The organism is Salinibacterium sp. CAN_S4, assembly GCF_015752305.1.
In the GTDB taxonomy this organism is placed as follows: Bacteria; Actinomycetota; Actinomycetes; order Actinomycetales; family Microbacteriaceae; genus Rhodoglobus.
In genome coordinates this window covers 170,445-226,061 of the sequence record NZ_JADOVB010000001.1, presented here as the reverse complement: position 1 = coordinate 226,061, position 55,617 = coordinate 170,445, and the positions used below count along the sequence as shown (strand labels likewise).

61 protein-coding genes and 2 tRNA genes (2 of these 63 running past the window's edge) are annotated in these 55,617 nt (G+C 65.1%); 30 read left to right on the top strand and 33 right to left on the bottom strand.

Going from position 1 to position 55,617, the window contains the following annotated elements; translation table 11 throughout:
- A protein-coding gene (locus IWX81_RS01170; protein ID WP_199279453.1) for a glycoside hydrolase family 2 protein crosses the window boundary here: on the top strand, positions 1-1,619 show its 3' portion. 235 nt of this gene lie to the left of the window's left edge; only the last 1,619 of its 1,854 coding nucleotides appear in the window; the start codon falls outside the window, past its left edge; the stop codon is at positions 1,617-1,619.
- A gap of 5 nt (positions 1,620-1,624) precedes the next feature.
- Here the strand turns inward: IWX81_RS01170 and IWX81_RS01165 are convergent, their stop codons facing one another.
- Together IWX81_RS01165 and IWX81_RS01160 are read right to left on the bottom strand one after the other, a co-directional pair.
- Positions 1,625-2,518, bottom strand: coding sequence for an alpha/beta hydrolase (locus IWX81_RS01165; protein WP_199279452.1), 894 nt, complete (start codon positions 2,516-2,518; stop codon positions 1,625-1,627).
- 5 nt (positions 2,519-2,523) lie between these two features.
- Positions 2,524-2,697 (bottom strand): hypothetical protein, encoded by a 174-nt coding sequence (locus tag IWX81_RS01160; protein WP_199279451.1) that lies wholly within the window; start codon positions 2,695-2,697, stop codon positions 2,524-2,526.
- A gap of 111 nt (positions 2,698-2,808) precedes the next feature.
- On the opposite strand from IWX81_RS01160, the gene IWX81_RS01155 reads away from it, so the two are divergent.
- Positions 2,809-6,549: an SCO7613 C-terminal domain-containing membrane protein gene (locus IWX81_RS01155; RefSeq protein WP_199279450.1), complete on the top strand. Its 3,741-nt coding sequence runs from the start codon at positions 2,809-2,811 to the stop codon at positions 6,547-6,549.
- A 19-nt stretch (positions 6,550-6,568) separates the two neighbouring features.
- Here IWX81_RS01155 and IWX81_RS01150 read toward each other — a convergent pair whose 3' ends face one another.
- On the bottom strand, positions 6,569-7,216 hold the full coding sequence (locus IWX81_RS01150; RefSeq protein WP_334592555.1) for a response regulator transcription factor: 648 nt from the start codon (positions 7,214-7,216) through the stop codon (positions 6,569-6,571).
- Positions 7,217-7,235: 19 nt separating this feature from the next.
- On the bottom strand, positions 7,236-8,627 hold the full coding sequence (locus tag IWX81_RS01145; RefSeq protein ID WP_334592553.1) for a sensor histidine kinase: 1,392 nt from the start codon (positions 8,625-8,627) through the stop codon (positions 7,236-7,238).
- A gap of 175 nt (positions 8,628-8,802) precedes the next feature.
- Here IWX81_RS01145 and IWX81_RS01140 point away from each other — a divergent pair, with 175 nt between their 5' ends.
- The gene (locus IWX81_RS01140; protein ID WP_199279449.1) at positions 8,803-9,291 is read left to right on the top strand and encodes a Dps family protein; all 489 of its coding nucleotides are present in this window, start codon (positions 8,803-8,805) and stop codon (positions 9,289-9,291) included.
- Positions 9,292-9,354: 63 nt separating this feature from the next.
- Here the strand turns inward: IWX81_RS01140 and IWX81_RS01135 are convergent, their stop codons facing one another.
- The 5 genes from IWX81_RS01135 to IWX81_RS01115 are packed head-to-tail and all read right to left on the bottom strand — an operon-like array spanning position 9,355 to position 13,965.
- Positions 9,355-10,812 (bottom strand): amidohydrolase, encoded by a 1,458-nt coding sequence (locus tag IWX81_RS01135; RefSeq protein WP_199279448.1) that lies wholly within the window; start codon positions 10,810-10,812, stop codon positions 9,355-9,357.
- Positions 10,799-11,476, bottom strand: coding sequence for an FMN-binding negative transcriptional regulator (locus tag IWX81_RS01130; RefSeq protein WP_199279447.1), 678 nt, complete (start codon positions 11,474-11,476; stop codon positions 10,799-10,801). Before IWX81_RS01130 ends, IWX81_RS01135 begins: the two co-directional genes overlap by 14 nt.
- A 16-nt stretch (positions 11,477-11,492) precedes the next feature.
- Complete coding sequence (locus IWX81_RS01125; protein ID WP_199279446.1) at positions 11,493-12,440, bottom strand: Fpg/Nei family DNA glycosylase; 948 nt, start codon at positions 12,438-12,440, stop codon at positions 11,493-11,495.
- Positions 12,440-12,928, bottom strand: coding sequence for a ribose-5-phosphate isomerase (locus IWX81_RS01120; protein ID WP_199279445.1), 489 nt, complete (start codon positions 12,926-12,928; stop codon positions 12,440-12,442). Before IWX81_RS01120 ends, IWX81_RS01125 begins: the two co-directional genes overlap by 1 nt.
- 56 nt (positions 12,929-12,984) lie before the next feature.
- Positions 12,985-13,965 carry a DUF2332 domain-containing protein gene (locus IWX81_RS01115; RefSeq protein ID WP_199279444.1) on the bottom strand — a complete coding sequence of 327 codons (981 nt, stop codon included), beginning with the start codon at positions 13,963-13,965 and terminating at the stop codon, positions 12,985-12,987.
- A gap of 83 nt (positions 13,966-14,048) precedes the next feature.
- On the opposite strand from IWX81_RS01115, the gene IWX81_RS01110 reads away from it, so the two are divergent.
- Positions 14,049-14,720, top strand: a complete 672-nt coding sequence (locus tag IWX81_RS01110; protein ID WP_199279443.1) for a hypothetical protein — start codon at positions 14,049-14,051, stop codon at positions 14,718-14,720.
- Here IWX81_RS01110 and IWX81_RS01105 read toward each other — a convergent pair.
- Both IWX81_RS01105 and IWX81_RS01100 read right to left on the bottom strand, forming a co-directional pair.
- Positions 14,673-15,275 (bottom strand): hypothetical protein, encoded by a 603-nt coding sequence (locus IWX81_RS01105; RefSeq protein ID WP_199279442.1) that lies wholly within the window; start codon positions 15,273-15,275, stop codon positions 14,673-14,675. The two genes, IWX81_RS01110 and IWX81_RS01105, sit on opposite strands and share 48 nt — an antisense overlap.
- A gap of 49 nt (positions 15,276-15,324) precedes the next feature.
- Positions 15,325-15,945: a mycothiol-dependent nitroreductase Rv2466c family protein gene (locus IWX81_RS01100; protein ID WP_199279441.1), complete on the bottom strand. Its 621-nt coding sequence runs from the start codon at positions 15,943-15,945 to the stop codon at positions 15,325-15,327.
- Between the two features lie 83 nt (positions 15,946-16,028).
- Between IWX81_RS01100 and pepN the strand changes: the two genes are divergently transcribed.
- The 5 genes from pepN (at position 16,029) to IWX81_RS01075 (ending at position 21,279) form a co-directional block, all read left to right on the top strand.
- Positions 16,029-18,572, top strand: coding sequence for an aminopeptidase N (gene pepN / locus IWX81_RS01095; RefSeq protein ID WP_199279440.1), 2,544 nt, complete (start codon positions 16,029-16,031; stop codon positions 18,570-18,572).
- Positions 18,573-18,633: 61 nt separating this feature from the next.
- Positions 18,634-19,689 carry a mechanosensitive ion channel family protein gene (locus IWX81_RS01090; RefSeq protein ID WP_199279439.1) on the top strand — a complete coding sequence of 352 codons (1,056 nt, stop codon included), beginning with the start codon at positions 18,634-18,636 and terminating at the stop codon, positions 19,687-19,689.
- A 71-nt stretch (positions 19,690-19,760) separates the two neighbouring features.
- Positions 19,761-20,144 (top strand): globin, encoded by a 384-nt coding sequence (locus tag IWX81_RS01085; RefSeq protein WP_199280373.1) that lies wholly within the window; start codon positions 19,761-19,763, stop codon positions 20,142-20,144.
- 35 nt (positions 20,145-20,179) lie between these two features.
- Positions 20,180-20,602 (top strand): nitroreductase family deazaflavin-dependent oxidoreductase, encoded by a 423-nt coding sequence (locus IWX81_RS01080; protein WP_199279438.1) that lies wholly within the window; start codon positions 20,180-20,182, stop codon positions 20,600-20,602.
- Between the two features lie 62 nt (positions 20,603-20,664).
- Positions 20,665-21,279: a DUF2510 domain-containing protein gene (locus IWX81_RS01075; RefSeq protein ID WP_199279437.1), complete on the top strand. Its 615-nt coding sequence runs from the start codon at positions 20,665-20,667 to the stop codon at positions 21,277-21,279.
- Between the two features lie 9 nt (positions 21,280-21,288).
- Here IWX81_RS01075 and IWX81_RS01070 read toward each other — a convergent pair whose 3' ends face one another.
- Positions 21,289-21,969 carry a hypothetical protein gene (locus tag IWX81_RS01070; protein WP_199279436.1) on the bottom strand — a complete coding sequence of 227 codons (681 nt, stop codon included), beginning with the start codon at positions 21,967-21,969 and terminating at the stop codon, positions 21,289-21,291.
- A 21-nt stretch (positions 21,970-21,990) separates the two neighbouring features.
- Between IWX81_RS01070 and IWX81_RS01065 the strand changes: the two genes are divergently transcribed.
- The 4 genes from IWX81_RS01065 to IWX81_RS01050 all read left to right on the top strand — a co-directional run bounded on the left by IWX81_RS01065 (position 21,991) and on the right by IWX81_RS01050 (position 26,471).
- Entirely contained in the window at positions 21,991-22,854 is an 864-nt protein-coding gene (locus tag IWX81_RS01065) for an acyl-CoA thioesterase (protein WP_199279435.1), read from the top strand.
- 379 nt (positions 22,855-23,233) lie between these two features.
- Positions 23,234-24,532, top strand: a complete 1,299-nt coding sequence (locus IWX81_RS01060) for a quaternary amine ABC transporter ATP-binding protein (RefSeq protein ID WP_199280372.1) — start codon at positions 23,234-23,236, stop codon at positions 24,530-24,532.
- On the top strand, positions 24,529-25,479 hold the full coding sequence (locus IWX81_RS01055; RefSeq protein WP_199279434.1) for an ABC transporter permease: 951 nt from the start codon (positions 24,529-24,531) through the stop codon (positions 25,477-25,479). Before IWX81_RS01060 ends, IWX81_RS01055 begins: the two co-directional genes overlap by 4 nt.
- Before the next feature lie 104 nt (positions 25,480-25,583).
- Positions 25,584-26,471 carry a glycine betaine ABC transporter substrate-binding protein gene (locus IWX81_RS01050; protein ID WP_199280371.1) on the top strand — a complete coding sequence of 296 codons (888 nt, stop codon included), beginning with the start codon at positions 25,584-25,586 and terminating at the stop codon, positions 26,469-26,471.
- 31 nt (positions 26,472-26,502) lie between these two features.
- Here IWX81_RS01050 and IWX81_RS01045 read toward each other — a convergent pair whose 3' ends face one another.
- From IWX81_RS01045 to msrA, 6 genes are all read right to left on the bottom strand, one after another.
- Positions 26,503-26,964, bottom strand: coding sequence for an acyl-CoA thioesterase (locus tag IWX81_RS01045; protein ID WP_334592551.1), 462 nt, complete (start codon positions 26,962-26,964; stop codon positions 26,503-26,505).
- A 17-nt stretch (positions 26,965-26,981) separates the two neighbouring features.
- Positions 26,982-28,664 carry an energy-dependent translational throttle protein EttA gene (ettA, locus tag IWX81_RS01040; protein ID WP_199279433.1) on the bottom strand — a complete coding sequence of 561 codons (1,683 nt, stop codon included), beginning with the start codon at positions 28,662-28,664 and terminating at the stop codon, positions 26,982-26,984.
- A 34-nt stretch (positions 28,665-28,698) separates the two neighbouring features.
- The gene (locus IWX81_RS01035) at positions 28,699-29,184 is read right to left on the bottom strand and encodes a DUF6993 domain-containing protein (protein WP_334592550.1); all 486 of its coding nucleotides are present in this window, start codon (positions 29,182-29,184) and stop codon (positions 28,699-28,701) included.
- A 128-nt stretch (positions 29,185-29,312) separates the two neighbouring features.
- Complete coding sequence (locus IWX81_RS01030) at positions 29,313-29,843, bottom strand: single-stranded DNA-binding protein (protein ID WP_199279431.1); 531 nt, start codon at positions 29,841-29,843, stop codon at positions 29,313-29,315.
- 196 nt (positions 29,844-30,039) lie between these two features.
- Positions 30,040-30,243: a methyltransferase gene (locus IWX81_RS01025; protein ID WP_334592549.1), complete on the bottom strand. Its 204-nt coding sequence runs from the start codon at positions 30,241-30,243 to the stop codon at positions 30,040-30,042.
- Positions 30,244-30,338: 95 nt separating this feature from the next.
- Positions 30,339-30,866, bottom strand: a complete 528-nt coding sequence (gene msrA, locus IWX81_RS01020) for a peptide-methionine (S)-S-oxide reductase MsrA (RefSeq protein WP_199279429.1) — start codon at positions 30,864-30,866, stop codon at positions 30,339-30,341.
- A 66-nt stretch (positions 30,867-30,932) separates the two neighbouring features.
- On the opposite strand from msrA, the gene IWX81_RS01015 reads away from it, so the two are divergent.
- The 3 genes from IWX81_RS01015 to IWX81_RS01005 all read left to right on the top strand — a co-directional run bounded on the left by IWX81_RS01015 (position 30,933) and on the right by IWX81_RS01005 (position 32,989).
- On the top strand, positions 30,933-31,940 hold the full coding sequence (locus IWX81_RS01015; RefSeq protein ID WP_199279428.1) for an aldo/keto reductase: 1,008 nt from the start codon (positions 30,933-30,935) through the stop codon (positions 31,938-31,940).
- A gap of 76 nt (positions 31,941-32,016) precedes the next feature.
- Positions 32,017-32,274: a hypothetical protein gene (locus IWX81_RS01010; protein WP_199279427.1), complete on the top strand. Its 258-nt coding sequence runs from the start codon at positions 32,017-32,019 to the stop codon at positions 32,272-32,274.
- A 64-nt stretch (positions 32,275-32,338) separates the two neighbouring features.
- On the top strand, positions 32,339-32,989 hold the full coding sequence (locus IWX81_RS01005) for a hypothetical protein (protein WP_199279426.1): 651 nt from the start codon (positions 32,339-32,341) through the stop codon (positions 32,987-32,989).
- A gap of 76 nt (positions 32,990-33,065) precedes the next feature.
- Here IWX81_RS01005 and IWX81_RS01000 read toward each other — a convergent pair whose 3' ends face one another.
- Together IWX81_RS01000 and fdhA are read right to left on the bottom strand one after the other, a co-directional pair.
- Positions 33,066-33,467 carry a GlcG/HbpS family heme-binding protein gene (locus IWX81_RS01000; protein ID WP_199279425.1) on the bottom strand — a complete coding sequence of 134 codons (402 nt, stop codon included), beginning with the start codon at positions 33,465-33,467 and terminating at the stop codon, positions 33,066-33,068.
- A gap of 34 nt (positions 33,468-33,501) precedes the next feature.
- Positions 33,502-34,722, bottom strand: coding sequence for a formaldehyde dehydrogenase, glutathione-independent (gene fdhA, locus IWX81_RS00995; protein WP_199279424.1), 1,221 nt, complete (start codon positions 34,720-34,722; stop codon positions 33,502-33,504).
- A gap of 157 nt (positions 34,723-34,879) precedes the next feature.
- Here fdhA and IWX81_RS00990 point away from each other — a divergent pair, with 157 nt between their 5' ends.
- Entirely contained in the window at positions 34,880-36,112 is a 1,233-nt protein-coding gene (locus IWX81_RS00990) for a helix-turn-helix transcriptional regulator (protein ID WP_199279423.1), read from the top strand.
- Positions 36,113-36,128: 16 nt separating this feature from the next.
- Here IWX81_RS00990 and IWX81_RS00985 read toward each other — a convergent pair.
- The 3 genes from IWX81_RS00985 to IWX81_RS00975 all read right to left on the bottom strand — a co-directional run bounded on the left by IWX81_RS00985 (position 36,129) and on the right by IWX81_RS00975 (position 36,807).
- Positions 36,129-36,204, bottom strand: a tRNA-Arg gene (locus IWX81_RS00985).
- A 32-nt stretch (positions 36,205-36,236) separates the two neighbouring features.
- Complete coding sequence (locus IWX81_RS00980; protein ID WP_334592544.1) at positions 36,237-36,497, bottom strand: thioredoxin family protein; 261 nt, start codon at positions 36,495-36,497, stop codon at positions 36,237-36,239.
- A gap of 34 nt (positions 36,498-36,531) precedes the next feature.
- Positions 36,532-36,807, bottom strand: a complete 276-nt coding sequence (locus IWX81_RS00975) for an oligoribonuclease (RefSeq protein WP_199279421.1) — start codon at positions 36,805-36,807, stop codon at positions 36,532-36,534.
- A gap of 90 nt (positions 36,808-36,897) precedes the next feature.
- Between IWX81_RS00975 and IWX81_RS00970 the strand changes: the two genes are divergently transcribed.
- From IWX81_RS00970 to IWX81_RS00935, 8 genes are all read left to right on the top strand, one after another.
- Positions 36,898-37,329, top strand: a complete 432-nt coding sequence (locus tag IWX81_RS00970; protein WP_199279420.1) for a MarR family winged helix-turn-helix transcriptional regulator — start codon at positions 36,898-36,900, stop codon at positions 37,327-37,329.
- Complete coding sequence (locus IWX81_RS00965) at positions 37,326-38,576, top strand: MFS transporter (protein ID WP_199279419.1); 1,251 nt, start codon at positions 37,326-37,328, stop codon at positions 38,574-38,576. Before IWX81_RS00970 ends, IWX81_RS00965 begins: the two co-directional genes overlap by 4 nt.
- Before the next feature lie 47 nt (positions 38,577-38,623).
- Positions 38,624-39,244, top strand: coding sequence for an oligoribonuclease (gene orn / locus IWX81_RS00960; RefSeq protein WP_199279418.1), 621 nt, complete (start codon positions 38,624-38,626; stop codon positions 39,242-39,244).
- 73 nt (positions 39,245-39,317) lie between these two features.
- Positions 39,318-39,393: transfer RNA gene (locus IWX81_RS00955), tRNA-His, on the top strand.
- An 87-nt stretch (positions 39,394-39,480) separates the two neighbouring features.
- On the top strand, positions 39,481-39,771 hold the full coding sequence (gene clpS / locus IWX81_RS00950; RefSeq protein WP_199279417.1) for an ATP-dependent Clp protease adapter ClpS: 291 nt from the start codon (positions 39,481-39,483) through the stop codon (positions 39,769-39,771).
- Complete coding sequence (locus IWX81_RS00945; RefSeq protein ID WP_199279416.1) at positions 39,768-40,325, top strand: DUF2017 domain-containing protein; 558 nt, start codon at positions 39,768-39,770, stop codon at positions 40,323-40,325. Before clpS ends, IWX81_RS00945 begins: the two co-directional genes overlap by 4 nt.
- Complete coding sequence (locus tag IWX81_RS00940; RefSeq protein WP_199280369.1) at positions 40,315-40,686, top strand: metallopeptidase family protein; 372 nt, start codon at positions 40,315-40,317, stop codon at positions 40,684-40,686. The genes IWX81_RS00945 and IWX81_RS00940 overlap by 11 nt, the downstream gene beginning before the upstream one ends.
- Before the next feature lie 71 nt (positions 40,687-40,757).
- On the top strand, positions 40,758-41,342 hold the full coding sequence (locus IWX81_RS00935) for a hypothetical protein (protein WP_199279415.1): 585 nt from the start codon (positions 40,758-40,760) through the stop codon (positions 41,340-41,342).
- Positions 41,343-41,360: 18 nt separating this feature from the next.
- Here IWX81_RS00935 and IWX81_RS00930 read toward each other — a convergent pair whose 3' ends face one another.
- From IWX81_RS00930 to IWX81_RS00905, 6 genes are all read right to left on the bottom strand, one after another.
- The gene (locus IWX81_RS00930; RefSeq protein ID WP_199279414.1) at positions 41,361-41,900 is read right to left on the bottom strand and encodes an ATP-binding protein; all 540 of its coding nucleotides are present in this window, start codon (positions 41,898-41,900) and stop codon (positions 41,361-41,363) included.
- Positions 41,887-42,636, bottom strand: a complete 750-nt coding sequence (locus tag IWX81_RS00925) for an energy-coupling factor transporter transmembrane component T family protein (protein WP_199279413.1) — start codon at positions 42,634-42,636, stop codon at positions 41,887-41,889. Before IWX81_RS00925 ends, IWX81_RS00930 begins: the two co-directional genes overlap by 14 nt.
- A complete protein-coding gene (locus tag IWX81_RS00920) occupies positions 42,633-44,036 on the bottom strand; it encodes an ABC transporter ATP-binding protein (protein ID WP_334593303.1) in 1,404 nt (467 codons plus the stop codon). The genes IWX81_RS00925 and IWX81_RS00920 overlap by 4 nt, the downstream gene beginning before the upstream one ends.
- 26 nt (positions 44,037-44,062) lie before the next feature.
- Positions 44,063-44,686 (bottom strand): ECF transporter S component, encoded by a 624-nt coding sequence (locus IWX81_RS00915; RefSeq protein ID WP_199279412.1) that lies wholly within the window; start codon positions 44,684-44,686, stop codon positions 44,063-44,065.
- 139 nt (positions 44,687-44,825) lie between these two features.
- A complete protein-coding gene (locus IWX81_RS00910; protein WP_334593301.1) occupies positions 44,826-45,329 on the bottom strand; it encodes a DUF1697 domain-containing protein in 504 nt (167 codons plus the stop codon).
- A 23-nt stretch (positions 45,330-45,352) separates the two neighbouring features.
- Positions 45,353-46,198 carry a glycosyltransferase gene (locus IWX81_RS00905; RefSeq protein WP_199279411.1) on the bottom strand — a complete coding sequence of 282 codons (846 nt, stop codon included), beginning with the start codon at positions 46,196-46,198 and terminating at the stop codon, positions 45,353-45,355.
- A gap of 142 nt (positions 46,199-46,340) precedes the next feature.
- Here IWX81_RS00905 and IWX81_RS00900 point away from each other — a divergent pair, with 142 nt between their 5' ends.
- From IWX81_RS00900 to IWX81_RS00880, 5 genes are all read left to right on the top strand, one after another.
- Positions 46,341-46,574 carry a hypothetical protein gene (locus IWX81_RS00900; RefSeq protein WP_199279410.1) on the top strand — a complete coding sequence of 78 codons (234 nt, stop codon included), beginning with the start codon at positions 46,341-46,343 and terminating at the stop codon, positions 46,572-46,574.
- A 3-nt stretch (positions 46,575-46,577) separates the two neighbouring features.
- Entirely contained in the window at positions 46,578-48,695 is a 2,118-nt protein-coding gene (glgX, locus tag IWX81_RS00895; RefSeq protein ID WP_199279409.1) for a glycogen debranching protein GlgX, read from the top strand.
- On the top strand, positions 48,692-50,998 hold the full coding sequence (gene treY / locus IWX81_RS00890) for a malto-oligosyltrehalose synthase (RefSeq protein WP_199280367.1): 2,307 nt from the start codon (positions 48,692-48,694) through the stop codon (positions 50,996-50,998). The genes glgX and treY overlap by 4 nt, the downstream gene beginning before the upstream one ends.
- Positions 50,999-52,723, top strand: coding sequence for a malto-oligosyltrehalose trehalohydrolase (gene treZ / locus IWX81_RS00885; RefSeq protein ID WP_199279408.1), 1,725 nt, complete (start codon positions 50,999-51,001; stop codon positions 52,721-52,723).
- A 118-nt stretch (positions 52,724-52,841) separates the two neighbouring features.
- On the top strand, positions 52,842-53,135 hold the full coding sequence (locus IWX81_RS00880) for a hypothetical protein (protein ID WP_199279407.1): 294 nt from the start codon (positions 52,842-52,844) through the stop codon (positions 53,133-53,135).
- 5 nt (positions 53,136-53,140) lie between these two features.
- On the opposite strand, the gene IWX81_RS00875 is transcribed toward IWX81_RS00880, so the two are convergent.
- The 4 genes from IWX81_RS00875 to IWX81_RS00860 form a co-directional block, all read right to left on the bottom strand.
- Complete coding sequence (locus tag IWX81_RS00875) at positions 53,141-53,974, bottom strand: DUF3097 domain-containing protein (RefSeq protein ID WP_199279406.1); 834 nt, start codon at positions 53,972-53,974, stop codon at positions 53,141-53,143.
- A 55-nt stretch (positions 53,975-54,029) separates the two neighbouring features.
- Entirely contained in the window at positions 54,030-54,596 is a 567-nt protein-coding gene (locus IWX81_RS00870) for a hypothetical protein (protein WP_199279405.1), read from the bottom strand.
- Positions 54,597-54,672: 76 nt separating this feature from the next.
- Entirely contained in the window at positions 54,673-55,359 is a 687-nt protein-coding gene (locus IWX81_RS00865) for a M23 family metallopeptidase (protein ID WP_199279404.1), read from the bottom strand.
- Between the two features lie 142 nt (positions 55,360-55,501).
- Positions 55,502-55,617: the final stretch of a VanZ family protein gene (locus IWX81_RS00860; RefSeq protein ID WP_334592533.1), read on the bottom strand. Its footprint extends 292 nt past the window's final position; only the last 116 of its 408 coding nucleotides appear in the window; its start codon lies off the right edge, out of view; the stop codon is at positions 55,502-55,504.

Below are 55,617 nucleotides of genomic sequence, written 5' to 3'. Positions count from 1 at the left end.
ATCCCGGCTTTCATCCCGTCGTCTGGTATTCGCGCACCCTGAGCGGCGACGATCTCAGCGAGTCCGGATTTCTCGTGGCCGATGGCATCGCCGAGCGACGCCTCCACCTGAACTTCGGAGCCGTCGACTACCGTGCCATGGTCTGGATCGATGAGACCTTCGTCGGTAGCCATGAGGGGGGCCAGTCACCGTTCTCCTTCGACATCACCGCGGCACTCGATCACGATCGCCATGAGCACACACTCGTCGTTCGAGCCGAAGACGACCCTGCCGATGTGACCCAGCCACGCGGCAAGCAGGACTGGCGCGCCGAGCCCCACTCGATCTGGTATCACCGCACCTCGGGAATCTGGCAACCGGTGTGGCTCGAATCGACTGCAGCAACATCGATACAGCTCATCCACTGGGTTCCTGATCTCACGAACGGCACCGTCGATGCTCGCGTCGATCTCAACCGCACCCCCTCGGCCGGCTCCACCGTGTCGATCACTCTGCGTTTCGAAGGTCGGGTGATCGCCGAGCTCACCGTTCCCGCAGTCTCCGCAGGCATAGTCGGCGTGGTGCAGATCGCCGAACAGCGCAACGGTCAGGCCTGGGACGAGCTGCTCTGGTCACCCGAGCACCCGAGGCTGATCGATGCAACGGTCGCCCTGACCGATGGCACCGGTCACGCAATCGACGTCGTCTCGTCCTATCTCGGCCTGAGGTCGGCCCGCGCGAGCGATCGACGATTCATTCTCAACGACAGGCCATACTTCGTGCGGTCGGTTCTCAATCAGGGATACTGGCCCCAATCTCATCTGGCGAGCCCGACACCTGACGCGCTTCGGCAGGATGTCGAACTGACCAAACAGCTGGGATTCAATGCGACACGACTGCATCAGAAGTTCGAAGATCCCCGATTTTTCTACTGGGCTGATCGTCTCGGGTTGTTGGTCTGGGCAGAAGCTCCCGGAGCGTTCGAGTTCAGCAGCGTTGCGGCGACACGACTGATGACCGAGTGGATGTCGGTCATGGAGCGGGATATCTCGCATCCATCGATCGTCACCTGGGTTCCGCTCAATGAGAGCTGGGGTGTGCAGCACATCGAACACTCCCCCGAGATGCAGGCATTTGCCCGCGCTCTGGTGGCGATGACTCGCGCCCTGGATGGCTCGCGCCCCGTCATCTCGAATGACGGTTGGGAACACGTCGACTCAGACATCATCAGCGTTCACGACTACGAGGCTTCCGGCGCTGTGCTGCGCGCACGCTACCTCGATGATGCCGCCCAGGATCGGCTACTGGAGGGCCATGGTCCGGCGGGGCGTCGAGTGGTGCTGGATGGCCAGGAGATCGGAGATCGCCCGGTGATGTTGACCGAGTTCGGTGGCATCTCCTTCGCTACGAACTACTCAGACGCTGATGCGTGGGGATATTCGAGCGCTACAGGCACAGACGACTACCTGCAGCGGCTCGAGGCTGTCGTCGGTGCTCTCGATGACAGCACGTTCCTCGCGGGATTCTGTTACACCCAGCTTGCAGACACCCTGCAGGAGACCAACGGACTGTTGGCCGACGACCGCACGCCCAAGGCACCGCTCGGGGCGCTGAGGGCGATCATCGCTCGCTCGAACTGAAGCGGTCAGCGGATCGCCGCGACCACGGCCATCCTGGCGGTGTCGCCCTCCGGCATCGGCAGGATCGGGTAGTTGTGGAGCATGCCCTGGCCCTGGTAGTAGTCGATTTCGAGTCCGGCGTCGGCAGCGAGCGGCAGGAACCGGATTGCGTCGGCGTGCACGATGTCTCGCGTGCCACTGAACATGGTGATGGGCCCGAGCCCCGTCAGGTCGCCGTGGATGGGGCTCACCCGCCAGTCCCCCTCCCCCAGCTCGTCACGGTACAGTCCGCCCGCAGCGTGGGTCCCTGGCACAGCGAGCCAGGGGTCGGTCGGCGCGATGACGGCGAGCATCGGATCGGTTCCGCTGATGTCGAGCCAGGGCGCGATGAGCACGATCCTGTGCAGCGGGGGCAGTTCGCGGTCGCGCAACTCCATCGCCACCGCGAGCGACATCCCTCCGCCTGAGGAATCCCCGATGATGCTGAGATTCTCGGCTCCGACCTCGGCCATGACCGACGCGGCGAGGTCAGCCACGGCGGGAACTATCACGCTCGCGGTGCCCGTCGGCGCGAGCGGCATGATCGGCACGATGACCGTGATTCCCGCTTCGACAGCGAGCTTCGCCACGAAGTTCCAGTGCACAGGGTCGATCTCGTACACGTAGCATCCACCGTGCAGGAAGATCGCCCTCGTGGTGGGCTGCCTGCCTTTCGGCGACACATAGTGAACCGGCCAGCCGTTGACGTCTCGTCGGGTGATGTCGACCTTCGACGCTAATCGCGCCGGCGGTGTGAAGGATTTCGGATGCCGCTGCAATCGCGCGACGTCGTCGAGCGTGCGCTGGGCAGTGCTGAAACCGCGCTTCGAACCCCGGAGGGTGATGATGAGCGGCGCGAGCCTGCTCATCAGACTCGGCACGGCGGTCAGCCGTCGATGCGCTTCAGGACGTGGATGGGGATGAACACCCCGAGGCTGCTCAGGAGGATTCCGCCGAGGAAGACGATGAACTCGGCTCCCTCCACGTAGAACGCCGAACCCATGACGTACAGGCCCAGGACGAAGAGGCCCAGCGAGATGATGAAAGCGACGATGTTCACGATCCCATAATAGCTGCGACGTCCCCGCCCTCCGGCACGCCATGGCCGACATTCCCCAGTTCGGGGGCGATGTGACCAATATTCGCGTTGCCCGCAGTAGCCTGAGCCGCGATGAGTACCTTCCTGCCCTACGTCGGATTCGTGCAGTTTCCGCGCAACCCCCGAGACCTTTCCAACCAGGTCTGTCCGGCCTGCCTCGTCGATCGCGATGGGTTGGCCTGCGGCACCTGTGGCCTCGACCTGCAGAGCCCACTTATTGCCCGGCTCGATTCAGAGTCGAAGGATGCCGCGGCCGCCCTCGACCGTCGGCTCGAGCTCATCGGGCAGATCCGGTTCGACTCGGCCGCCGTGGAGGCGGAACAGCAGTCTGTGATCTCTGCGCCGGTCCTCGCTGCCATGGCACCGCCGACGATCGCGGACCCCGAGCCTGAGGTAGTGACGGATGTTGCGCCGGCGCCGCCACAGCCCCCAGCCACGCAGCCCGTGGCGCCGCGACGGCATGTGGGCGTGCAGGTCATCCTGCTCATTACCGGGGTGTCGCTGCTGTCGATCGGCGCGATCTTCTTCCTCGTGTACGCGTTCATCAACTTCGGTCTCGTGTGGCGAACAGTCATCATCCTGGCCGTCACGGCGGCCGCCATCGCGGGCGCATCGATTCTTCGTTCGAGGAACCTGCGCGTCACCGCCGAGGGTATTGCAGCCCTCGCCGTCGTCTTCGTCTATCTCGACATCTATGCGATCAAAGCCAACGACTTCTTTGGCGCGGGAGCTGTGCGGGACCCTGTCTACTGGGGAATCGCGCTGTTGCTCTCAGCCGTCGCGTTCACCGCGTGGCACCGACTCTCGGGCCTGCGGTTACCGAGCGTCGTGGCATCCATCGCCCTCGCGCCGGGCGCTGCGCTTCTCATCGGTGGCGCATTCGACGCCGTGGATGTCTCGATCACCCTGTTTGCGGCCTTCATCGGGCTGGCCGTGGCTGGGCTTGCCCACGCCGCCTTCAGGCACAGGGCCGAGAAGTCGATCGTGGCGGGATTCGGCGTTCTGGGGCTCATTCTCGCTGCCGGAACCAGCCCCTTCATCTCGGGCGACTTCGTGGCGGCCGGACAAGCGGCACCCGCGGTCGCGCAGACCTGTGTCGCCCTGGTCGCACTCGCCCAGGTCTGGCTCGTGGTGAGACTCGGCAGTCCCCTGGTGCCCGCCCGACTGGCTGCGGTGATCGGCGCTGCGTCGCTCACGAGCGCCACGTTCGTTGTCGCCACCCGCTCCCCCGACGCCGGATTCGCCGCATTCTGGCCTGTCGTCGCCGCCGCGATCGTGGCTCTCGGGCTCGAGTTCCTGTCTCGCGCGACCAGGGTCGGGCTTGCGGCACAGTTCAGCGGTATCGCCGCAAAGACCGCCGCCGCGATCGGCATCCTGATCCTGCTGCCCCCGATCACCTATGCGGTCACGCCCGCGGCCGTCGTCGTCGCGGCTGCTTCTCCACCCTGGACCGTCGCCGGCGGCTCCCTTCTTCTCTTCGGTGCGGGCAACGCTGCCGCGATTCTCGCGCTCCTGGTCGTCGTCGTGCTGGTCGGCGCTGCATGGGCGATCGCCGGCACGCTCGACGAGCGCCTTCTGATCGTGATGGCCGCCGGCTTCGCGACTCTCCTGCTCGCCGTGCCGCTTGTCGGCGTGCTGTGGGCGACAGTCGCGGCGTGGCTGCTGCTCGCTGCCGCCGGGCTTGTGGCGCTCCGCATCGCACACAGGCTCGGCTGGAGCACGGGCATCCGGATCACCATCGCGGCCGGCTCGCTCGTCGCCATGACTCTCGCGTACCTGTCATCGTGGGCGAGCATCGACACCTGGTGGTACGGATCCCTCGGCGTCATCGCGCTCCTGATCGCGGCCCGCGTTGCGACGAAGCAGGCCGTCACCCGAGCCGCGACTCTCGGGCTCGCGATTGTCCTGTCGTTCATCGCGATCGGCGCCGAAGGGTTCCACGTCAACGAACGCTTCGCCGGTGGTGCTGACTCTGCTCTCGAATCGACGCTGTTCATCGGCATCCTGGCCGTGCTGCTCCTCGCGGCGTCCGCCGTGCTGTCCCGCCGCCTGTCCGCGCTCGAAGCGCGAGTGCTCTTCTGGCTGTCTCTCACGTCATCGGTCGGAGTCGGAGCAGTCCTGTGGTTCGTCGCGGCCAGCAGGGATACTTTTGCCGGGCTCGTGCTCCCCTTCCCCCCCATCACTCTCGCGCTGTCTGCCGCACTCGTCGTCGGGTTCGCGTTGTGGGCGGAGATCGCCCCTTCGGCGAGGTTCCGGGCCGAGCGGATCGCGGCATCCGTGCTCATCGCGCCGGCGGCAGCCTGGGCACTCGACTCCCTGGCGAGAGCAACATCGCTGCCCTCCTTCGCGGCGGCGGTCGCCCCGATCACGGCGGCGCTCATCGTCAGCGCCGTCGCCCTGGCACTCGACCTCCGCGGAAGAGGCGCACGAGTGCCGCTCGAGATCGGTGTCGGCATCGTCGCCGTTGCGAGCGTCATCTTCTCCGCCCCGTTGGTCATCTACCCTGTGCCATCCGATTCACTGTGGCTGGTGCTCGAGCTTGCCGGGGTGGCCGCACTCCTGCTCGCCATCTCGCGAGACGGTCTCTTTTCGTCCGCCAGCCCACGGAAGTACATCGGCTGGCTCGCTCTCGTGCTCGCCGTAGCTGGGCTGTGGTGGGCGCTCGGAGACGCCGGTGTCGAACCGGTCGAACCGTTCGCGCTCCCCCTCGCCGGAGCGCTCCTTCTCATCGCGCTGCTCGACTGGCGCAGCGCTGACCGCAGGAACGAGTCGAGTGCAGCGGCGCCGTACATCTTCCTCGCGGCGCTGCTGGTCGCCATCCTCCCCATCGCGGTCGTGGCCATGACCGGCCCGACCGTCCGCACCGTCATCATCACGGCGTCGTGTGCAGCAGTGCTGATGGCGGCCAGCCTCGACTCGAGACCTGCTGGCCTTCGTCCCTACCTCGACGCTGCGGCCGCGGCCAGCGCGGCAGGCCTGCTGGTCGCGGGATTCGGACGACCGCTCGTGATCTCAATGGTGCCCCTGCGCGAGGACGCCCAACTCGATATCTGGACGGCGGCAACCTTTATCGTGCTCGTCGCGGCGGTGGTCATCCAGTCCCGGATCACCCACCCCGAGACCCGGCGGCGCCGGATCGAAGCAGCCGTTGTCGTGCTGGTCGCGGCACTGGTCGGCATCGTCGTGATCGAACTCTCGGTCATCCAGGACACTGCTCTCGGGGCCGTCCGAGCCGGGATCCTGCTCGTGCTCCTCGCCGGCATCTCGGTGGGTTCACAGCTCGTCGACCGCGCTCCCTTCACGCGCATAGTCGGGTGGATCGCCTTCGGTGGCGCTGTCGTGGTCGCCATCACGACCACCGTCATCGGCGCCATAGACCCGTTCGAGTGGGCGACCGGCACGCTTGCCGTCGCACTGCTGGCGGTGGGAACCGTGCGGCTCCGTCGTGATCCACAGGCGGGCAGCTGGCCCTGGCTCGCGCCGGGCATCCTCGTGCTCCTGGTGCCCTCGCTGTTCGCCACCTTCACCGATGCCCCGATCTGGCGGCTCGTCGCGCTCGGCGCAGCGTGCGTCATCCTGATCGTGGTCGGTGCCGTCGGGCAGCTCCAGGCGCCGCTCGTGCTCGGCTCCGTCGTGGTGCTGATCCACGCGATCCGCACCTTCGCTCCCCAGCTCGTCGCCGTGTACCAGCTCACGGAATGGTGGGTGTGGGCCGTGATCGGTGGCGCGATCATCCTGTTCGTCGCCATCACACTGGAGAAACGCGTGCGCGACCTGAAATCGGTCGGGGGACGGATTTCCGCGCTGCGGTAATCGTCGGTCGGCCGGGGGGTCAGCGCTGCAGCCAGGCCAGGACCGCGAGCACGCGCCGGTGGTCGGTGCCTGAGTCGTCGAGCCCCAGCTTCTGGAAGATGGATGTCACGTTCTTCTCGACAGCGCCCGTGCCGATCACGAGCGCGGCACCCACCGCAGCATTCGTTCGCCCTTCGGCCATCAGTGCAAGCACCTCGTGCTCGCGAGGAGTCAGCGTGGTCAGGGGGTCTCCGCGGCGACCGAGCAGTTGCGCAACCACCTCCGGATCGAGCACGGTTCCGCCAGCGGAGATACGCTGCACGGCATCCTTCAATTCGTCGAGCGACGCCACCCTGTCTTTCAGGAGGTAGCCGATTCCTCCCCGGCCGGCCGACAGCAATTCCTGCGCGTAGGCCACCTCGACGTACTGCGAGAGCAACAGGATGCCGAGACCGGGTTTCAGCCCGCGCGCCGTGATCGCGGCCCGCACCCCTTCATCGCGGAACGTCGGCGGCATCCTGACGTCGAGGATCGCGACATCGGGGTCGAGAGTCTCGAGCTGCGCCAGGAGGTCTATGGCGTTTCCGTAGGAGCCGACCACGGTGAATCCGGCTTCGTCGAGCACTCGCACAAGACCCTCGCGCAGCAGCACGGAGTCGTCAGCAACCACCACTCGCAACGACGTCATGCCCCAAGGATGGCACGGCTCACGAGACGGGCGTGGGCGATGCCACGGGGATACTCGCCGTGAGCACCGTGGGTCCACCGGCAGGGCTGCTGAGCTCGAGAGTTCCCCCGAGCCCCCGCAGTCGCTCCTGTAGTCCCGCGATGCCGTGGCCGGCGATAGAGAAAGCTCCGCCGGTCCCGTTGTCCGTCACTCGCAGAGCCAGGTGTGTCCCTTCGCCGTTCTGCAGCGAGACAACCACCTCGACCTCTGTCGCGCCAGAGTGCTTGGCCGCATTGGTCAGGGCCTCGCTGGCGACGAAGTAGGCGTTTCGCTCGATCTCCTGGGCGAACTCGGCGCCCGGTGGGAGTTCGTCCACGACGCGGGTGGGCACTGTGCTGCGAATTGCCGCGGACTCGAGCGCGGCGACGAGTCCGCGATCGAGCAGGATAGGCGGCGCGAATCCCCGCGAGAGCGCCCGAAGCTCCTCGAGGGCATCCTTCGACTGCTGCATGGCCTCCCCGATCAGGATCCGCGCCTGCTCAGGATCCGCCGCGAGCTGCCGGTCCGCGGCCGCGAGGTCCATCTGCAACCGCACGAGTCGCTGCTGGGGTCCGTCGTGGATGTCCCTCTCGAGCCGGCGAAGCGAGTGACCCTCGGCGGAGTGGGCAGCTCCACGGGACGCAGCGAGCGTGATGACCTCGCGCTGAAGCGCATCCGACTTCCAGGCACCGAGGATGCCGCGGGCGATGAGCCAGTGGAGCGATGTCAGCCCGCGAGTGACGAACGGAAGGGTCGCCAGGAACATGGCCCCGACGAGCAGGAGCAGGATCCGGTCGGCGATCCGGAAGTCGATCGCGGCATCCGGGAGGAGCCACTGCGAGAGGTACCAGTCGCCGATTCCGCCCGGCGTGAGCATGTCCCAGAACCAGTTCGTCAGCCCGCCGACCGCGATCGACAGCCAGACGATGGTGATCGTCCACGTCACGGTCTTGATGATGAAGTCCACGATCATGGTGTGCAGCAGGTACAACCAATAGTGGCCGTTACCGAGCACAGCGCGAAGCCAGCCGAAGAAGCCGGTCGCTGCTCGGGCATCCTGCCACTCCGGTCGCGGGATGGCGGGCCGCCCGGTCCATTCGATGAGCATCACGTCGAGAGTCCCGAATCCGCGCGCCACATACAGCGCACCGATGATCAGTACGACCCCGATGAAGAAGGTCACCAGCGTACCGATGCCGGTGAAGAAGAGCGTGATGACGATCCCGAAGCCGGTGAGCGCTATCGGGAAGGCGACCAGCAGGTAGAGAAGCTCCGCCGGCATGCGCCGCCAGAGTCGACCGTAGCGGCTGCCCGTCTTCGGCATCGGTGTCGGCGTCGGTGTACTCATGTCGTCTGCCGGTGTGGGGTCACTGGCCAAGTCTGTCGCAATCATGGCTCAAGCCTCCCGAATCGGCCCTGCCGGGTGCCAGCGGGCAGCCTCACCGAATCGCCGTGGGGTTAGCCCCCGGTTACTGCAGGTCGCGCCGACTTAGTGTTGCCTCAGCTTGCTTGCGGAATATGACAGCGTGACTAGCGTTGAACCCAGACAGACAGAGAAGGAGTCTCCCATGACTGAAGTTCAGGCAGTTCCCCAGGCATCGGCCGACCCGGATGTCACCTCCGGTGTCGCACAGTTTCTCGGCCCGGTCGTCACCGACCTCACCGCGCTGTCGGTGGACGGCAAGCAGGCGCACTGGCACGTACGCGGCGCGAATTTCCAGGCTGTGCACCTGCTGCTGGATGACGTCGTCGACCACGTCCGCGAGTATGCAGACACCGCAGCGGAGCGCGTCGTCGCCCTGGGCCTGCCGATCGACGCCCGCATCCAGACCGTCGGCGCCCGGGCCACCACCCCCGCTCTCACCGCCGGCTTCCAGCAGTCCGATGCCGTGATCGCCGAAGTCATCGCGTCCATCGACGCGACTCTCGTCACTGTGCGCACCGCCGTCACCGAGCTTGCCGAGCTCGACCCTGTGAGCCAGGATGTCGCGATTGAGATCGCTCGCGGCCTCGAGAAGGACCGCTGGTTCCTTTTCGCTCACCTCGCCACGAAGTAGTTTTCACATCATGCGGGCCGACTCCAGTGGAGTCGGCCCGCATTCTGCTTTAACGATCAGCAGCTAGAGGGCGTTGTGGGTGATCCGGCCGCCCAGCAGAGTCGCCAGTACGACCACGTCCCTCAGTTGGGTCGCAGCCAGGGCATCGGGATCGTGGTCAGTCACGATGAGGTCAGCAGGCTGACCCGGGGCGACCGTCGTGCGGGTGCTCGCCGCGAGGGCTTCGCGCACGGTGATCGCCTGCTCAGGATGCCACGGCTCGAGCCCATCCCGCGTGCGCCCGACTGCCGCGGCGATCGTCACCCACGGGTCGAGCGGTGACACCGGAGCGTCGGATCCCATCGCCAGTTGCGCTCCGGCATCGAGCAGTGCGCGCAACGGGAACGCACGACCCGTGCGACCGGCCCAGAACCTCTCGGCAACGTCGCGATCATCCATCGCATGATCGGGCTGCACGCTCGCAGTGACTCCCAGGGCGGCAAATCGCGGGATGTCGGAGTTCGACACCAGTTGGGCGTGCTCGATCCGTCCGCCACTGTCGAGTTCTTCGAACGCATCCAGGGCCAGCGACGTGGCGTGATCTCCGATGGCGTGCACGGACGGTTCGATTCCGGCGTCGACGGCAGCGCGCATGCGCGGCAGCAGTTCGGCCGGGGGCACCGTGAGCATCCCGTGCGAATGCGGCTCACCTTCCATCCCCGGGTACTGGTCGTAACAATATGCCGTCCGGGTGTTCAGCGACCCGTCGGTGAGCACCTTGAATCGACCGACGGTGAGTAGCGGCAGGATGGCATCGCCCGTGCGCAACCCGAGCTCGATGGCCTGCTCGAGGTGCTCGCTGTAGATGCCGAACTCGACACGCAGGCTGTCGAATCCGTTGCCCATCCTCCGCTGCCAGGATTCGAGGTTCCAGGCCATCTCGAGGTCGACGACCCCGACGACTCCGCGAGCGGCAGCGGCATGGCCGGCATCCACGATCCAGGTATCGAGCACATCGACGGGAACGGCGTTGACCTGCCGGGTGATCTCGAACGCCGGATCTTCCCTCAGCAGCCCGGTCGCGTTGCCGCGATGCCCGTAGAGGTCGAGCGCAGCAGAATTCAGCCACACGGCGTGGAGGTCGGCGCTGATGAGCACGACCGGAACTCCACCACTGACCGCATCGAGTAGTTCGAGGGACGGCGCGTCGGGCCACAGGCCGTCCCGGAACCCCGAGGCGACGAAGGACTGGCCCGGTGCTACGGCAGCTCCCGCGGCGAGCGCGCCACCCACGAGTCCGGCCGCCTGGCGAGCCGACGTGACCGTCGACAGGTCGAGACGTTTCGCGATGAGCGCCCACTGGCTCGCGTGCACGTGGTTGTCCCACAGCCCGGGAGAGACCCAGCGCCCGCCGACATCGATCTCATCCGCATGGCCTGAGGGTTCACCTGCCGCCGTGATCGAGACGATCAGTCGATCCTCGATCTGCAGGTCGACGAGCGTGCCGTCACCGAGTGAGATGCGGGCGTTACGAAGCAGCATCGTCGGTATCCTCAACTGCAATCGTGTCATCCTCCGAGGGCACGAGTGCGGCTGCATCCCGCACGCGACGCATCTCGGCGGCCAGGGCGGGAGAACTGTACGGTCCGTCACCATCGAGCGCCTCGACGATCCGATCGAACACCTCGGGCGTTTTGTTCTGGCTCAGCTTCAGCCTGGCGTCGAAGCGGGTGACCCTCAGCCTGAGCCCGACGGTCCCCCGCGCCATGCGGCGGGCGGTGTGCTCGTCGATGTCGAGAGAGACCGGTTGCGGCATCCGCTGCTCGAAATGATCGACGAGGTCGTCGAGCACCCTGAAGTTCTCCTCGTCGGTCAGCAGCTCGGGCGTGCCGTAGAGGTGAGCCGTCACGTGATTCCAGGTCGGCACGAAATCGCTGTTCGCATACCAGCCTGGGGAGATGTAGCCGTGCGGTCCCTGCACGATGAAGAGCATCTCGTGCTGCCCCAGTTCGTGGAGCTGCTCGTCGGGCCGGCCGACGTGGCTGACGATGCTGATGCCATCGTCGGTGTCTTCGAGCACGACGGGATAATGGGATGCCACCAGCCCCGCCGACGTCGTCGACACCATCGTCACCCAGGGGTTCTCGCGGATGAGCCGCTTGACCTCGTCAGGGTCGGTGAGCAGATAGGTCGGAGTCACTCTCATTGTTGGCCCTTCCGGCTCACACTTGATCCTGCGGGCACCAGTAGAGCTTGCGCGCCCCCATGACGTCCATGACGATGGGGAAGTCGCAGACCCGGCACGGCAGCCCTTCCCGGTGGTAGACCCAATGGCGGTTCGCGCGTCTGGCCATCGGGCCGCGAGCGGGATTCGGGCCGAGATTGTCCCGTGTCAGCATCTGGCCCGTGTCGACACCGATCTTCAACAGCTTCGCCCAGTCTTTCCACAGAGCCCGAACTGTCTTCTCGTCCAGGTCACGACCTCGCGTATACGGGTTCAACCGCGCACGGAAGAGGATCTCGGCGCGGTAGACGTTGCCGATTCCCGCTACGACGGACTGATCCATGAGCAACAGCCCGATCGGTGTGGCTCGCTTCATGACCGACGCGACGAAACGATTCTCGGCTTTTCGACCAGAATCCAGGATGGGGTCGGGCCCCAGGGTGTCGATCTTGGCCTGCACCTCCTCAGCGCGCAGGACGTCGCACGCCGTCGGTCCTCGAAGGTCAGCCACGGTGGAATGCGTCAGAAGCCTGACTCGCACCGCTCCCACCGGAGCGGCCGGGAAGTTCTCACTGTCGCCGGTGAGTGTCTCGTCCTCCGACACGCGCAGTCGGGCCCGTCGAGGCGCGCCGATACTCGACAGCGAATCCTCGTGTTCGCCGACGACCGTCTCTTCGCCGGAAGGGGATGAGAGCGCCTCAGCGTGGATGTCACCGGCGAAATCCCATGCTCCGTAGAGCCCGAGGTGCACGTGCAGCCACAGGTCATTGTCGAACTCGAGAAACATGTGTTTTCCGACGGCGATGGCCCGCGTCATCCATCGTCCATCGATCAGCGTCGCCCCACCGGCGAAACGACCCTGAGGGGATGATGCGGAGACCTGCCGACCCACGAAAAGCTGGTCGAATCGTCTGGCGAGCCTGTGTACGGAATGCCCTTCTGGCATCAGCGCTGGATCTCGTGTCCGGCGATCGAACCCGTGGTCTCGAACTCGCCCAGCTGGGCGATGCGCCGAGCGTGGCGCTCCTCGCCGGAGAATGGTTCGGCGATGAACACATCGATGAAGTGCTTGGCCTCATCGACCGTGTGCTGCCTCGCACCGATCGAGATCACATTCGCATCGTTGTGCTGACGTGCCAGCAGCGCTGTGCTCTCATTCCAGACGAGCGCAGCACGGGCGCCGGCGACCTTGTTAGCCGCGATCTGCTCGCCGTTGCCCGAGCCGCCGAAGACCACACCGAGGCACTCGATTCCGGCGGCCTGGTCTGCGACGACCGCGAGCGCGGCGTTGATGCAGAACGAGGGGTAGTCGTCGAGTGCGTCATAGCTCGTGGGCCCGTGATCGATGACCTCGTGCCCCGCCGATGACAGGTGCTGCCTCAGGTCGTCGCTGAACTCGAGGCCGGCGTGGTCGGTGGCGATGTGGATGCGCATCCAGCCAGTTTATGGATCGCGGGGCCGACCATGAATCACCGTCTCCGGCTCCGCCATCAGTCGATCCACTGGAGGCTCTGACCATGGCCGCCCGCGAGAGCAACGGGGTTCCCGTCCATCGCGACCACAAAGAGAGCGGGATCCACCGGTGCGCTGGCGAGTCGCTCCTTCACGCCGGGAGTGACAGTCTGGCCCTCGTTCGAGATCCAGTGCGCCTGCAATCCGGAGACCAGTCGAACGAAATCGTCCCTGCCCTGTTGTGAGAAGTAGGCAAGCACCGCACTGTGGAAGATCACCAGTGTGGCGTCAGCCGGAGCCTCGGCCGCCAGGGCCGCCAGCCCCGAGACGGCATCCGATCGCATGATGCGCGGCGGATCCTGCTGGGCGATGCGCACCGCCGATCGCAACCGGGCTCGACGTTCGTCATGCTCGGGCCAGACAAGGGCTTCGAGCCACGCCATCTCGACAGGGTCGTTCACATCGAGAGGGTTGAGGTCGATGCCAGCCCGCCACGCGATCTGCGGCATTCGCTGCGGCACAGGCACACGACCGGAGATCTGAGGCGAAATGACCACCTCACTCGGTCCGTCGACCGGATGAAGTTCCGTGTCCCCATAGCGATAGCTGTAGCGGTCCGGGTACAGGCACAGCCCCGCAGACGCGCCAACCTCGATGAGTGCAACTGGCTGCTCCAGCGAGGCAAGTAGCGGCAGCAACACCCCGCAGCGCGCGGCCTCGTTGGTCTGCGTCGACCGCGCCATGGCTATGCTGCGAACCGCGGCCCAGTGGTCGAGCATCCACTCGCGGAATTCTGGATAGCCGCCTATGGCCGCGCCGGCGGCCCGTGCCGCGGCAAACACGAGATTCACCTGCCGCTTAGCGAGCGGTAACTCGTCGATCAGCTCGACGATGGCCGGATCATCGGCCACGCCGAAGGCCCACTCCGCGTAGACCGGAGATTGCCCCAGTCCGTCGACCTCGGCGAAAGACCGGTAACGCTCGGCGGTTGTCGGTCCGACATCGCCCACAGGTTCCATCCCCCGATTTTGCGCTTTCCTCTGGCGATAAAGCCAGCCCAGGCGCAGAATTGTCGCAGGGATTCCTCGCGAAGGAGAGCACCATGACAAGCTCACGAACCGCACCACAACTGGTTATGCCGATCCTGTCCGCCGGGCGGCACCGAAACCCGCGGCGAGGTGCCTGCTTCATGGAGTTCGCCTCCTATCTCGCCGGTGAAAAGTGGAGCGACCACCCGGCGTGCACGCACCCGGTGCTCGCAGCCGTGGCGCGTAATGTCAACGACCTGTCGACGGATGCCACGCGAGCGAGCCTCACCCAGCACATCCATCGCGTGGTCGGCCTGACGAGCCGCGATCCGCTGGTGACCGTAGCTATTGCCGTGCACGCCGCGGCCGCGGCCCTGCCGATCGCGAGCTTCGAACGCCAGCGCGCCCTGGCAGTGGGGATGCTCGTCGCCCTCGGTTCTGTCGACTCACCGCAGCTGGAGGCCGTCGCTGCTGAAGCATTCCTCACGGCACCCGGGGAGGAACGCTGGGCGAGAAAATACATGTCGAGAGCTCGCTCGAGGGAGTTCACCGTAAGAACGGCCACCACGATCGTGCACACGGCGGTCGCTGGTATCGCTCTGGCCTGCGTGTCGGATGCTGACGCACGCCTGAAGCACCTGTTGGTCAGCACCATCGAACTCGTCGAGGATATGACGGCAATACCGGAGACCCGGGGTCTAGAGAAGCGAGACTCCACGCTCCGCAGCGAGTTCGCTGAGGTCTAAGGCGATCAGCGCCCCCAGTCGCTCGCCCCTGTGCGCCTGATAGTCGGCATCGCGCACAGGCTCCGGCTGGAATGCCCTGTCGACGAGTACCGTCGAGATCTCATCCCAGGCACCTGCACGCGATCGCTCCACCAGCGCGGAGAGCACGTCGCGATCGCTGGCCCGGGCCGCGAAGGCGTCTGACATCGCCCGGTGAACGGCCTCGCGCCGCTGGCTCTCGCGTCGGTGATCGCCGGAGATATCCGGATCCTCCAGCCACGGGTCATCCACACTGGTGTGCTCGCGGCGCATGCGCAATCGCTCCGCCGTCTCCCACTCATTGTCGGCCAGGGTCTCGAGCTCTTTCGTGGCCATCGAGAAGAGCGACTCCTGGTCGAAATCGCGTCTGTCCCGCAGCACGTTGACGATCACCTGGTTGCGCAGCGTCATCACGAGCAGCGATTCGGCGATCAGGACACCGTCGTCCACGATCCGCGGGATCGGAGGAGGTTCGACGGGAGCTGGCGGCTTGTAGGTGCCGAGCTCTACCGAACTCCGCCGACGAAACAACCGCATTGCTCCATTGTCTCGCGAAGCGGGCTCGCCACGCCCGGCCTCGCCTCGACTATTCGAAGATCGGATCCCGTGTGCGTGAGCGCTTGAGTTCGAAGAAGCCATCGTAGGAGGCGACAGCGACCACGCCGTCCCAGAGGTCGAGCGCCTGCTGCCCGCGGGGCGCCGGAGAGATCACCGGACCGAAGAACGCCACACCGTTGACGGCGATCACGGGGGTGCCGACATCCTCACCCACCCGGGAGATGCCGTCGAAGTGCGATTCCCGCATCGGGACATCGAATTCGTCGCTGTCGGCGTATCGCGCGAGGTCCGCTGGCAGGCCGACAGCAGCGAGCGCCGAGGGGATCACCGTGTCGGGATCGGTGCTGCCGCCGGGATGGATCAGCTCGCCGAGCGCGTCATACAGCGGCTTGACCTTGTCCGCGCCGTGCAGCGCACCCACGGCAGTCACGAGCCGCGTGTACCTGAGCGCCCTGGGGAAGAAAGCGCGGTACTCGTCGCTCACGTCATTGTCTTCGTTGAGCACTGCGGGGCTCATCACGTGCCAGGTCACGTCGAGGGGCCGCTGGCGGGCAACCTCGTCGACCCAGCGGCTGGTCATCCAGGCCCAGGGGCAGCTCGGATCGAACCAGAAATCGACGGCGGTGCGGGTCTCGTTGGTCTCAGTCACGATTCCACACTAGCTCCGGCCATCCGAGTGCCTAAGCTGGATCGGTGCGGTCACGAGCCGCACCCGAATCACAAGGAGTGCCAGTGCCTGGAGACAACCTCACCCGAATCGAAGCCCAGGAGCGCAAGGCTCTCGTCTCGGTGTCGAGCTACGAGATCTCGCTCGACCTCACGTCGAGCCCCGAAACCTTCCGCACCACGACGAGGGTGACCTTCTCGGCGAAGGATGGCGCATCCACGTTCATCGATGCGATCACCACCGCCGTGCACTCGGTGACCCTCAACGGTGCCGAGCTCGACCCCGCCGTCGTGAGCGATGGCGTGCGCATCCAGCTCGATGACCTCGCAGCCGAGAATGTGCTGGATGTCGTGGCCGACGCCGCGTACACCAACACCGGTGAGGGCCTGCACCGCTTCGTCGACCCCGTCGACCAGGAGGTGTACCTCTACTCGCAGTTCGAAGTGCCCGACAGCCGTCGCGTGTTCGCCGTCTTCGAGCAGCCCGACCTCAAGGCCACCTTCCAGTTCACCGTGACCGCGCCGGCCGCCTGGGTTGTCGTGAGCAACTCCCCCGCGCCCGAGCCGGTCGTCGAGGGTGACTCCGCGACCTGGGTGTTCCCGCCCACCGGAATCCTTTCCAGCTACATCACGGCCGTGGTCGCCGGCCCTTATGTCTCGGTGCACGACGAACTCACGTCGAGCGACGGCAGGGTCATCCCCCTCGGGATCTTCGCCCGCAAGTCACTCAGCCAGTACCTCGACTCCGACTACATTTTCGAGAAGACGAAGCAGGGCTTCGAGTTCTACGAAAAGCACTTCAACTACCCGTACCCCTTCGAGAAGTACGACCAGCTCTTCGTGCCGGAGTTCAACGCCGGCGCCATGGAGAACGCGGGTGTCGTGACGTTCACCGAGACCTATATCTTCCGCTCCAAGGTGACGGACGCGATCAAGGAACGTCGCGTCGTGACGATCCTGCACGAGCTCGCACACATGTGGTTCGGTGACCTCGTCACGATGAAGTGGTGGAACGACCTCTGGCTCAACGAGAGCTTCGCCGAGTGGGCATCGACCCTCGCGACCGCCGAGGCCACCGAGTGGACAGAAGCGTGGACGACATTCCAGGCGATGGAGAAGAGCTGGGCCTACAAGCAGGACCAGCTGCCGTCCACCCACCCCGTCGTGGCGACGATCAACGACCTGGAAGACGTGCAGGTCAACTTCGATGGCATCACCTACGCCAAGGGTGGATCGGTCATCAAGCAGCTCGTCGCGTGGGTCGGGCTCCCCGAGTTCATGCTGGGAGTGAGCAACTACTTCGCCAAGCACGAGTTCGGCAACACCGAGCTCAGCGACCTCATGGTCGAACTCGAGACCACAAGCGGCCGCGACCTCAGCGAGTGGACCAAGCTCTGGCTCGAGACCGCCGGCGTGAACACGCTGCGTCCGCAGATCACCACCACGGACGACGGCACGATCACTTCGTTCGTCGTGCTGCAGGAGGCCGCTGCCGACTACCCGACGATCCGCCCGCACCGCCTCGCGATCGGCTTCTACAACTTGAGCGGCGGCAAGCTCACGCGCGACCACCGCATCGAGATCGATGTCGATGGCGAGCAGACCAATGTCGCGGCGCTCGTCGGGCTCGGTCGCCCGGACCTCGTGCTCGTGAACGACGAGGACCTCGCCTACGCGAAGATCCGACTGGATGACGCGTCGCTGGCGGTCGCGATGGAGCACCTCGCCGACATCAGTGACCCGCTCGCCCGCTCCATCGTCTGGGGAGCCGCGTGGGATGCCGCTCGCGACGCCGAGACGGCCGCGAGCGACTACGTGCACCTCGTGCTGAACAACATCGGAAGCGAGACGGAATCCACCACGATCCGCACCACGCTCAGCCAGGTGGTGAGCGTGGCACGGCTGTATATGGATCCTTCGACGCGAGCCGCGACCCTGGCGACCGTCGGGGACGCACTGTGGGCGCTGGCGCTCGAGGCTGAAGCCGCGTCTGATTCACAGTTCCAGTTCGTGAAGTTCTTCGCCAACGCGGCATCCACCGATGAGCACGCCTCGACGCTCGCCGGGTTGCTCGACGGCTCGGTCACCCTCGATGGGCTGGAGATCGATACCGACCTGCGCTGGGAGATCCTCGAAGGACTCGTGCTCAACGGAGCCGCCGATGACGCCACGATCGATGCGGCACTGGCTGAGGACAACACGTCGAACGGTGCCCAGGCCGCCGCTCGGGCGCGTGCCACGATACCGACCGTCGAGGGCAAGCGCGCTGCCTTCGATTCGCTCGTGACCAGCGACACCCTGCCGAACGCGATAGTGCGCATGGCGACGATGGGCTACCAGCACGTCAACGACCCGGCCTCGCTCGAGTCCCTCGTCGAGCCGTATTTCGCGTCGATCAATGACATCTGGGAGAACCGTTCCTACAAGATCGCCGAGTACATCATCATGGGGCTGTACCCCGCTCCACTGGCGTCTACCGAACTGGTGGATGCCACGAAAGCGTGGCTCGCGGCCAACCCGGGTGTCCCTGCGCTCCGTCGCATGCTCGTCGAGAACCTCGCGGGTGTCGAGCGGGCGATCGAGGCGCAGAAGCGCGACGCGGCCAACTAGTCGATAGGCGGCTGTGCCCCTCCAGAGCGGGCACAGCCGCCGTCGCTAAGCTTGACGGGCTATGTACGAGACGACCGAACCACCTGCGACCACCACGCCCTGGAGCGACATCGTCGCGAACCTCGTCGCGTTCGACGCGGACTGGCACATCTTCACTGTCGTGTTCGTCGTCGTCGGTGCGATAATTCTGCGCTGGGTGTTGCTGTTCGCGATCCGCCGCGTCGTGCGCCGCATCATCAACGGGGCGAAGAAGCGCCAGAACTTCGACGACACACAGGCGCTGCTGATGTCACCCCTGGCAGCGGTCAGGGTGGTGCAGCGCACCCGCACCCTCGGCAGCGTTCTCAGCAACATCGTCACGACCGTCATCGTCATCATGGCCGTCCTGGTGTTGTTCAACGAGCTCTTCCCCGGGGCAACATCAGCCTTCGCGCTGATCACCGCCGCCCTCGGTGCCGGCCTCGGTTTCGGTGCGCAGAACATCGTCAAGGATGTGCTGAGTGGCCTGTTCATGGTCGCCGAAGACCAGCTCGGCGTGGGTGACGTGGTCGACCTCGGGCCTGCCACCGGCGTGGTCGAGGGCGTGGGCATCCGCATCACGCAGGTGCGCGACGTCAACGGAACCCTGTGGTTCGTGCGCAACGGCGAGATCCTGCGCGTCGGCAATAAGTCGCAGGGCTGGGCCAGGGTCATCATCGACCTCGCCGTGCCGTACGAAGCAGACGTCGATGCCGTGCAGGACCGGATCCTGCTCACGGCCACGACCATGTCCACCAGCTCAAAGTGGAAGTCCCGGATTCTCGAGAAGCCCGAGATCTGGGGCATCGAATCCATCTCTGCCGAGGCCGTCGTGCTGCGCATCGTCGTCAAGACCGCATCGGCATCGAAAGACGACGTGGCCCGCGAGCTCCGCGCACGGCTCAAGACCTCGCTCGACGACATGGGTGTGCGCCTGCCTGCGCTCAACACGATGGTGCTCTCCGGAGCCGAGAATGCGGCGAGCGTGAATGGTGCACGGCCGCCCAAGACCAAGCCCGTCGCGGTGCAGGATCCGGATGGCGAGGCCCCCGCCCCGCGGACCGGACCGAAGACCCCACCACCCGGAGGCACATCGTGAGCGACGAGATCCAGCCCGCGCCGATCCAGCCCGCTTCGATACGGCTGCGGGCCAGTTCCGGCGGCGAATCGGTGCAGGGCAACTTCTGGGAGCAGGTGGGTGGCCGGCCCACCTTCGAAAAGCTCGTGCGCGCGTTCTACGACGGCATCGCCACCGACGAGGTGCTGCTGCCGATGTATCCGGAGCAACCCGACCTCGAAGGTGCCATCCAGCGCCTGACCGGCTTTCTCGAGCAGTACTGGGGCGGGCCTACGACCTACAGCGACGAGCGGGGTCACCCTCGGCTGCGTCTGCGCCACCTTCCCTTCAAGGTTAATCCGGATGCCCGTGACCGCTGGCTCACGCACATGCGGGCCGCGCTCGACACCCTCGCGCTGCCGCCGCTGCAGGATGCGACGCTGTGGGCCTACCTCGACCGCGCGGCACAGTCGATGGTGAATACCTTCGACGAGTAGGACTCGCGGCGCTCTGGGGCGATAGCCTCGCAGGCATGAGTGACTGGGACAGGGCGATCATCGAAGAATTTCGAGGTAACGATGGTGTGGTCGGTGGGCCATTCACCGGCGCTCGGCTGTTGCTGCTTCATACAGTCGGCGCGAAGTCGGGAGAAGCCCGCACGAGCCCGATGATGTATTTCACGGAGGCTGGTGAGACCTTTGTCATAGCGTCGAAAGCCGGCGCTCCCGAGAATCCGGCGTGGTACCACAACCTCGTGGCCAATCCCGATGTGAGAATCGAACAGGCCACGGGCGACGGAATCGATGCTTACGATGCCGTGGCGACCGAGGTCGATCGCTCCCGGCGGGACGAACTCTTTGCGATCTTCGCTGCGGCCAATCCCGGGTTCGCCGGATACCAGGCGAAAACCGAGCGCATCATCCCCGTTATCGGGATCGCCAGAAAAACTGAGTAAAAATTCCCGTGTGCACGATAGTCTCGCTGGCGTTGCCCGTCGATACGAAAGTGAGCTGAACCATGACCACTCCCGTGACCCCGGCCGGCTGGTATCCGGATCCGACAGAGCCCGCGACATCACGATGGTGGGACGGCACACAGTGGACCGACCACCGTCAGAAGCCGTACGATCCCACGGCTCCGGCCGCAGCGCTCAGGGCTCCCGACAACACGGAGGTCTACACGCCGTGGATCTGGCTCATGACGTTCCTGCCGTATCTCACCCTCCCGTTGCTCTTCACCATCGACCTGGGCGGCATGTACTCGGGAATGGATGCCGCGGATCCCACTGCAGCGAGCATGGCCCAGTTGCAGATCCTGACCTCGCCGGGCTACATCGCCCTGGTACTGGGAGGAGTGGTCGTCTACGGCCTTTGCGCGCTGTTCGCGTACCTCGACCGGAAAACACTCATCGAGCGAGAAGTTCCTCGCCCGTTCCACTGGGCCTGGACGTTCCTGTCGTCCCCGGTCTATGTCATCGGTCGATCGGTCGTCGTGCGTCGACGCACGGGCCGTGGCATCGCGCCGATGTGGGCCGCCATCGCCATGTATGGGGTCTCATTGATCGTCTCGACGATCTGGACGAGCCTGCTCGTCTCGCAGATGGTGCAGGAGATGTTGACGTTCACGTACTGAGCTCAGCGATCAGCGGGTGAGACTCCAGGCGCGGCGCTTGATAAGCACGTGTCCACCCCGAGTGGTCAATCTCGTCCATGGACCGGTTTCGTAGATCGACACCGGATCGTCGCCGGCGAGGAAGCCCAGGCTGAATGCGGCGAACGCAGCGCCTGCCGGCACGAAATCCAGCTCGTCGATCGAGCGACCCCACACCTCGGTGCGGACGCGCTGCACGATCTGCTCCCCGGTGCCTGTGGGGATCGCCTCGGCGATCTCGTCGATGCCCGCGCGCGCCGCAGCCTCGAGCCGGGCGCTATCGGTCGATTCGAGGGTGATCCACCCACCGCGGGGAGGTGAGATCGCCGCCCAGGTCACGGTGTTGACCTGCATCGGGAGGGAGATCGTGACGCTGTCCTCTGGGCTCGCGTTGGCTGCCTCGAGCTTGCCCTCGAGGCGCATCACCAGCGAGCGCACGGGCACAACGGCGTCGAACGTGTCATCCGAGGCGATGGCGAAGGTGCGAAGCCCGAGCACAGTCGGACTCTCGTCGAGAAGTCCGGCAGGATGCAGCACAGACACGTACACGGCGAGCACCCCTGAGCCGCCGATCAGGCGCACGGAACCGTCGTCGACGCGCATGGCTCGACCGAGAAACACATGCAGGTCGCCCAGCGCAAGGGAGTCGGTGAGGGTGAAAGCGTTGCTCATAGGTCTCCTAAACTACAGGGCATGAGTGACCCACTGGCCGGACTTCTCTCCGCACTGGATTTGACCGACACCGGTGCACGGACACGTGAAGACATCTTCACCGGCCACAGCCAGTGGCAGCCCCACGGGCGCGTGTTCGGTGGACAGGTGCTTGCCCAGGCCCTCATAGCGGCACAGCGCACCCTGCCCGCGGAGCGCGCCGCTCACTCGATGCACGGATACTTCCTGCGCCCCGGCAGTCTCGACCTGCCCATCACCTTCTCCGTCGATCGCATTCACGACGGCAGGTCGTTCTCCACCAGGCGCACCCAGGCCTACCAGGACGGCATGCCGATCCTGTCGATGATCGCATCGTTCCAGGACCCGGATGCCGGTCTCGACCACCAGGTAGATATGCCCGACGACATTCCCGACCCCGAGTCACTGCCGACCGCCGCCGAGGTGCTCAAAGGCTTCGATCATCCGATCGCGAAAGCCTGGGCGTACGAGCGACCGTTCGACATCCGTCACGTCCCCACACCGATCTACCTCACGGTCGAGGGGCGAAATGTGGCGCACCAGGCGGTCTGGCTCAAGACCGTGTCGGCGATGCCCGACGATGAGAACCTCCATCGCGCTGCCCTGGTTTTCGCGAGCGACTTCACGATCCAGGAATCCGTCATCCGCCGACACGGCCTGCCCTGGGTCACACCGGGCCTCAAAGTCGCCAGTCTCGATCACGCGATGTGGCTTCATCGATTCGGTCGGGCGGACGAATGGAATCTCTACGTCCAGGAGTCCCCCAACGCCGTGGGAGGGCGCGGACTGGCGCAGGGACGCATCTATTCTCGCTCCGGCGTGCTCCTCGCCAGCGTCGCCCAGGAGATTATGGTCCGGGTGCCGTGATGCCGAAAAGCCCCGTCCGGCCGTAACGGATAAATAACGGATAATCGGACGGGGATCCGCGAAGCAGAGGCGATGTGCGAGCCCATCCGTTCGATCGGCGGGGCCTCATAACGGCGTTTGGTTACCGCGACACGCAATCCCAGCTAACGTTAAGGAAGCCACGCAGGGCAGATCACACGATGTGCCGCGGGCTTGAATCATCCAGCAGGCCGCGACCCGGTAGCCCATCACCGCCGTGTCGTACGGTCGATGCACGCCGAATCGTCCCGTGACGTATTCCACCGCCGAAGACTGCCACTGCAGTCAGCCACTGACATTGCGTGCTCGACCCGGACCGTCAACCGAAGAAGCAGCGTTCTACGCGTGCTTCCAGGAGAACGTGACCGACAACATCGCCGTCAGCGCCAGGAACCTCTACAAGGTCTTCGGCCGCCGCCCACAGGAAGCCGTGCAGAAGCTGCGCGCTGGTTCCACCCGAACAGAGATCGCCGACCTCGGCACCGCTGCCGTCATCGACGCCAGCTTCGACGTCAAGAAGGGCGAGATCTTCGTCGTCATGGGCCTGTCAGGCTCAGGCAAGTCGACTCTCATCCGCATGCTCAACGGCCTGCTGGATTCCACGGCAGGTACCGTCACCGTGAACGGACAGGCCGCGACGGGCGTCTCCCCCAAGCAGCTCAGGGCCGTGCGCCGCACGAGCATCTCGATGGTGTTCCAGCATTTCGCGCTGTTCCCCCACCGCACAGTGCTCGAGAACGCCGCTTACGCCCTCGAGGTGCAGGGTGTTCCCCGCGCGGAGCGACTGGAGCGGGCGAACCGCACGATCGAGCTCGTCGGCCTCAGCGGATGGGGAGAGCGAATGCCGTCCGAGCTCTCCGGCGGGATGCAGCAGCGCGTCGGCCTGGCCCGCGCCCTGACGGCGGACACCGATGTGCTCCTGATGGACGAGGCGTTCAGCGCCCTCGACCCACTCATCCGTCGGGAAATGCAGCAGCAGCTGCTCGAACTGCAGCATGATCTCGGCAAGACCATCATCTTCATCACCCACGATCTCAATGAAGCCATGTTCATCGGCGACCGCATCGCGGTGATGCGCGACGGCCGCATAGTTCAGGTCGGCACCCCCGAAGAGATCCTCACCGACCCTGCCAACGACTACGTCGAACAGTTCGTGCAGGATGTGGATCGCGCCCGCGTGCTCACCGCCGCGAGCGTCATGGAGCCCGCGCGGTCCACCGTGCACTCGACGGCCGGCCCTCGGGCCGCGCTCAAGACGATGCGGGACCTGCAGACGTCTGCCGCCTTCGTGCTCGGGCGTGACCGCAAGCTCCTCGGCGTCGTCCGTGACGGCCAGGCCATGAAGCTCGTGCGCAACGGCAACCCCGACCTCGCCTCGATCATCACCGATGACTACGCCGCGGTCGACTCCGCCACGTTCCTCTCCGACCTGTTCCTCCCCTCGGTGGAGAGCACACTGCCTCTGGCCGTCGTGGATGAGCGGCAGCGCCTCGTGGGCGTGATCCCCCGGGTCACGCTGCTCGCCGCGCTCGGCAACGTCAGTACGGACACGGCGGAGACGCCGGTGCTCGATCCACCACCCACCGTCGAACCCGCAGCGATCACCGACGCGCTGCGCATCGCCGATGAGTCTATGTCGACAGCGGGAGGAAACCGATGAGCGACTTCTTCCGCCTCCCCCTCGGCCAGTGGGTCGAAGACGGCATCGACTACATCACCGAGACCTTTGGGTGGTTCTTCGACGCCATCAGGTTCGTTATCAGCGGCGCCCATGACAGCGTCAACGTCATCCTGACCTCGCCGCCGTTCTGGGTCATGATCCTGATCTTCGCCGCCATCGCCTTCGCGGCACGCGGCTGGATCTTCGCCGTCGGAACCGTCGTCGGCTTCGGGATCATCCTGGGCGTCGACCAGTGGGAGAACGCGATGGACACCCTCGCCCTCGTGCTCGTGGCCGCCCTCGTCGCCGTGCTCATCAGCGTGCCGCTCGGCATTCTCGCGGCACGCAACCGCACAGTGTCGACCATCCTCAAACCGATCCTCGACTTCCTGCAGACGATGCCGGCATTCGTGTACCTGATTCCCGCGCTCATCCTGTTCAGGATCGGGGACGTTCCCGGGATCGTCGCGACCGTCGTCTTCGCTGTAGCTCCCGGTGTGCGGCTGACCGAACTCGGCATCCGCGGCGTGGATTCCGAGATCGTCGAAGCCGGCCAGGCGTTCGGTGCCTCACCGATGCGCATCCTGCGCCAGATCCAGCTCCCCCTCGCGATGCCCTCGATCATGGCCGGCATCAACCAGGTCATCATGCTGTCGCTCTCGATGGTCGTCATCGCCTCAATGGTCGGCGCCAACGGGCTCGGGCAGCCGGTCATCCGCAGCCTCAGCCGCGGTGATGTCGCGCTCGGATTCGAAGCCGGGCTCTCGGTCGTCGTGCTCGCCATTTTCCTCGATCGGCTCACCGCATCCTTCGGCTCTGGGACCGGTTTCATCGGCTTCCTGCTGAACTCGGCGAAGCTGCGATCCCGCACCGACACCACCACATCGACACCGGATGCCGCGGCCACAGCCGCGCCCGCAGCGCTGGCCACCCCCGCGCGCCACTAGTTCTCGCGTGCCAACGGCACCCGTGAAACATGCAGCTCTTTTTGCATGAAACGCCAGTCAACGACGCCCGCGCAGCATGGCGGGCAGAACAGGACGACACCCGTATGAAGAAAAATCTCAGGATGGCAACCGCCATCGGAGCAACCGCTCTGCTCGCTCTCACCGCCTGCGCCACCCCGGCCAGCGATACCGCCGGTGGGGCGGACGATAAAGACCTCACGATCGGCGTCTTCAACGGCTGGCCCGAAGGTGAGGCCGTGTCTATCCTCTGGAAGACGATTCTCGAGGAGAAGGGCTACAACGTCGAGCTCGAGTACGCCGACGTCCTGCCCGTCTTCTCGGCGCTCAGCACTGGCGACTACGACGTGACTCTCGACGGCTGGCTTCCCACCACGCATAAGTCCCTCATGGACGAGTACGGCGACACGATCGGCGACCTCGGGGCGTGGAACGACGAGGCAGTGTTGACCGTCGCGGTGAACGAGGATGCTCCTATCGACTCCCTGGAAGAACTCGCCGCCGAGGGTGACCTCTTCGACAACCGCATCGTCGGCATCGAGCCTGGCGCCGGACTGACCGAAGCCGTCAGCGACGAGACGATCCCGACCTACGGACTCGACTCCTTCGATTTCCAGACGTCATCGACTCCCGCGATGCTCGGCGAGCTCAAGGCTGCTCTGGCCGCCGGCGAGAACATCGCTGTAACGCTGTGGCGCCCGCACTGGGCCTACGACGCGTTCCCCCTCAAGGACCTCGCAGACCCCAAGGGAACGCTGGGTGACAAAGAGTCGCTGCACACGCTCGCGCGCGATGGCTTCGAGGAAGACAGCCCCGAGGTGGCTGCCTGGTTCTCGGACTTCACGATGAGTTCAGAACTGCTCTACTCGCTCGAGAACGTCATGTACAACGAGTACGAGGGAACCGACTTCGACCCCATCGTGGAGAAGTGGATTGCCGACAACCAGGAGTACGTCGACGGCCTGACCGCCTAAGCACAGCAGTCCACGCCGCCTCGTGTGGCCGCTACGCGCGGGATCGCCTCGAGAACATCAGGGGGCCCTCGGTGTAGTCGGCCCACGCGGTGCGGCAGGATTCGGGCAAGCGGGTGGGTCGCCCATCCACTGCCGTCACCGTGACCATGGTCACCACCGAGCGCGCGAACAGCACTCGCGGTTCCACCCCTGCGGGTGAGTACACCTCGTAGCACATGTCGAAACTCGCGCCACCGATGGCTCCAAACCAGACCTCGACCTCGACCGGAGCCCTCGAATAGGGCACCTGCGCGAGATACTCGGTTTCCAGCCGCGCGACGACCGTGAGCACGTCACCCACCCCGGGGTGGAGCACCGCCGTCGGGAGGTTCTCTGCCGGGTCATCTGCTCTCCAGATGACCCGCACCCGCGCTTCCTCGATCAGGCGCAGGATCTCGACGTTGTTGACGTGCCCGTACGCGTCCATGTCTCCCCACCGCAGAGCGATCGGCACGGTGACCCTGGCGATGATCAGTCCCTGGTGAGCTTGCGGTACGCGCTGCGATGCGGCTTCGCCGCGTCCGGACCGAGGCGTTCGATCTTGTTCTCTTCGTACGACTCGAAGTTGCCCTCGAACCAGTACCAGTTCGACGGATCTTCTTCCGTGCCCTCATAAGCGAGGATGTGGGTCGCGATCCGGTCGAGGAACCACCGGTCGTGAGTGATGACCACAGCACAACCGGGGAACTCGAGCAGTGCATTCTCCAGCGAACCGAGGGTCTCGACGTCCAGGTCGTTGGTCGGCTCGTCGAGCAGCAGGAGGTTTCCACCCTGCTTGAGCGTGAGCGCCAGGTTCAGGCGGTTGCGCTCACCACCGGAGAGCACACCGGCCTTCTTTTGCTGGTCAGGGCCCTTGAAGCCGAACTGCGAGACGTAGCCTCGTGACGGGATCTCGGTCTTACCGACCTGGATGTAGTCCTGGCCATCAGAGACGACCTCCCACAGCGTCTTGTTCGGGTCGATGCCGCCGCGATCCTGGTCGACGTAGGAGATATCGACTGTCTCACCGATCTTGAGGTCTCCGCCGTCGAGCGGCTCGAGCCCGGTGATCGTCTTGAACATCGTGGTCTTGCCGACGCCGTTCGGGCCGATGACGCCGACGATTCCGTTTCGGGGAAGGGTGAAGCTGAGGTTGTCGATGAGCACTCGCTCGCCAAAGCCCTTCTTGAGCTTCTTCGCGTCGATGACCTGGGCTCCGAGTCGCGGTCCGACGGGAATCACCAGCTCCTCGAAATCGAGCTTCCTGGTCTTCTCCGCTTCACTGGCCATCTCTTCGTAGCGGGCGAGTCGCGCCTTGGATTTGACCTGGCGGCCCTTGGCATTGCTGCGGACCCATTCCAGCTCTGACGACAGGCGCTTGGCGAGCTTGGCGTCTTTCTTGCCCTGCACTTCGAGCCTGGCGCCCTTTTTCTCGAGGTAGGTCGAGTAGTTGCCCTCGTACGGGTACAGGTGACCGCGGTCGACCTCGGCAATCCACTCGGCGACGTGGTCGAGGAAGTACCTGTCGTGAGTGACCGCAAGGACCGCTCCGTGATACTGGGCGAGGTGCTGCTCGAGCCACAACACGCTCTCGGCGTCGAGGTGGTTGGTGGGCTCGTCGAGCAGCAGCAGGTCGGGCTTCTGCAGCAGCAGTTTGGTCAGCGCCACGCGGCGCTTTTCGCCACCGGAGAGCTTGTCGACCCTGGAGTCTCCCGGAGGCGTACGCAGTGCATCCATCGCCTGTTCGAGCTGGGAGTCGAGATCCCAGGCATCCGCTGCGTCGATCTCTTCCTGGAGCGAGCCCATCTCGGCGAGGAGGGCATCGAAGTCCGCATCGGGTTCGGCCATCTCGAGCCCGATGGCCGAGTGGCGGTCGACCTTGTCTTTGATGGACCGAACACCATCCTGGACGTTCTCGAGCACGGTCTTCGATTCGTCTAGTTCTGGCTCCTGCATCAGGATGCCTACGCTGAACCCGGGGCTCAGCCTGGCTTCTCCGTTGCTGGGGGTGTCGAGCCCGGCCATGATCTTGAGGATCGTCGACTTACCGGCTCCATTCGGGCCGACCACCCCGATCTTTGCACCGGGAAGAAACGACATGGTGACGTCGTCGAGGATGAGCTTGTCGCCGACCGCCTTGCGGGCGCGCACCATGGAATAAATGAATTCGGCCATGGCCCCAGTCTACGGAACGCTGTGGTGCCGGCTGCTACCAGTCGATCGTGCGGGTGACGCCGATCAGGCAGGTCCCGGTCGTGAGCTTGGGCGCGACGATCGTGCTGTATCCCAGTGCGCTGAACTGCCCGATCAGGCACTGGTCGCCCATCAGGACGGAGAAAATCAGGGAATCCACCGGCAGGTCGATGGCGGTGCGGTCGGGTGTGAGTTGCATCGACGCCTTGTCGAATCCCACGCTGACGAGGTTGTCGACCACTCCCCTGCCCTCGGGGATGACGTTTCCCGAATCGATGAAGTACTGCTGGTTCGTTGCATCGAAGACGGGTTTGTTCTGCTCAGCAGTTCCTCCGGCCATGTACACCGGTTGCGCCGTAGGAGTCGGCGTCGGCGCATCTTCGGGGACCGACGATGCTGTCGGTCGGCTGGTGGATGCGTTGCCATTGACCGTGGTCTCGGTGGTACCCACACAGGAACTGAGTACCAGCGCGAGAGCACATCCGGCGACGGTTGCTGACACAACCCGTCTTGTGAGCACCATTCCCGAAATCCCCCACCGATGTGATTCACCCGAACGGCTGCCGACACGTGCCGATCAGCCGATCAGCCGATCAGGGCGAGTATAGGGCCGTTGCCCGAGCCTCACGCTCAGAACGGCACGCTGGCGGCCTCCGTGAGGGGGGAATCGGCGAGCGGTTCGGTGACACCGAGATCCTCTGGGGCGCCTCCCTCGTCGCCGACCGCCGCTGCGTTCGCCCACGATTCCGTCGGCGCTTCGCCGTCCCCCGTCGAAGCAGGGTTCGTCGCACTCGCTCGGGAGGTCGAGATGGTGCGGGAGAACTTCGAGGTGCCCCACGAGAGGTCGTGGCCGATCGCGTCGGCTTCGATGTCGATGGTGGTGCCGGTGCGTTCGCCGTTGTCCCATTCCCTGATTCGCAGGCGCCCTGTGACCAACACGCGGTCACCCTTGTCGATCGAACCTGCGCAATTCATGCCGAGCTGGCGGAAGGCAGTGATCGTGTACCAGTTGGTATCGACATCGATCCATCGCTCGGCCGTGCGGTCGAATCGTCGCTGTGCGGACGCCAGCCGGAACGATGAGATCGTGAGTCCCTCGTTCGTCGTGATGTTTCGCGGAACTGTGGCCACCAGGCCGGTGATGGTGATGTTATCGGTCATGTTCGCTCCGTACGCAGGGGGCCCGGCACGGAGGATGTTCCGTGCCGGGATCGGAGCCCGGGGTCGACACTCGTGCCGGGAAGCCGCCCCGGGCTTCGATGCCCCCAGTGTTGCCCGACGGAAGAGCCCGGAACGAAATCCGTTCCCACGCGGGAACAACTCAGTTCCGCGATGGCTGTGCAGGAGATGACCCCGGTTAGTGCTCCCGGAACTCCGGCCATTCTGCCCCGGGAAGAAGTGCGGCATGGAGCGCGCTCTTGGCCACGTCGAGCGACGGGTATGCGGCCCTGAAATCATCGTCATTCAGCAGCTTGAAGGTGTATCCGCCCGCGATCCTGTGCACTGAACCCACAGCTCCAGCCGGTCCGAAAGCCACCCAGGTCTGCCCGGTCAACGTCATGTCACTCATCATTGAGCCCCTTTCACGCGTTCGATGTTGACGTTACGCCGAACCGATTGCGAATGACAGGGTGAACCGCGGTGTGGGGCGCGCTGTCAGGAGGCGAGAACGTAGCTCGCAAACGACTTCCGGATCTTATTGACCTTGGGAAGCGCGACGGCCATGCAGTAGCCCTGGCCGGGATTCTTCGCGAAGAAGTCCTGGTGGTACGACTCGGCCCGGTACCAGTCACCGAGCGGCTCCATGGTCGTCATCAGACCGCCATCCCAGTAACCGGATGCCCGCTCGATGGCCGCCTCGAAGGTCGACTTCTGCGCGTCATCCGTAAAGAACATGGCCGATCGATACTGGGTTCCGACGTCTGCCCCCTGCCGGTTCAGCTGGCGCGGGTCATGCAGGCTGAAGAACACGTCGAGGATGACGTCATCCGGTATCACCGCCGGATCGAAGGTCACAGCTACAGCCTCGGCATGACCCGTGGTGCCCGAACACACCGATTCGTAGTCGGGATGAACCGTGTGGCCGCCGGTGTAACCGGACACGACATCCTGGACACCCATGAGAGTGCGGTAGACGGCGTCGAGGCACCAGAAGCAGCCGCCAGCGAGAACGAAGGTGTGCATGGTTCGAGCTTATGTTCTCAGGGTTGCCCACCACATGTCAGCCCGCCGCGGCCATAGTCTGGAGACATGCCTTACTCTGCAGCAGACGACCGCTACGAATCCATCGACTACGTGAGGGTGGGTCGCAGCGGGCTCAAGCTCCCGAAGATCTCCCTCGGAATCTGGAACAACTTCGGCTACGACCGACCGCTCGACACCCAGAGGGCGATCATCCACCGGGCATTCGACCTCGGTGTCACTCACATCGACATCGCCAACAACTACGGCCCTCCTCCCGGATCGGCCGAAAGCAACTTCGGCACGATCTTCGCTCAGGATCTCGCACCGTACCGCGACGAGCTCATCATCTCCTCCAAGGCCGGCTACACGATGTGGGAAGGTCCGTACCAGGATTTCGGTTCGCGCAAATACCTGCTCTCGTCGCTCGACGCGAGCCTGCAGCGCACAGGGCTCGACTACTTCGACATCTTCTACTCCCACCGCCCCGACCCCGAGACACCCATCGAAGAGACGATGGGTGCCCTCGCCAGCGCCGTGCACTCGGGCAAAGCGCTCTATGTCGGGATCTCCAACTACAGCCCGGAGCAGACCCGTGCGGCCCAGGCCGCCCTTGCCGTGCATAACGTGCCGCTGACCGTCCACCAGCCCAGGTACAACATGTTCGACCGCCACATCGAGGATGGGCTGTTCCCCGTTCTCGACGACCTCGGCATGGGCAGCATCGTGTTCTCCCCTCTTGCGCAGGGACTGCTGACTGATCGCTATCTCGACGGAATCCCCAGCGACTCCCGCGCGGCGAACAGCCCCTTCCTCGGTGCGTCGAACATCACGGAGGAATACCTGGGTCGGGTGCGTGGGCTGAACTCCATCGCCCAGTCGCGGGGCCAGAGTGTCGCCCAACTCGCATTGTCCTGGGTGCTGCGCATCCCGCAGGTGACCTCAGCGCTCATCGGGGCCAGCAGCGTCGCCCAGCTCGAGAACAATCTTGCTGCCCTGGACTTCGACAACCTGACCGACGACGAGATCACCGCCATCGATGAGTTCGCGGTGGATGGCACGGGTACGCGCCGCTGATCCAGCCCGCGGTAGAGAATGTCGTCGGTAGAACGTATCTTCGAATGTAGCGAACCACTACATCTGAGGAGACACCGTGACGACGCTCGATTTTGCCGGAACCCACCAGACCTACCCTGCAGGAATTCGCGCCGGCATAGCCGTCGTTCCGCTTCACGACGACCTGTGGCGGGTGACCCGCGCCGATGGCGATGTGCTCGGATATGTCGAGCGCAGCCTGACGGTGTCGGGATACCGCTACCTCGCGAAGCGGCTGTTGCGGCGCCAGCGCAGGTTCCTTCCCGTCGGCGAGTTCTGGGAGTTCGACGACGCGATGGACTGCTTCAGGTTCTGACCGGCTGGGGCGACTCGCCCAAGGCCTCCGCGATCTGGGTTGCACGCGGGGTTACAGTGCCTCCATGGTGCAGCAGTGGTGGAATGACATTGTCCGTTGGTTCGAGTCCGATGGCGGCCAGACCGTCATCACGAGCGCGATCATCCCGTTCGTGGCGATCGTCGTAGGTGGGGTGGTGGCAGGGTTGATCGCCCGGGGCGCCATCAAACGGCTCATCGCCCAGCAGGACCGCGAGCATAAGGCTGCAGCGGTCGCCACCCTCATCGCCGCCGGGCGTCGCGCTGCAACATGGAGCACCCTGTCGGCGCCGGAGAAAGACCACGTCGAGCACCAGTCGAGCGAGGCCGAGGTGCGCGTGCGGCTCCTTCCCGTGCTCGGCGCGACCCTGGCCGCCGACTGGGCAGGGCACCAGCTGGCCACCATGAAGAAGAACTCCACGAACTACAGCTTCCAGGCTGAACAGGATCTCGCCGATTTCCAGGATGGACTCCTCACCTGGCAGTCGAAGCCGGCGCGGGCCAAGAAGCTTTTCGCCCAGGACCTCGCAGCCTGGAAGTACGAGACCCCGACCACGCCTACGGCTGACGAGCAGCTCGCCACCAAGCAGCGCGAGTGGTCAGCATCGCAGCCGACTTCGACATTATCGTCCACTGACTCATCGTCGAACTCGACCAACGCCGCCACGACAGTGATGCCGCAGGCGGCAGGCAAGTAGCGACTACCGCGCGCAACGAAGCGGCGCCCACGCCCAGCCTGAAGGCTCGAGTGCGGGCGCCGCTTCGTGTTGTCTGTCAGAGTGCGGCGACTCCGGCTTCGGCGACGGCCTGATCCTGCTCGCCAGACCCGCCGCTGACACCGAGTCCACCGACGACGACGCCATCGATCGACAGCGGAATCCCGCCGGCGAAGATCATCACCTTGCCGCCGTTGCTGGCATCGATGCCGTAGAACTGCTGCCCTGGCTGGGAGTTTTCGCCCAAATCCTTCGTCTGGATGTCGAAAGCTCGAGACGTCCATGCCTTTTTGATCGAGATGTCGACGCTGCCCATCCACGCCCCGTCCATCCGAACGTGGGCGATCAACTGCCCTCCCGCATCCACGACGGCGATGTTCATCGGCTGGCCGATCCGTTCCGCGCTCTTCTCAGCCGCGGCGATGACCGTGCGGGCTGTGGCAAGTGTCAATGCTGGCATTGCTTCTCCTTATCAATAGTCTTGCGTGCGTGGATCAGGCGTCGAGGTAGCCGTTCGGGTTGAGCACGTACTTCGTCGCTGCCCCTGCATCGAATTCGGCGTAGCCTCGCGGGGCATCCTCGAGGGAGATGGCCTTCGCGTTGACGGCCTTGGCGATCTGTACCTTGTCATGAAGGATCGCCATCATCAGCTGGCGGTTGTACTTCATCACCGGGCACTGTCCTGTGGTGAATGACAGCGACTTCGCCCAGCCCGTGCCGAAGCTCAGCGACAGCGATCCGACCTTGGAAGCCTCATCGGATGCCCCGGGGTCGCCGGTGACGTAGAGACCGGGGATTCCGATCGCCCCGCCGGCTCCCGTGGCATCCATCAACGAATTCAGCACCGTGGCCGGCGCCTCCTTCGCGTGGGCGCCGCCGCCCTGACCGCGGGCCTCGAACCCCACGGCATCGACAGCGGCGTCGACCTCGGGCACTCCGAGAATCTGCTCGAGCTGGTCGACGAGATTTCCTTCACCGACATTGACGGTCTCACACCCGAAGCTGCGGGCCTGTGCCAGCCTGTCTTCGTTGAGGTCGCCGACGATGACCACGGCGGCCCCCAGCAGCTGCGCGCCAGCGGCGGCGGCGAGCCCCACGGGACCAGCTCCGGCGATGTACACGGTGGAGCCGACAGTCACACCGGCGGTCACCGCACCGTGGAATCCGGTGGGGAAGATGTCGGAGAGCATGGTCAGGTCCATGATCTTCTCGAGCGCCTGGTCACGGTCGGGGAATTTCAGCAGGTTCCAGTCGGCGTAGGGAACGAGCACGTACTCGGCCTGCCCTCCGACCCAGCCGCCCATGTCGACGTATCCGTACGCGCTGCCGGGGCGGTCGGGATTGACGTTGAGGCAGATCCCGGTCTTGCCTTCCTTGCAATTGCGACAGCGTCCGCACGAGATGTTGAAGGGCACGGAGACGATGTCGCCGACCTTGATGAACTCCACGCCCGGACCGACCTCGACGACCTCGCCGGTGATCTCGTGACCGAGCACCAGGTCGACGGGGGCCGTCGTGCGGCCTCGAACCATGTGCTGGTCGGAACCGCAGATGTTCGTCGACACCGTGCGCAGAATCGCACCGTGTGGCACCTTCCGCCCGACATTCTCGGGGTTGACTCCGGGCCCATCCTTGAGCTCGAAGGTCGGATAGTCGATGTCGATGACCTCGACCTCTCCCGGACCCTTATATGCGACTGCCCTGTTAGATGTCATGTTCATCCCTTTCCACAACGGTGTGCGGTGCTGGCGCCAAACCGACGAGCACCTCTTTCCATACTCCGTGGTGCATGCGCGCCACACCATCGCCAATCGGGACGGTGCTGCTACCCCAACGGGTAGGGCATGGAGGTGGCCGACATAGTCTTGAAGGATGCTGCTCGCGGGTCTGACCGATGTTCTTGCCGCTCCCCTGCCGGAGGTGGCCACACATCTTTCGGCACTGCTCGCGAGGTACGTCCCGCACTCCACGCTCGCGATCCTCGCCGAGGACGACGTGGAACACCCCACGAAGCAACACGGCGTCACGCCGGCCAGCGATCTGCTCACGTTCACCGAACTCGACGCCGTGAGAACCACCCTCGACGCAGGCTCTACAGGCGTGCAGCTCATCCAGGTCGGCGGAACATCCCGACGCGCGTTCACCGCTGTCGCCGAATCCGGCGCGTTATTGGTGTTACTCGATCCTGGGCCGATCGTGTCTGAGCGGCTCGTGATGCAGCTATGGCAGATCGTCGCCCTGCGCATCCGGCAACGTGCCAGCGAGGCATCCCCCGACTACCTCACGCAGGCACGGGTGGCATCGAGCGTGCGGGCCGAAGCCATCACAGAGCTGGCGGACCACCACTCGGCCGTGCTGGACGCGCTTGTCGCCGTGCTGCGTTCGACCACTCTCGACGACCGTGCCGCACGGCAGACCGCGACCCGGCTCGCCGCCTCAGCGCTGGTGCAGCTTCGCACGTCCACAGATCGGGTGCGCACGTTCAACGAAGAGCCGGTGAGCCAGGCCTTCGAACGACTTCAGGATGACCTGAGGCCGCTGGTGAAGTATCGCGACATCGACGTGCAGTTCATCGAGCCGCCCGTCGACGGTCGAGCGCTGCCGAGCGAGGTCGCCCACGGCGCCAGGGCCGTGGTGCGCGGGGCGATTCTCGCGCTCGTGGACCAGCCGGCGATCGGCAAAGTCCGGGTGCAATGGGACTGCGACGGGCGAAACCTCCTGATCGATGTTCGGGACGATGGCCCTGGTGAGCTCTCCGTCGACAGCGCGCAACTTCAGCCACTGGCGCAGCGGGTGCTCGCGTTGAACGGCGAATGGAGCCTCGATGCCACCGTCGGATGGGGCACCGAGATGTCGGTGGTGCTACCCCTGGACCCTCCTCCGGTCAGGGCCGAGGAGAATCCGTCATGGGATCTGCGGCCGCGTGAACTCGAGGTTCTGGAGCATCTCGCGACGGGACAGCGCTACCGCTCCATCGCCGCCAGCATGGGCATCAGCGAGAACACAGTGAAGTTCCACGTGTCGAAGGTGTTCCGCAAACTCGGCGTCGGCTCCCGCGCGGAAGCTGTCGCGATCGCGTTCGAGCATCGAGCGCCGTTCGCCTAGTGGCGTGCGCGCTACGTGGTGCCCTCGGCAGGATTCGAACCTGCGACCAAGAGATTAGAAGGCTCCTGCTCTATCCCCTGAGCTACGAGGGCGGGAATCGTCCACCACGATACAGCGTCGTGGGTCAGACGGCTTTCGCGAGCGCCACCAGCACCTGGTTCACGGTCGGCACACCCTCTGCCCTGAAAACCTCTGAGCCGTCGTCTGCCAGCACGACGACAGTCGGCGTGACACGGATGCCCGCCTTCTCGGCCTCGGCCGCGTCGCGTACGACGTCCAGCTCGGCGATCTTCGCCGCAGGAACAAGCGCAGCGACCTCGAGAAGCACGCCCCGCGTCACCATGCAGGGCTCACAGAAATTGGACGAAAAAAAGAGAAGGTTCACCGTTGCCTGAACGTCGCGGGGCGTCGAGAGATTCCTAGGCGTCGTAGCGTTCTTCGACGGCCTCGATCGGGTCGCTGTCTTTCTTATCCCACGTGTAGGTGACCTGCACCTGCTCGCCGACGCGCCTGGCGACGGGAGAGATGTACTCGAGCTGGGTCTCCTTGCCATCGAAGGCCGCGATCACGGTGATCTCGGTCTCCCATGTTCCGTCGGTGCTGATGCGGGTATCGGAGCGACCGTCGTACGGACCGTCGGTGTAGAACACCACGTACTCGTCGCCGCGGGAGATCTCAGGAGCTGTGTCAGTCATACGACAGTCTTAGCAGACCCGACTGCCGGTTGGCTCCGCGCTCCCCCGACAGGATAACCGAGTTATATAACTTGGTTATACAATTGAAGGATGGATACAACAGTCGTCATCGAGTCGCTCATCGGCTCGACCCACAAACTCACGCGGATCGCTGCCAGATGGACTGGCTCATCAGTCTCATCGGCGGTCTGGTCGACTCTCGCCGTGCTGCGGACGGACGGGCCGCACAGGATCGGCGAGCTCGCGAAAGCCGCGCGTATCAGCCAGCCGGGAATGACGAAGCTGCTGCAGAATCTCGTCGAAGACGAATGGGTGCTTCGGATCGCCGATACTGAAGACTCCCGGGCGTGGCTCATCGCGATCACCCCCAAGGGCCATGATGCACTCGTGAACTGGCGCCACGAGCTCGCCCAGGCGACCACTCCCATGTTCGACGAGCTGTCGGAGAGTGACTGGCGCGTACTCGAACACGCCACCCGCATTCTGGCCGCCAGGGTCGACGCAGCGGCGGTGGCAGCATGAGCGCCACTCCGAACGTGAGAACAGCATCGACATCGAGCATCCTGACACAGCCGAAACAGGTCTGGGCTGTCGCCTTCGCGTGCGTCATAGCCTTCATGGGCATCGGACTCGTCGACCCCATCCTGCCGGTCATCGCCGAGGACCTGTCGGCTACCCCCACCGAAACCGAGCTACTCTTCACGAGCTATCTGCTCATCACAGGCCTCGCGATGCTCATCACGAGCTTCATCTCGAGCCGCCTGGGTCCCAAGCGCACCCTCATGATCGGGCTGGCCGTCATCGTCGTCTTCGCCCTTCTTGCGGCGCTCGGCAGCAATGTGGAGGCCGTCATTGCCTTCCGCGCGGGCTGGGGTCTCGGAAACGCGCTCTTCATCTCCACGGCGCTGGCCACCATCGTCGGTGCCGCGAGCGGAGGCACCTCAGCGGCGATCATCCTCTACGAGGCGGCCTTGGGTCTCGGAATCGCGATCGGGCCCCTGCTGGGCGGACTGCTCGGCTCGGTGAGTTGGCGCGGACCGTTCTTCGGCACGGCGACCCTGATGGCCATCGGATTCATCGCGATTGCGGTGCTGCTGGAGAAGGAGGATCGCTCCACCCTTCAGCCGACGCGGCTCTCCGCACCGTTGCGGGCCCTCGCGAACCCTGCCATTGCCGTGCTCGCCGCGGCCGCACTCTTCTACAACATCGGTTTCTTCGTGCTGCTCGCGTACACGCCGTTCCCGCTCGGATTCGGGGCCATCGGGATCGGATTCACGTTCTTCGGCTGGGGTGTTGCCCTCGCCATCACGTCGGTGTGGATTGCACCGCTGCTGACCCGGCGGCTGCCGCGAACTGTCGTGCTGCGCGTGATGCTTCCCCTGCTCGCGCTCGATCTCGTGGCTGCCGGAGCCTTCGTCGACTCCCAGGTCGGCCTCGTGACCTGCGTGATCGCCGGTGGGGCAATGCTCGGAGTGGTGAACACTGTGCTCACCGAGAGCGTGATGGAAGCGACAGATCTGCCGCGCTCCGTCGCGTCGTCCGCATACTCCTCGGTGCGCTTCATTGGTGGAGCCGTCGCCCCTCCGCTGGCCACGGTGCTCGCCGGGTTGTTCACCGCCGCCACTCCGTATTTCGTGGCCGCGGCATCCGTCGTCATCTCGGCACTCATCATCACGCTGGGCCGTCGCGCGCTCAATCGGGTCGATCACGCCGGGGGCGAGAGCGACCAGGTCGAAGCCGAAGCGATCACCGCGGGCGAGGTGGGCTGATGTCCGGCGCCCCGGCCGACGCCCCACCCCGGCGGTAAGCTCGGGTCATGGCTTCCCACTCTGACCTGCTGGTCTGGATCGACTGCGAAATGACCGGACTCGACATCTCGGTCGACGAACTCGTGGAGGTGGCCGTTGTCGTCACCGACTACAACCTGCAGCCCCTCGACCCCGGGTTCTCGATCGTGATCAAGCCGGATCAGACCGCATGGGACAACATGGGTGAGTTCGTGCGCAACATGCACACCGAGAGCGGGCTCATCGACGAAGTCCCGGACGGCGTGTCTCTCGCGGATGCCGAATACGCCGTGAACGAATACATCCTGAAATTCGTGCCGACGCCGCAGAGCGCACCGCTTGCCGGCAACACCATCGGCACCGACCGCACCTTCCTCGCGAAGTACATGCCCCGCGTCGACAGCCACCTGCATTACCGCAGCATCGACGTGTCATCCATCAAGGAATTGTCGCGTCGGTGGTTCCCCCGCGTGTATTTCAACGCGCCGTCGAAGGATGGTGGACACCGGGCACTCGCCGATATCCGCGAATCGATCAGGGAACTGGACTACTACCGCAAGGCGGTCTTCGTGCAGGAGCCCGGACCGACGACCGAACAGGTCCAGGCCATCTCGACGGCCGTGGTCGAAGACTTCGCGGAGCGGCTGTAGCGGTTTTGCATTTGCCTGAAAGGCATTACACTTGTCAGGTTGCCTAGCGTGAAATTGCGCAAAGCATTCCATGGTGGGCGTAGCTCAGTTGGCAGAGCGCTGGCTTGTGGAGCCGGATGTCGCGGGTTCGAGCCCCGTCGTTCACCCCATCGGAAACGGTCTGACCCAGGTCAGGCCGTTTCTTTTTTGTCCCAGGTGCGTTTTGGCACCCAATTCTTCACTGCAGGGAGGTCTGGATGCCGATTCCCACGCTCGAACGAGACACCTTCCTCGAGACAGCCGAACTGCCGGACACCCCGTGGGTCACCATCGTGTGGAACGATCCGGTGAACCTCCAGTCGTACGTCTCCTACGTGTTCCGCAGCTACTTCGGGCATCCCCGTCCCGAAGCCGAACGGCTCATGCTGCTCGTGCACAACGAGGGACGAGCGGTGGTGGCATCCGGAGGCAGGGAAGAAATGGAGCGCCACGTGGAGGCCATGCACGATTTCGGCCTCTGGGCCACCCTGGCCAAGGACGAGTCGTGATCCCGTTCGAGCATTCGGGGCCCGTGATCACGGCTCGGCTGCAGAGCTTCGAGGCGGAGCTGCTGGGCGACCTCGCGGGGCAGCTCATCGTGCTGCTGGGAGACCGGACGGGAGTCGAGCCTGGCGGTGATCCGGAGCAGGCCGCGACCGCCGCCCTGCTGGCGCAACTGGGAATAGGCGGCTCGGAGAGCGCGCCGCTGGATCCCGCTCTCGCTCGGCTTCTTCCTGATGCCTACCGCAATGATGACGCCGCGTCGACTGAGCATCGTCGGCTTACCGAGCTGGGGCTCGTCGATCGCAAGATCGCCAATGCGAACATCGTCGTCGCTACCGTCGCGACCGATCCCGTCGAACTCGACGAGCAGTCGGCGCAGTCCTGGCTGAGGACCCTCACCGACCTGAGGCTGACGCTCGCGGCACGACTGCACATCGAAGAGGATGGAGACGACGGCACCGGCGACCAGGCGATGCTCGACGTCTACGACTGGCTCGGTTACCTGCAGGGCACACTGCTCGACGAGATCGAACGGATGAAGGGTGACCATGAACTCTGAACGACCCGAACTCTCCGACATCGACGCCGGGCAGTTCGAGAAGCTCGTGATCGACGAACTCGACCTGCTGCCCGACGACATGGTCGACGGGCTCGACAACGTGATCTTCGTGACGGAGGACCGTCCGGAGGATGGATCACTCGATGTGCTCGGGCTGTACGACGGGGTGGCACTGACGGAACGGGGAAACTACGGCTTCGGGGAACTGCCGGATCGGATCATCCTGTTCCGCGAACCGTTGCTGGAGGTGTCGGCGCATCTCGAAGAGTTGAAAGAGCAGATCCACGTGACCCTCGTGCACGAGATCGCCCACTTCTACGGCATCGACGACGAACAGCTGCACGAGCTCGGCTGGGGCTGAGCGCGTGGGCTGCACCGGGCAGGTGCCGCGCCACGTATGATTCCAAACGTAAGTTCTGATCAGGAGGCACCGTGTTTTCGACCCATCGAGCGACGTCGGTCGCGCTGTCTGCAGCGATCGTGTTCGGGCTCGGTGGCTGTTCGCTCATCGAACCGCAGGGCACCGTCGTGCCCCTCTCGGGCATCGCCGCCTGCGCCCAGGGGCACACCTGGAATCTGGATATGGCGAAGCTCGCCGAAGATGTCAAAGCCAATATCGCAGCACAGGGAGTTGGCGTCGACGTCGCCACGACCGGGAACCAGTCCATGACCTGGGACATCGACGGTGCTGTCGTGATCGAGTCCGCCTACACACTGACGATGACCTCGGTGCCCGCGGAAGGCCAGCTCCAGACCGTCACCACCACCCACACGGGCACGGCGACCGGAGCCTCGTACATCGACGAGAACGTGGCGATCCCCCGCGACTGGGACGCGACAGGCACCATCATCACGACCGTGGCAGATCTCAACGGCACCCCACTCGACCCCGTGCCCTACGGCGTGCTGAACGCCGACCTAGATGACTCGGTCGGGGTCGAACTCACCTGCGATGGTGACGCGCTCACCACTCACCCCCGTGGCGGCGGAGTGACCCAGGCCTGGATCAAGGGCTGAGTCGAGATCAGTCGACAGTCAGGAACGCGCTGCGCGACTGACGTTGCCGAGGATGGCGGCGGTGTCGCGCCCGTCCACCAGCATGCTCGCCAGGGCGCGGGGGTTCTCTCTCGCCATGAACCGCTCCTCCTGCTGCGCCCAGCGATCCCAGAACGGCGCGTAAGCGTCGCCGTCACGATTCAGGGCGCGCGACTTGCGAGTCGCGTCGTCGAGGTCGACCCATACCGCGACATCCGCCAGCGCCAGCGATGACCTGCTGATCGCGCCGACTCCCTCGATCACGATGGGAGCTGATGCATCGAGCTCATGCCGGGCACCGGGCACTCCCGCCGCCCAATCCCACGCTCGCCAGCGCGCCGTGGTGAGGATCGAGGCGACGGCCCTGCTGCCCGCATCGAGCCCATCCCACCCCGGATAGAGGTCGTCGAGTCTCACGAGCTGGCACCCGGGCCAGCCGTCCACCAGCGCTCGCGCCAGTTCGGTCTTGCCCGACCCGGAGCGGCCATCGATGAGGATCCGCCGCGCCCGCGCGGTTCCCGCAGCGTCACTGCCCGACAATGAAATTCCACCTCCCGGATGCCACGGCCGCCGCAATCGCGACGAGTCCGATCGACAGCCCCGCGGCCATCACGAACCACTCCCGCGCGCCCCAGGGGGATTCACGGGCCCAGGTGCGGTCGACGTCCGCCCCGAATCCCCGGGCCTCCATGGCCGTCGCCAGCGTGCTCCCCCGCCTGATCGACAGCACGAAAAGCGCGAACGCCTGCCCGGCCAGGCGCCGGATCCGGCCACTATCCGCGACCCCGCGGGCGCGGCGAGCCAGCTCGAGCGAGCGCCAGTCTTCGAGAAACAGGGAGATGAGTCGCATTCCGGCGAGAGCGCCCAGCACGAACCGGGCGGGCAGCCGCAACCGCTGCGCGAGGCCATCGGCGAGTTCCGTCGGGTCGATCGTCACGAACAGCACCACGGCCGGAAGTCCGATGGCCAGCACGCGCAGCACGGTCGCGATGGCGAGTGTGAGGGAACCCTCGCTCACCCGGGCGAAGGCGAACTCGAAGAAGACCGTGCCTTCGGTGCGGCCATACAGCGCGATCGTGACGCCCGTGAGTGGAGCCGCTATCCAGACCGGCAGTGTCCGCAGCCAGAACTGCCGGGCCGGCATCCTGATGATGGCGAAAGCTATCAGTTCGAGCGCGAGGGCGACGCTCGCCGAGACCCAGTCGATGGTCAGCACGAGGCAGAGAGCCAGGAGCAGTGCCGCGCCGAGCCTGGCCACGGGGTTCACGGCGGTCATGTCAGTTCGACCGTGGAGTCCGCGATGGCATCCACCAGGTCGAGGTCATGAGTGATGGCCACGAGAGCTGTGCCGTCGTCGACGAGCTCGGCCAAAAGGGCGACGAGCTCGGCCCAGGTGCGGGAATCCTGTCCGAACGTCGGTTCGTCGAGCACGAGCACTCCCGGTCGCGTCGCCAGCATCGTCGCGACACTGAGCCGACGCTTCTCGCCGCCCGAGAGTGTGAACGGGTTCGCTTCGGCGAGCCTGGCCAGCCGCAGCCGCTCGAGCAATTCCGTCACCCTCGAGTCGGTCTCGGCCGCACTCAGACCGAGGGCAATGGGGCCCACAGACAGCTCGGCTCGCACTGTCGATGCGAGAAACTGGTGTTCCGGTTGCTGGAACACCGTGCCGATGCGCGTCAGCAGCTGGCGGGAACGCCAGGAGATCGGATGCGGCCCTGCGCCGTCCGCCAGCACGTCACTCGCCGTCACCACTCCCCCGACCGGCGGAAGCAGCCCGGCCAGCGTGAGCCCGAGCGTGGACTTCCCCGTGCCGTTGGACCCGGTGATCGCGAGGGTCGCCCCGCTCGAGACGCTCAGGTCGAGCCCGGACTGCACTGCCTCTCGAGACCGTCCGACCGCCAGCCCTTCTGTGTCGAGCACTGCGACCGGTGCCCGCCGTTGCCGTCGGTTCGGAAGAGGCGGTGGATGCCCCGGAACCCAGACCCCGCCGGCCGCGAGTGCCGCACCCCGAGCCTCGAGAACGCTCGAGGGATTGCCGTCGGCGACGACTCCACCGCCCGCGCCGAGCACGACGACCCGATCGACGACGTGCTGCCACACGGCCACCCGGTGCTCGATGACAACGAGCGTCGCTCCGGTCTGCTGCGCGACCCTTGACACGGCGTCGCGCACCTCGGCAACGCCGACGGGATCGAGGTTCGCCGTCGGTTCATCGAGCAGGATCAGGCCGGGCCGCATGGCGATCACTCCCGCGAGCGCGAGCCGCTGCTTCTGCCCACCCGAGAGCGCCGTGGTGGAACGATCGAGCGGCACAGCGAGCCCGACGGCGTCGAGAGATTCGCGAACCCGTCTCCACGTTTCATCCCGCGGCACACCGAGGTTTTCGCAGCCGAAGGCGACATCGTCACCGACCCTCGCCAGGATCAGCTGGCTGTCCGGATCCTGGAGCACGAGCCCGGCACGACCGGGGGCCGGTCTGTGCCCGTCGACCAGCATCGTTCCTTCGTGCTCGCCCTCGTCGTCGGCGAGCACTCCCGCGAGCGCGTGGAGCAGGGTGGACTTGCCTGCACCGGATGCCCCGAGCAGCAGCACGCGCTGGCCGGGCTCGATACTGAGGTCGAGGTCGCGGACGGCCCACGCGAGTCGCCCAGCGTGCCGCCATCCCCAGCCGGAGATGGCGACGGACGCGGGAGTGACGGTGCTCAGACGCGTGTCGCGATCTCGCGACCCGCAGCGAAGCGGTTGAGCGCACCGGTGCGGGCGAGGCCACGCATGGCAAGCCACGACAGCAGGCCCGCGATGAGAGCGCCGCCCACCATGGCCGAGATCGTGTAGATCATGATGAACGGCGTGTCAGAGCCGGGGTACCACAGGGTGAGGTCGGTGACGGCCATGCCGAGCCCGGCTCCCACCCCGGCGAGGATCGCGACCCCGACCCGCCAGTTGGCGTACAGGAAGATCGCGAAGACCAGTTCGGCTCCGAGGCCCTGAACGGCGCCGCTGACGAGGGTCAGGGGGCCCCACTGGTTCCCGATGAGCGCCGACACCGTCGCGGCGACGAGCTCGCCGTAGAGCGCGGCTCCCGGTTTGCGGACCACGATGGCGGTCAGCACACCGGCGAAGAGCCAGAATCCGCCGCCGACGGCCTGCAAGCCAGGCAGAAGCGCCGCGAGAGGGTCGGTGACGGGATTGGATGCGACGTTCCACACCACGAAAACGAGCCCGCTCGCGACGCCGATGACACTGGCTACGACGATGTCGACGACGCGCCAGCGGAAGCGCGAACCCAGGGTCGTATCCTGCGGAGTGGAGAGTGTTGTAGTCATATCGTGCCTTTCGAATGAAATGGCACGGGTTTCGAGATTGCCTCCCTGCGCTGGCATGATCCAGATCAGGTTCGACGGTCGAAGCTTGGAGAAGCTTCCTCTCAGCCCGGCTCACCGGACTCCCGTGTTCGACCCCAGCTTACGACGGATTGCCTGATGCGGTGTCGTCGAGCAGTGCCACAAGTTTCGAGACCGTCCTCAGGTTGCGCGCCGTGGCGTCGCGACCGAACTGCCGCCAGAACGATGGCTTCAGTTTCGTTGCGGAGATTCCCTCCGGCATCGACTGGTACACCGCCTCTGCACCGACCTCGACGAGTTCGGGCGCGAGGTCAACCGGCACCTCGACGTGCCCAGGAACGACCGACATGAAAGTGATGGTGAGCTTCGACTCGTCCCCCTCGAAGGGGAAGGCTGCGGCGATCCGCCGGAATCGCGCGGGGTCGATGACGAGGATGCTCGTGTTCACCCCGGTCTCGGTGGCGATCCGCGCTTCGAGAGCCGCCGCATCCACCACTCCGCCGAAGACGACGTTGCCGCTGTTGAGCAGCGTCACCACATCGGTCGCTCCCGCGTCGGTGAAGAGGGTGCGCAGGATCGCCATCGGCACCTTCGTCGTGGGGCCGACATTGATTCCGCGCAGCAGGGCGACCGAGCGCTCGCCGTCCCCTACTCCAGTGATCGCTGCTCCCTGCGCTGCTCGTTTGCTTCCTTGAGCAACTCCCCGGCCCGCATCGCCTTCAGCGCCGGATACGCCGACATCAGGATCGCCATGGGCGCCCGCAGGGCGATGCTGCGCACTTTGTGCTTCTTGTACGTGCGCTCGAACCGCATCACGTAGTTGTAAAACTCGCGCGGATTGTTGTCGAGCCGCCTGGCGGACATGCCCGTCACCATGTCTGAGGAGTACACCACTTTCAGCGCGTGCTCGTGGAGGTGAATAGACAGGTCGATATCTTCGTGGAGTTCGTCCTCGGGGTCGAGGCACGCTTCGGACCGGATGAGCCGCCACGCGGTCGCACGAAGGGCCATGTTGCTGCCGAACAGCAGATGGTAATCCTGCGTGATGACGATCAAGGCCCGCCGCACGGCGTCATCCGTGATGGCACCGAACCGGCGAAGCGGCATGTCGTAGTAGATGACGGGCCCCGTGCACGCCGCCACGACAGGATCGGCAAATGCCTTCTGGACCTCTTCGACCCACGTCGGTTCGAGCACTGAGTCCGAGTCGATCCGGCCCAGGATGTCGCCGCGCGCGTGGTCCAGCCCGAAATTGCGGGTGGGGATGAGTCCCTGCACGTCATTCTGCTGCAGGTAGACCAGTGGCGCATCCGGAAAGGCGAGCTGCAGGGCATGGACGACCTGCGCCGTGCCATCCGTCGACCTGTTGTCGACCACGATCACCTCGAGCGCAGGAACCGTCTGGTCGAGGGCCGCCAGGACGCAGGCCTTGATCGTGTCTTCCTCGTTCCACGCCGGGATCACTATGGAAACTGACGGTGGGGACTGGGCCATGCAGCCAACCTAGTCGAGTCGGTTCGACTCGGTCGATTGATCAGCCCCCGTTTTCCCGGATAGATACCGGCAGAATCACCCGAGCACAACCCCCACGGGCGCTCACCCGGCGCTGCCTAGAATCGATGCCGGAGGTTCTTTTATGCAATCTGACAACACGGCCCCACCCACTACCAGCGACATCCGCCTCGACATCATCTCGATGCACGAGTGGCGGGTCTGCGACCGCCGCTACCCCGAACGAGACGCACGATGTGTGCTCGGCTTCATCGAACGAGAGCAATTTACCTATCATGCAACCCACATCCAGCCCTCCGGTAGCGTTGAGAACTATGGTTCCCTCGCAACTGCAACTGCATCCTTTTCGGTCGACTGAGTCATGGTAGAGAGCTGGCCGGGAACGGCATACCCCCTGGGTGCAACCTTCGACGGAAGCGGCACGAACTTCGCGATCTTCAGCGAAGCTGCCGAAAAAGTCGAGCTGTGTCTCTTCGATGACGGCGTGGAAACGCGCATCCCCCTGACCGAGGTCGACGCGTTCATCTGGCACGCGTACCTCCCCACCGTGCAGGCAGGGCAGCTGTACGGCTACCGTGTGTACGGTCCCTACGACCCGGCCAAGGGTGAGCGCGCGAACGGATCGAAGCTGTTGCTCGACCCGTACGCGAAGGCCACCAGCGGCGACATCGACTGGGACCAGTCGCTGTTCTCCTACACATTCGGTGACGAGGACTCCGAGAATACCGAGGACTCCGCGAGCCACATGATGCTCGGCGTCGTCGTGAACCCGTACTTCGACTGGACCGGAGAATCCTCACCGAGGATCGCCTATAACGACACCGTCATCTACGAAGCCCACGTCAAGGGACTGACCGCAACGCACCCTGATATCCCGGAAGAGCAGCGCGGCACCTACGCGGGCATCGCTCATCCCGCCGTGATCGAGCACCTCCAGAAGCTCGGAATCACCGCGATCGAACTGATGCCGGTGCACCAGTTCGTCAACGACTCGGTGCTTCAGGACAAGGGACTGTCGAACTACTGGGGCTACAACACGATCGGCTTCTTCGCACCGCACGCCGCATACTCGTCGACCGGTGACCACGGGCAGCAGGTGCTCGAGTTCAAGAGCATGGTGCGAGCGCTGCACCACGCCGGCATCGAGGTCATCCTCGACGTCGTCTACAACCACACGGCTGAGGGAAACCACCTCGGCCCGACCATTTCGTTCAGGGGAATCGACAACGCCGCGTATTACAGGCTCGTCGATGACGACATGAAGCACTACATGGACTACACGGGAACGGGCAACTCGTTCAACGTGCGTCACCCGCACTCCCTGCAGCTCATCATGGATTCGCTGCGCTACTGGGTGACCGAAATGCACGTGGACGGCTTCAGGTTCGACCTGGCATCCACTCTCGCCCGTGAGTTCTACGACGTCGACAAACTGTCGACCTTCTTCGAACTCGTGCAGCAGGATCCGGTGGTCTCGCAGGTGAAGCTTATCGCCGAGCCCTGGGACATCGGCCCCGGCGGCTACCAGGTGGGAAACTTCCCCCCGCAGTGGACAGAGTGGAACGGCAAATACCGCGACACCGTCCGTGACTTCTGGCGCGGCGAGCCCGCCACCCTCGGCGAATTCGTGAGCAGGCTGAGCGGGTCGCCTGAACTGTATGAGGCGTCGGGTCGGCGGCCGGTGGCATCCATCAACTTCGTCACAGCCCACGATGGATTCACGCTGCGCGACCTCGTGTCGTACAACGAGAAAAACAACGCCGCCAATGGCGAAGACAATAACGATGGCGAATCGCATAACCGTTCCTGGAATGGCGGTGCTGAGGGCGAGACGGATGACCCGGCCGTGCTCGAGATCAGGGCGCGACAGCAGCGCAACTTCATCACCACGCTGTTCCTGTCGCAGGGCGTTCCCATGCTCCTGCACGGTGACGAGATGGGTCGCACCCAGAGCGGGAACAACAACACCTACGCCCAGGATTCCGAGCTGAGCTGGGTCGACTGGGCGAACACCGATGAATCACTCATGGCGTTCACGTCGATGGTGGCGACCCTCAGGGCGAACCACCCGGTCTTCCGGCGCAAGAGGTTCTTCACCGGGCGACCCGTGAAGCGCGCCGAGGGCGAGCCACTGCGGGACGTCGAATGGATGAGCACCGACGCTTCGGCGATGACCGACCAGGACTGGGACGTCGACTACGTCAAGTCGATCGGCATGTTCCTGAACGGTGACGGAATCCGTGCGCGGGATGCTCGTGGCCAGGACATCAGCGACGCGAACTTCCTGCTGTACTTCAACGCCTCGGAAGAGGGAGTGACCTTCGAACTCCCCTCCGCCGAGTACGGAGCCCACTGGGATCTCGTGCTCGACACCACCATCGCGACAGAGCCGGAGGGGAACGTCCTCGCCGGTGAATCCATCACCGTCGGCGGACGCTCAGTCATGGTGCTGTGTGCTGGCAAGGAGAAGACATCCTGAGCATCCCGATCTCGACATACCGGCTTCAGATCAGGGCCGGATTCGACCTGAATGCTGCGGCAGATCTCGTCGACTACCTGCAACTGCTGGGTGTCGACTGGGTCTACCTGTCGCCGATCCTCGCAGCAGAAAAGGGGTCTGACCACGGCTATGACGTGATCGACCACTCGATCATCGATCCGGCGCGCGGCGGAGCTGAGGGGCTGGATGCTCTCTCCGCCGCCGCGCACGGTCGCGGCATGGGCGTGCTGGTCGACATCGTGCCGAACCACGTCGGCGTCGCGAGCCCCGCGACGAACCCGTGGTGGTGGGACCTGCTCGAGCACGGCCCTGCGTCGCGGTATGCGGAAGCCTTCGATGTGGACTGGGACTTCGGCAACGGCCGCATCCGGATTCCCGTGCTCGGCGACGAAGAGACACCGGAACTCTCGATCATCGACGGGCAGCTCGCATATTACGACCAGCGCTTCCCGATCGCCGAGGGCACCGCGGATGACGGAGCCGATGCTCGCACCGTCCACGACCGGCAGCACTACGAGCTCATGAACTGGCGTCGCGCCGATTCCGAGCTCAACTACCGCAGGTTCTTCGCCGTCAACTCCCTGGCCGGCATCAGGGTCGAGGTCCCGTGGGTCTTCGACGAGTCGCACGCCGAAATCGTGCGCTGGTTCGACGAGGAACTCGTCGACGGGCTGAGAGTCGACCACCCCGACGGCGTGCTCGACCCCGGAACGTACCTCGACGACCTCGCGAGAGCGACGGGTTCCGCCTACGTACTCGTCGAGAAGATTCTCGAGGGCAGCGAACGCATGCCGACCCACTGGCAGGCGGCGGGAACCACCGGATACGACGCCCTCGGCGACATCGACCGCGTGCTCGTCGACCCGGCAGGACGGCACAGGCTGGACCGACTCGATGCCAGCATCGACGATGCGCCGAAACAGTCGTGGCTCGACCTCATCCACGACACGAAGCGGGCTATCGCTGACGGCATTCTGCGGTCCGAGATCCTGCGGATCGCACGGATGCTGGCCGACGACACCGGCACGCTGTCCACCGGAGAGGCTGACGATGCCATCGCCGAAATCGCCGCCTGTTTCCCGGTCTACCGCTCATACCTGCCTCACGGACTCGAGCATCTCCACGAGGCGTTCGCTGACGCGCGTCATCGCCGTCCCGACCTCGACGATGCCTTTGATGTGCTGCTTCCGCTGCTGAGCAACCCGTCACATCCTGCCGCCCAGCGGCTGCAGCAGACCACGGGCATGGTCATGGCGAAGGGGGTCGAAGACACGGCGTTCTATCGGTATTCACGGCTTGCTTCCCTCACCGAGGTCGGTGGCGATCCCTCCGAATTCTCGATCGGGCTCGACGAGTTCCATTCGCGCCAGGAGAACCGGCATGCCGTATTCCCCGCCTCGCTGACGACGCTCAGCACCCACGACACCAAGCGCGGCGAGGACGTGCGCGCGCGCATCGACGTGCTGTCAGAGATCCCCGAAGAGTGGCGTTCGACCCTGACCAAGCTTCGCGAACTCGCTCCCCTGGGAGACGGTCCACTCGAGAACCTGCTCTGGGAGTCGATCGTCGGCACGTGGCCGGCGTCCCGCGAACGACTCCACGCCTACGCCGAGAAGGCGGCGCGTGAGGCCGGCAACTCGACGGGCTGGGCGGCCCCCGACGAAGAATTCGAGGCGCGGATGCACGCGCTCGTCGACAGCGCCTTCGACAACCCGCGCGCGGCTGAGCGCGTCGCGTCCATCGTCGATCGCGTGTCGCAGCCAGGGTGGTCCAACTCCCTCGCCGCCAAGCTGATCCAGCTGACCGCTCCCGGAGTGCCCGACGTGTACCAGGGCAGCGAGCTGTGGGAGACCTCACTCGTCGACCCCGACAACCGCAGGGACGTGGATTTCGTCGAGCGCCGGGCTCTGCTCGCCGCGATCGATGGCGGAGCGCATCCACCGATCGATTCGACGGGAGCCGCCAAACTGTTGGTGACGAGCGCCGCGCTTCGACTGCGTCGGGATCGACCTGAGCTCTTCACACGCTATGCGCCGATGGCGGCGATCGGTGAGGCGGCAGAGCACCTCGTGGCCTTCGACAGGGGTGGCGCTGTCACGCTGGCAACCAGACTGCCCATCGGACTGGAGGCTCGAGGCGGCTGGGGTGCGACTACCGTATTGCTGCCCCAGAGGCCGATCATCGATCTCATCACCGGCGCGGAATACGACGGCGGCGAACTGGAGGTCGGCGTGCTGCTTGCACGCTACCCCGTCGCGCTGCTGGCAACGAGGGAGGTCTAGATGGCATTCGAACTGTGGGCACCGCGCGCCTCGAAGGTGACGCTCGTGCTCGGAACCGACAGCATCTCGCTCGACAGCGTCGGCGGTGGTTGGTGGACTCCGCGGGACAGGGCGGAGTGGGTCGACGGCGTCGACTACGGCTACCTGATCGACGATTCCACGACTGCCCTGCCGGATCCGCGATCCCGCCGACAGCCGGACGGGGTGCACGGTCTTTCCCGCAGCTTCGACACCACCACGTACCAGTGGCGTGACAGCCAGTGGGCAGGTCGGGGGCTCGCCGGCTCTACGATCTACGAGCTCCACATCGGCACGTACACGCCGGAGGGGACCCTCGATTCGGCCATCGCACGGCTGGACCATCTCGTGGAACTCGGAATCGACTTCGTCGAGGTGCTCCCGGTGAACGGGTTCAATGGAACCCACAACTGGGGTTACGACGGCGTGCTCTGGTACGCGGTGCACGAAGGTTATGGTGGGCCCGCGGCGTACCAGCGGTTCGTCGATGCGTGCCACGAACGCAGTCTCGGTGTGATCCAGGATGTCGTCTACAACCATCTCGGGCCGAGCGGGAACTACCTTCCGCAGTTCGGACCGTATCTCGACGACGCGAGTTCCAATACCTGGGGCACGACCGTCAACCTCGCTGAAGCCGAAGTCCGCGAATACATCATCGCGAATGCCCTGATGTGGATGGGTGACTATCACGTCGACGGGCTGAGGCTCGATGCCGTCCACGCGCTCGTCGATTCAAGCGATAAGCACCTGCTCGAGGAGCTGGCGGAGAGAACGGACAGCCTCAGCGAATCCCTCGGCCGGCCCCTGACACTGATCGCCGAGTCCGATCTCAACGACCCGAAGCTCATCACGCCGCGATCCGATGGCGGCTATGGGCTCACCGCCCAATGGAGCGACGATTACCATCACGCGGCCCACGTCAACCTGACGGGGGAAACGACGGGCTACTACGCGGACTTCGACTCGCTCGACGCACTCGCGAGGACCATGACGCACGGCTTCTTCCACGACGGAACCTACTCGTCATTCCGTGAGCGCAACCACGGCGTACCGATCGATCGCAATGCTGTGCCCACCTGGAGGCTCGTGACCTTCACCCAGGATCACGACCAGATCGGCAACCGCGCCACCGGCGACAGGCTAACCGAGACGCTCGATGCGCAGCAGCAGGCCATCGCGGCCGTGGTGACGGTGCTGGGCCCGTTCACGCCCATGGTGTTCATGGGCGAGGAATGGGGCGCGTCGACGCCGTGGCAGTTCTTCACGTCGCATCCTGAGCCCGAACTCGGCACGGCCACCGCTGAAGGCCGCATCGCCGAGTTCGAGAAGATGGGCTGGGATCCGGATCTGGTGCCAGACCCCCAGGACCTGTCCACGTTCACGAACTCGAAGCTCGACTGGAGCGAGCTCGACGAGCCCGCCCACGCCAGGCTGTATTCGCTCTACCAGCGGCTGATCGCCCTGCGTCGCGAGCTGCCCGGGCTCACCGATCCGGCATTCGACTCGATCACGTGCGAGTTCGACGAGGCCGCGAAGTGGTTCAGGATGGATCGACCCGGCGTCAGCGTCCTCATCAACTTCTCGAACGAGGCACTCGACGTCCCCGCTCCGGCGGGCGACGTACTGCTGGCGACCTCGGGCAGCCCCGCGGTGGAGTCGGGATCAATAGCGCTTACCGCACACAGCGCTGCGGTCATCCGTACCTGACGGGCTGTCGCGGAGAACTGAGGAAAGTTGTAACCCGATCCGGAGTATCTGTCAAGCTCTTTTGCCGGAAGCCCGTCGATGGTCGAATAGATATGTACCCCATGTCGAAAGGCGACCAATGTCGATCAGCCAACTCCCCCACGCTTCATCGCACTCCCGCCTGCCTGCACAGTCCGCACCGGCACGGCGTGAACGACCCGAACCGTCGATCGCACTCGTGCGCGACGACGTGTACGCCGTGCTCGATGTGCGTGACACGATGGGATTCGTCGAGCGGGTCGGGAGCGTCTATGTCGCGCTCTGCGGTGAGCGGCAGATCAAGGCTGTCGAGGTCGGCCAGTCCCTCTCCTGGGATGTCGCCGTCGAGATGGTGTGTCTCGCTCACCGCCGACGCCGGTCGAACCCGAGCTGACCGCTCTAGGTCGTGACGAAGTCGATCAGTTGCTCGACCCTGCCGAGCAACTGCGGCTCGAGGTCGGCATAGCTGTCGACGCGTGACAGGATGTGCTGCCAGGCACGGGCGATATCGGCCTGATCTTCGTGCGGCCATCCCATCGCCTCACAGACCCCGTGTTTCCACTCGGTTCCCCGCGGAATCACCGGCCACGCGGTCATGCCCAGCCTGTGTGGCTTGACCGCCTGCCAGACATCGATGAACGGATGACCGACGACGAGCACATGCTCGCGGGACGTCCCACGATTTACCGCGTCAGCGATGCGTGATTCCTTCGAGCCGGCGACGAGATGGTCGACGAGAACTCCCACCTTGCGGCCCGGTCCCGGTCCGAACTGCTTCAGGATCGATTCCAGGTCGTCCACGCCGGCAAGGTATTCCACGACGACGCCCTCGACGCGCAGGTCGTGGCCCCACACCTTCTCGACGAGTTCGGCGTCATGCCGTCCCTCGACGAAAATGCGGCTGGGAAGAGCGACCCTCGCGCGCTGGCCCTCGACGGCGACAGAACCCGAAGCGCTACGCAGCGGCGCCGCCGCCTTCGGCTGAGGTCGCACGAGCTTCACCGGGCTGCCATCGACGAGAAACCCGGCGCCGAGGGTGAAGGTACGGATCGCCCCGAGTCGATCCTCGAGTTCGATCATCCCGTTCGCGTATGCGACTATCGCACCGACGAAACCAGTCCCTGTCTCCTCGAGGACCAGCCCGCGCTCGACCGGGAGCTCGGGAATCGGAGCCGGCCCCCGCCGCTTCGTGAAACCTGCGAGAACGTCACTGCCGTATCGGTCATCATTCACCGGTCGAGGCTAGCCGACGGTGCCCCTGACGCTGTCGAGACCCTCCGGCGCGTGGTCAGAAGCCGAAATCGCCGCCGAAGTCGCCACCGCCACCGAAGTCCCCGCCACCGAAGTCGCCACCGCCATCCGCGCTCGCGTCAGCACCGGAATCCGCACCGGGGTCGGAGCCAGCGTCGGCCGCGGCATCCTGGCCGCCGAGATCAGGCATGAACGCCGATACGAGTGCCGAGCCGATCACGTAGCCGGCGACAGTGCCGAGAATGGTGCTTCCCACCATGCTGCCGAAGCCCGGTCCCTGGAACGATCGCTCCATCGTGCCGGGCTGGCGCAGCTCGGACCTCGTCGCCGCCGAGGCGAGAGAGGCGGCATCCTGCCCCCGCGGCGCTTCGCCGGCCGGGGCATTCTGCGATAGTTCGGTGAAGATCTTCGACCGCTGCTCGTCGGTCAGCCTGGCGAATGCTTCGGCGTGAACCTGTTCGATGGTCTCTGGCGGCGCCGTGCGCAGCAGGTACCTGTATCGCTCGACAGCAATGTCGTCGTTACTGCGAGGTGTCGTCCCCTGTCGCGCAGGAGGTGGCGGGGCCTGGTCGGGTGCGCCGAAGAGCCTGTCGAAAAATCCCATTGCATCCTCCCGGTGTCGGGCTGGCGCCCGTCCGCTCCAGCGTATGATCCGAATCTGGGAATCGGGTCGGATCGCGCTAAGAATTCACGTGCGCGAGAAGCCAGGGATACGGATCGATCATGGCCCCATCGATGATGAGACTGAGGTGCAGGTGCGCGCCTGTTGATTGACCGGTCGATCCCACGAGTCCGAGCTGCTGTCCCCGGGACACCACGTCGCCGACGCTGACGCCGATCGAGTCATCCTGCAGATGGGCGTAGAGACTCGACACCACCTGGCCATCGACGACATGCTGGACCACCACTTTATTGCCGTACCCGGTGGAGTCCCAGCCGGCCTCGGTCACCACTCCCGCCGAGATGGCCTGGACCGGGAATCCGGATCCCGGATTGAAATCGGTGCCGGTGTGGTCGGTCGAGCACCCCTCGCACTCCCTGAGGCCGAATCCGCTACTGATCGGGGTAGATACGGGGACGGGCCACTGGACCACGGAGAACGTGGACATCGCGAACCTGTCCCGCTGGGGCGTCGCGATGGGGACGGGCTGCGTGACGAGCGCCTGGACGCGCACTGTCGTGTCATAGGCAGGCGAGGCGAAAGCTCCCGGCGGCAGCGACGGAACACTCGAGAGCAGCCCGATCGCGGCGATGGCTGAGAGCAGAACAGCCCTGCGCGGCGAGCGGAAGAGCCGAAGCAATCCGCGCTGATGGGGAACATTGAGGGTGGGCGCAGCGGGTTCGGGCGCGCGTGAGTCATGTGGCAAGGGAATGGTCTTTCGAGGTCGGCGCGTGCACAGGCACGGCGCGTGCGCGAATGGCACACAAGGAGGGGTAGTCGGCACCCTGGATGGTGCGGTGCGGCCTCGAAGGGAGCTCATCCGGCGGTGCTGTCGCGCCGGGGCTCACTCAGTCCTGGGGAATTTCCCTGGTACCAGCTTGACTGACGACCCTGTGTGATTCATGTGCACGCATCAATCGCGAACGGGGAGCGGTCAACATCGACGCGATGACGACGCCGATGA

Bases quoted from the DNA above. Each gene is read 5' to 3' on its own strand.
- IWX81_RS01155 (WP_199279450.1), top strand. From the start codon at position 2,809: ATGAGTACCTTCCTGCCCTACGTCGGATTCGTGCAGTTTCCGCGCAAC.
- IWX81_RS01150 (WP_334592555.1), bottom strand. From the start codon at position 7,216: ATGACGTCGTTGCGAGTGGTGGTTGCTGACGACTCCGTGCTGCTGCGC.
- IWX81_RS01145 (WP_334592553.1), bottom strand. From the start codon at position 8,627: ATGATTGCGACAGACTTGGCCAGTGACCCCACACCGGCAGACGACATG.
- IWX81_RS01140 (WP_199279449.1), top strand. From the start codon at position 8,803: ATGACTGAAGTTCAGGCAGTTCCCCAGGCATCGGCCGACCCGGATGTC.
- IWX81_RS01135 (WP_199279448.1), bottom strand. From the start codon at position 10,812: ATGCTGCTTCGTAACGCCCGCATCTCACTCGGTGACGGCACGCTCGTC.
- IWX81_RS01130 (WP_199279447.1), bottom strand. From the start codon at position 11,476: ATGAGAGTGACTCCGACCTATCTGCTCACCGACCCTGACGAGGTCAAG.
- IWX81_RS01125 (WP_199279446.1), bottom strand. From the start codon at position 12,440: ATGCCAGAAGGGCATTCCGTACACAGGCTCGCCAGACGATTCGACCAG.
- IWX81_RS01120 (WP_199279445.1), bottom strand. From the start codon at position 12,928: ATGCGCATCCACATCGCCACCGACCACGCCGGCCTCGAGTTCAGCGAC.
- IWX81_RS01115 (WP_199279444.1), bottom strand. From the start codon at position 13,965: ATGGAACCTGTGGGCGATGTCGGACCGACAACCGCCGAGCGTTACCGG.
- IWX81_RS01110 (WP_199279443.1), top strand. From the start codon at position 14,049: ATGACAAGCTCACGAACCGCACCACAACTGGTTATGCCGATCCTGTCC.
- IWX81_RS01105 (WP_199279442.1), bottom strand. From the start codon at position 15,275: ATGCGGTTGTTTCGTCGGCGGAGTTCGGTAGAGCTCGGCACCTACAAG.
- IWX81_RS01090 (WP_199279439.1), top strand. From the start codon at position 18,634: ATGTACGAGACGACCGAACCACCTGCGACCACCACGCCCTGGAGCGAC.
- IWX81_RS01080 (WP_199279438.1), top strand. From the start codon at position 20,180: ATGAGTGACTGGGACAGGGCGATCATCGAAGAATTTCGAGGTAACGAT.
- IWX81_RS01075 (WP_199279437.1), top strand. From the start codon at position 20,665: ATGACCACTCCCGTGACCCCGGCCGGCTGGTATCCGGATCCGACAGAG.
- IWX81_RS01070 (WP_199279436.1), bottom strand. From the start codon at position 21,969: ATGAGCAACGCTTTCACCCTCACCGACTCCCTTGCGCTGGGCGACCTG.
- IWX81_RS01065 (WP_199279435.1), top strand. From the start codon at position 21,991: ATGAGTGACCCACTGGCCGGACTTCTCTCCGCACTGGATTTGACCGAC.
- IWX81_RS01055 (WP_199279434.1), top strand. From the start codon at position 24,529: ATGAGCGACTTCTTCCGCCTCCCCCTCGGCCAGTGGGTCGAAGACGGC.
- IWX81_RS01050 (WP_199280371.1), top strand. From the start codon at position 25,584: ATGAAGAAAAATCTCAGGATGGCAACCGCCATCGGAGCAACCGCTCTG.
- ettA (WP_199279433.1), bottom strand. From the start codon at position 28,664: ATGGCCGAATTCATTTATTCCATGGTGCGCGCCCGCAAGGCGGTCGGC.
- IWX81_RS01030 (WP_199279431.1), bottom strand. From the start codon at position 29,843: ATGACCGATAACATCACCATCACCGGCCTGGTGGCCACAGTTCCGCGA.
- IWX81_RS01025 (WP_334592549.1), bottom strand. From the start codon at position 30,243: ATGACGTTGACCGGGCAGACCTGGGTGGCTTTCGGACCGGCTGGAGCT.
- msrA (WP_199279429.1), bottom strand. From the start codon at position 30,866: ATGCACACCTTCGTTCTCGCTGGCGGCTGCTTCTGGTGCCTCGACGCC.
- IWX81_RS01015 (WP_199279428.1), top strand. From the start codon at position 30,933: ATGCCTTACTCTGCAGCAGACGACCGCTACGAATCCATCGACTACGTG.
- IWX81_RS01005 (WP_199279426.1), top strand. From the start codon at position 32,339: ATGGTGCAGCAGTGGTGGAATGACATTGTCCGTTGGTTCGAGTCCGAT.
- IWX81_RS01000 (WP_199279425.1), bottom strand. From the start codon at position 33,467: ATGCCAGCATTGACACTTGCCACAGCCCGCACGGTCATCGCCGCGGCT.
- fdhA (WP_199279424.1), bottom strand. From the start codon at position 34,722: ATGACATCTAACAGGGCAGTCGCATATAAGGGTCCGGGAGAGGTCGAG.
- IWX81_RS00990 (WP_199279423.1), top strand. From the start codon at position 34,880: ATGCTGCTCGCGGGTCTGACCGATGTTCTTGCCGCTCCCCTGCCGGAG.
- IWX81_RS00975 (WP_199279421.1), bottom strand. From the start codon at position 36,807: ATGACTGACACAGCTCCTGAGATCTCCCGCGGCGACGAGTACGTGGTG.
- IWX81_RS00970 (WP_199279420.1), top strand. From the start codon at position 36,898: ATGGATACAACAGTCGTCATCGAGTCGCTCATCGGCTCGACCCACAAA.
- IWX81_RS00965 (WP_199279419.1), top strand. From the start codon at position 37,326: ATGAGCGCCACTCCGAACGTGAGAACAGCATCGACATCGAGCATCCTG.
- orn (WP_199279418.1), top strand. From the start codon at position 38,624: ATGGCTTCCCACTCTGACCTGCTGGTCTGGATCGACTGCGAAATGACC.
- clpS (WP_199279417.1), top strand. From the start codon at position 39,481: ATGCCGATTCCCACGCTCGAACGAGACACCTTCCTCGAGACAGCCGAA.
- IWX81_RS00940 (WP_199280369.1), top strand. From the start codon at position 40,315: ATGAACTCTGAACGACCCGAACTCTCCGACATCGACGCCGGGCAGTTC.
- IWX81_RS00925 (WP_199279413.1), bottom strand. From the start codon at position 42,636: ATGACCGCCGTGAACCCCGTGGCCAGGCTCGGCGCGGCACTGCTCCTG.
- IWX81_RS00915 (WP_199279412.1), bottom strand. From the start codon at position 44,686: ATGACTACAACACTCTCCACTCCGCAGGATACGACCCTGGGTTCGCGC.
- IWX81_RS00905 (WP_199279411.1), bottom strand. From the start codon at position 46,198: ATGGCCCAGTCCCCACCGTCAGTTTCCATAGTGATCCCGGCGTGGAAC.
- IWX81_RS00900 (WP_199279410.1), top strand. From the start codon at position 46,341: ATGCAATCTGACAACACGGCCCCACCCACTACCAGCGACATCCGCCTC.
- glgX (WP_199279409.1), top strand. From the start codon at position 46,578: ATGGTAGAGAGCTGGCCGGGAACGGCATACCCCCTGGGTGCAACCTTC.
- treZ (WP_199279408.1), top strand. From the start codon at position 50,999: ATGGCATTCGAACTGTGGGCACCGCGCGCCTCGAAGGTGACGCTCGTG.
- IWX81_RS00880 (WP_199279407.1), top strand. From the start codon at position 52,842: ATGTCGATCAGCCAACTCCCCCACGCTTCATCGCACTCCCGCCTGCCT.
- IWX81_RS00870 (WP_199279405.1), bottom strand. From the start codon at position 54,596: ATGGGATTTTTCGACAGGCTCTTCGGCGCACCCGACCAGGCCCCGCCA.